Raw genomic sequence first — 57,671 nt, 5'->3', positions numbered from 1 at the left:
ATACATCGGTCACCGGCAGACCCTCGGTCATGCCGTACGGGGTGTGCAGGGAGGCGTTCGGCACCAGGGCGGAGAGCGCCTCCAACAGGGGCACAGGAATCGGCGCGCCAGCGCTCAGAACCGTCTGAACCTTAGCCAACGCCGCACGCTGCTCAGCGTTCAGCTCATCGGCGGTTGCCACCACATTCACCAGGGCGGCGGGGGAAGCAAACACGACCGACGCATCAATAGCCGCCGCAGCCGACGCCAATGCCGAAGCCGTCAGAGTCTTCGGGCGGGTCACATCCATCGTCGGGGTCACGCTGGTAGCACCCAGCGCCGGGCCCAACAGCGCAAACGGCGCGAAGCCAGCCACCAGGCCGCTACCGGGTGCAAAACCGTACGTATTCGCAATGGCGTCGCGCATACCCGCCAGCTGACGCTGCGTGTACACCACACCCTTAGCCGGGCCGGTCGAACCGGAGGTGTACAGCACCGCCGCATCAGCATCCGGCACGGGGGAGGGGAACTCCACCACGGTCGGGGTGGGCACCGGCGCACCCGGAGTACCGTCAGCGGAGGGCGCGGTAAACACCGAACCGGCAACGCCCAACAGCTTCTCCTGCACCGAACCCAGCGGCTCCACAGAAATACGCACACCCGGCCACAGCAGGGTACGGGCGGCACTGAGCGCGGCGGGAATACCCACCAGGAAGCTCGGGTTAGCGCCCTTCAACGCGCGAGTCAGACCCGGAATACCCAGACCGGTATCAGCCACCACAATGACAGCGCCCAGCTTCATGCAGGCGTAAATCAGGGTGGTCAGGCGGGCACCCGGAGGCACCATCAGATTCACGCGATCGCCCGCCTGCACACCCAGGGCGTGCAGGCGGGTTGCGGCGGCGTTGACCTGCTGGTTCAGCTCAGCCCAGGTCAGGGTCACAGAAACGGAGGTGCCGTCGCCCTTGGGGTCCATGTCCACCACGGCGGTGGAGGCGTCATTGGCGCGTTCGGTGAGGGCCGCGAGCATGGGGCGGAACGCCGCGGGAACAGCGCCCTCAGCACCCTCAGCGGCGGTGCCCTCAGCAGTAGCGCCCTCGCCGGTCGTCAGACCGTGGCGGCGTGCGCGAGCGGCACGATGCTCCGCCTCAACGTTGTGCGGGGGCACCAGAGCGCCATCCTCCCTTGTGCCGAAAGTCTGCGCAAGCCACGAAATCATGGGGGAGGCAATATCGTAATCCTCAATGACCAGGTGCGAGGCCTTCTCGTAGCGGTGCACCTTCGCCTGCGGCATGCGCTCCATCAGGTCGAACAGGTAGCGGCGCTGGAACACCGGGTCCTTCGTGCCCCACTGGAAGAACGCGGGCACGTCCAGGTCACGGATCTGCTCGGCAATACGCTGCATCGGCGTATAGGAAGGAATATCGGTGCCGGTCGGAATATCGCCCACAAAATTACGTACACCCTCACGCCACGCTGAATGAGCGTACGGCGCACGGTAGGTGCGGTAAATCGCCTCGTTCAGCGGGCTCGGGTACAGGCGCTTAGGCTGCTTGCCCACCGGCTGCGGCAGGGCACCATCAAGCGCGCCGGCACCGGCAGAACCCGGCGCGGGCAGGCGGCCCTCATTCTGAGCCAAACCCAAGGTCACATCAATAAACGCGGTCGAATCGTGAGTACCCCACTCGTGCACACCCAACGCCAGGCGCAGGGCGGCAGGGATATTCTCAATGCCGTCATGGTAGACCGCGGTGTTCGTCAGCATCACGCCCGAAAGAATCTCACGATGCTCCAGCGCCCAACCAAAGGACACCAGCCCACCCCAGTCATGGGCGAGAGTCACGAGCGGCTTATCGGTCTCATCCAGACCGAGCGCCTTCGTGAAATCACCCAGGTCAGCGATACGGTCGGTCAGGGTGCGGCGCTCACCCTCCAAATCCAGGTGGGTGCGCTCCGAATAACCCATATCAATCTGATCAACCGCAACCACACGCCACGGGGCGCGCTCATTCACGCCCGCATCCAGCACGGTACGCCACAGGTACGACCAGGTCGGGTTACCGTGCACGCACAGGATCGTGCCAATCGGCTCCAAACCCTGCTCGACCAGCACCGGAAGGTTATCCAGGTAGTGCCAGCGGCGCGCGCCAGCCTGCTGCGCCCGCTGCTCAATGGGGGCGGTGGTGGGCACCTCCAGAAGGTGGGAGTAGCGCGGGTTCACGCCCGCCCATTCCTCCGGGTTATACGGGGGCTGAGCCTTAGGGAAGTTCAGATGGCGCATGCTGGGGGAATCCTTCCGGATCGAATCGGTGAATGTCTACCGCACAAAGGTTATAGGTTGCCGGTTAAGGGCTGCTGGCTAACGGGTTACCACTGAATCTCAAGCAGGGCAGTGTTCAGGCCAGAACCCACACCCATGCACAGAATACGGTCGCCCTTCGTGTAGGTCGGCGCGCACTCGGCGAGAGTCATCGGCAGAGCCGCCGCAGCCACATTGCCCCACTTCGGGAAGGTCAAAGGGATGCGCTCACGCTCAATACCGACCGCCTCAATAATGGCGTTCGTGTGGGCGTTAGAAATCTGATGGGTCACGTAGGAGGTCATGTCGTTCCACTCCCAGCCGTCCTGATGCGCCTGCTCCCAGGCCTGCGCCACCAGCTCCAGGCCGTGCTTGAGCAGGCCCTCGGCGTCAGTGTTCATGCCCTGATCCGCCTCGCCACCAATGCACAGGTTACGGTGCTCAGTGCCCGCGCGGGACACCGAACCGACGATGCGGTGACCCTCCGGGTGGCGGTCAGCACGGCCAATCACAGCCGCCGCCGCGCCCGAACCGAGGGTCAGGGTCGCAAACTGAGCCAGCACATCCTCGCGGGTCGAATCGGGGTTGTTCAGGATGCGCACCGCGGTACGGTGCCACGGGGAGGGGTCCTCGCCAGCGACAATCAGAGCGTAGTCGATAGCGCCCGCATCAATCATGGTGGAGGCGACAGTCATCGCGTTCACAAAGCCCAGGCAGGCGTTCGTAATATCGAAGTTCAGGGCGTGACGCGGCAGGTCCAGACGGTCGTGCACACCCACCGAAACGGCGGGCTCAAAGTTATCGCGAGTCACCGAAGCGTTAATCAGCAGGCCAATCTGGGAGCGGTCAATACCCGCCTGCTCGATAGCCTTCTCGGCTGCGGCAACAACGCCGTCCTCGAAGGTCTGGCCCTCAGCCCAACCGCGGCGAGTGCTAATACCGGCAAGACGCTCCAGCAGGCCCTTCGGCATGCGCAGACGCTTGTAGGTTTGGGCCAGCTGCTCATCGAAGTAGTCGCTCGTGACGACCTCCGGAGGCAGCTCATGGGTAATAGACAGCAGAGCTGCGTTAGCGTGGCGAATGTCAGAGTTTGTGCCGACCTTATCGGCGGATGCATTCATCAATGGTGTGGCCCTTGTAAATAGAAGTCAGTGGGATACAAAGACGGCGGGGATGCGCACAGCGGCCCCGCAGAATTCGTGATGCTCATTCCAATCTACCGCACCGACCGGGCGAACCCGTATCCGTAGACCCAATATGAACGCGCCCGTTCACCCCGCGCGTAAGATGATGCAGAATGAGGAACTTTGAACCCCCTTCACCCCGTGCACGTTCACGCCGCCCGCCCGCCGCACCGCGTACACTAGAGGGATGCCGCCACGCACCACAGAACGTGCCCGGCACACACCAGTTCTTCTGCAGAAAGGCCCCTTGTGCACCTGATGTCGCTGACCCTGCGCGGGTTCAAGTCTTTCGCCTCCGCAACCACTTTTGAGTTCACCCCCGGCATTAACGCGGTGGTCGGCCCCAACGGCTCCGGCAAGTCCAACGTGCTGGATGCGCTCGCCTGGGTCATGGGTAAGCAGGGCGCTAAGAGCCTGCGCGGCGGCAGCATGAAGGACGTTATCTTCGCGGGCTCCGGTGAGGCTGGTTCGGGCGACGGCGCCCAGCGTGCACCCCTGGGCCGCGCCAAAGTCACCCTGACTTTCGATAATTCTGATGGCACCCTCAGCATTCCCGCTGATCGGGTGCAGATTTCGCGCACCATGTTCCGCTCCGGCGGCAGCGAGTACGAGATTAACGGCTCCCCGGCGCGCCTTGCCGACATTCAGGACCTGCTCTCGGAGGCGGGTCTGGGTCAGCAGATGCACGTGCTCGTCGGCCAGGGTCAGCTGGATGCGGTCCTGCACGCCACCGCGCAGCAGCGCCGCGACATGATCGAGCAGGCGGCGGGCGTGGTCAAGTACCGCCGCCGCCAGGAGAAGACCAGCCGCAAGCTGGAGTCTGTGGCATCGAACGTTACCCGCCTGAGCGACCTGGTTGCCGAGCTGGATTCGCAGTTGCAGCCGCTGAGCGAGCAGGCAGAATCCGCCGCGACCGCGCGCCAGCTGCAGGCGCGCATCCGCCAGCTGGAGGCGGTGCTTTTGACCCGTCAGCTGGGTATTCTGCAGGCTGAGCAGACGCAGGCTCTCGCCTCCGAGGCGGAAGGTACCCGCCGCGCCGAAGCCCTGAAAGAACAGCTGGAGGCGGCGCGTGCCGCATCCGCGAAGCATCAGCAGGAGCAGAACCGCCTGAACGCCGAGGTCACCGCCTGTCAGAAGGCCGTGTCGACCCTGCGCGAGTCCGCCGCGCGCGTGCGCACCGTGCAGTCCATCGCCGCCGAGCGCGTGCGCACCTACCGCGTGGAACTGACCGAGGCAACCGCCGCCGCCCGCGCCGGATACGAACGCGCCCTGGAACTGCTGGAGGAGCGCCGCGAAGAGGCAGAGCGCGCGGTGGAAAGCTACGCCAGCTTTGAGGAACGCTACGATGCGGCGCTGAAGAACGTTGAGAAGGCAGCGTCCGAGGTGGCGCAGACTGAGCGCGCCTCGGGTGAGGCGGCGCAGTCTCGTGCCCGCGCGCAGGCTCAGCTGGATGCCGCCCGCGCCGCTGTGGTGGAGGCGACCCGCGCCTACGCGGCGGCGGCTGAGCGTGCCGCAACCCTGCGTGAGGCGCTGGGTCAGAGCCTGGGCGAAGCACCCGCCGAACTGGACACTGAATCTGCAGAGGCGGTGTTCGACCCCGAGACCGGCGAGCTCATGGATTCTTCGAGCGAGGGCACGAGCCTGCTGCGCGTGCTGGATGCCGTGCAGATTGACCCCGAGTATGCGCGTGCGGCTTCTGCGGCGCTGACCTCGCTGGCGACCGCGGCGTTGAGCGCGCCGGTTGAGGGCGCCGAGGTGTCGCAGCTGCGCGGTGATAAGGGGGACGAAAGCAACGAATCTGCCGCGACGGAACTTTTAACAGAACTGCCCGAAACCACCCTGCCCGAATCCTGCGCCACCGAGCTGCACGAGCTGGGTATCCGTCCCGCAACCGAGATGATTGAACCGCTCAACGAGGACGCTGCCGCGCTCGCCGGCATCGACGAGCACGCCTTGGCACGCGTCACCGCGGCGCTGGGTGAGCGCCTGGCGGGTGTGCTGTTCGCGCCGGATGCCGCCTCCGCAGAGCAAGCCCTGCACCTGCTCGCAGAGAATACCCTCGCAGGTCAGCGCACTATCTGGCGTATTTTTGACCCCGCAGGCACCGAGCACACCCGCTACAGCCTGCTCTACCCGGCTGAGGGTGCCAGCCCCCTGGAACTTGCCGCTGCATACCGCGCCGCCTCCCAGGTCGTGACCCGCACCCGCGCCGAACTGGATGAAGCCGAACAGACCGTTCAGCAGGCTCAGACCGCGGCAGAATCGGCGGTCGAAGCAGAACGTGAGGCAGCGAAGGCGGCGGGCGTGGCGAGCGCCGAGCATGCCCGCGCCCGTGCCCAGGCGGAGTCCCTGGAAGCCTCCGCACAGAACATTCAGAACGAGCGTGCCCGACTGAACGAGCGCCTCACCGCCGCGGAGGAATCCGTAGCCGAAGCGCGCACCGCCTACGAATCGGCGCGCACCCGCGAGGATTCCTACCTGGCGGGCACGGGGGAGCAGGCTCCCGCAGCAAAGATTGAGCACCGCGCCCAGCGTCTGGGTGAGGTGCTTGCCGAGCAGGTGGGCGAGCGTGAGCAGCAGCTGCACGAGCTGAGCGGCGCCCTGAAGAACGCCCAGGAGGGTCTGACCAGCACGAACGAGGAGGCGCAGGATTTGCAGGCAGCGCACGCGGCGGCGCTGACCCTGCTGGCGCGCACCCAGACGGAGGCGGCACGTGTGCAGGAGCGCGTGCAGGCGCTGGCTGAGCGTGCCCGCCTGATGACCGGTTTGACCCTGGAGCAGCTGGAGGAGGAGTACTCCGAGCAGCTGCCGGTTGATGTGCCCGCTGAGGAGGCTTCCGAAAACGTAGCCTCCGAAAACGCCGCTTCCGAAAATACTGCTACCGAAACGGCATCAGAGACTACCGAAGCTTCCACCGAGAGCGTGCGCGCTCGCCTCAAGGCAACCCGCGCCGAACTGGAGGCGCTGGGCGCCATTAACCCCCTGGCGCTGGAGGAGTACGAGGCGCTGTCCGAACGCCACGCCTACCTGAACCAGCAGATTGAGGATTTGAAGGCGACCCGCCGCGACCTGAACACGGTCATGGACGAGGTCAGCAGCCACATTGCGGAGGTGTTCACCGCCGCGATGGAGGACATTAACACCCACTACCGCCGCATCTTTGAGACCCTGTTCCCGGGAGGCGAGGGCCACCTGGAGCTGGACGATCCGTCCGATCCGCTGAATTCGGGTGTGGAGATTCACGCGCGCCCGGCAGGTAAGAAGGTTAAGCGCCTGTCGTTGCTATCTGGCGGTGAGCGTTCGCTTGCTTCGCTGGCGCTGTTGATTGCGATTTATATGTCTCGCCCGTCGCCGTTCTACGCCCTGGATGAGGTTGAGGCGGCGCTGGATGACCGCAACCTCTCGCGCCTGCTGCAGGTGATTGGTGAGTTGGGGGAGCGTTCGCAGCTGATTGTGGTGACGCATCAGAAGCGCACGATGCAGATTGCGGAGACCCTGTACGGGGTGTCGATGCGCGGTGGTGTGTCGACGGTGCTTTCTCAGCAGATGGAGGAGTTGCGCGAGCTGCTGTAGCCCGCCGCGCTTGCCAGACCCTGCCCGACCCGGCCAGACCCAGCCGAGCGCCCCTGCCTCGCCGCTTCTTCCCAGCGTTTAAACCTTCCCATGCGAGCCGCCCATACCCGCGAGCACACCCACCCTGGCGAACGTCACATGTCCTAGGAATGGTCATGTGCACCCCAGGGTACTGTTCACCGCCTGCACCCGGGTACTATAGGGGGATATGTGCGAACGCCGCCCCGCCCTACCCGCGGTTGCGTGGTGTTTCGCTGTGATCAGGCCTGATGCCCCGCCCTACCCGCGGTGCGCATCCGGCGGCAACCATCCAGGGAAGGAATAGTGATGAGCGAGAACCTGGCAGATGCTTTCCTCAACGGCGAGTCGTTGAAGAATGCCCCCGGCCCCTATTTTGGTGAGTACGGCGGGCGGTGGATGCCCGAGTCGCTGATTGCCGCCATGGATGAGCTGGAGGCAACCTTTAACGAGGCGAAGAACGACCCCGAGTTCATTGCTGAGTTCCAGCGTCTTTCTGCTGAGTATTCGAACCGTCCGTCGCTACTGACTGAGGTTCCGAAGTTCTCTGAGCATGCTGGTGCGCGTGTGTTCCTCAAGCGTGAGGACCTGAACCACACGGGTAGCCACAAGATTAATAACGTGATTGGTCAGGCTCTGCTGGCTAAGCGTATGGGTAAGACCCGTCTGATTGCTGAGACCGGTGCGGGTCAGCACGGTGTTGCGACTGCTACCGCGGCTGCGCTCTTCGGTATGGAGTGCGTGGTCTACATGGGCGAGGAAGACACTGAGCGTCAGTCGCTGAACGTGGCTCGTATGCAGCTGCTGGGTGCGAAGGTGATTGCGGTTCAGAACGGTTCCCGCACCCTCAAGGACGCCATTAATGAGGCGCTGCGCGACTGGGTTTCGAACGTTGAGAACACCCACTACCTGCTGGGTACCGCTGCGGGTGCGCACCCGTTCCCGGCGATGGTGCGTTTCTTCCACGATGCTATCGGTGAGGAGGCGCGCGAGCAGATTCTTGCTGAGACCGGCCGCCTGCCCGATGGCATTGCTGCCTGCGTGGGTGGCGGTTCGAACGCGATTGGTCTGTTCCATGCGTTCTTGGACGATTCGTCGGTTGAGATTTACGGTTTTGAGGCTGGCGGCGACGGCGTGGAGACCGGCCGTCACGCGGCGACCATTACTCTGGGCCGCCCGGGCATGCTGCACGGCGCGATGACCTACCTGATGCAGGATGAGGACGGCCAGACCATTGAGTCCCACTCGATTTCTGCTGGTCTGGATTACCCGGGTGTGGGTCCGGAGCATTCCTACCTGTCAGATATTGGTCGCGTGACCTACGAGCCGGTGACTGACACCGAGGCGATGGACGCTCTGCGTCTGCTCTGCCGCACCGAGGGTATTATTCCGGCGATTGAGTCCTCGCACGCTCTGGCGGGTGCGTTGCGTGTGTGCCAGCGTTGGGCTGCTGAGGATCCGGAGGCGGCACGCGAGAAGACGATGATTGTCTGCCTGTCCGGTCGTGGCGATAAGGACATGGAAACCGCTCTGAAGTGGTTCGGTCTGGGTAAGGCGATTCCGTCCTCGACCCTGATGACCGGTAATAAGGAAGCTGCCGCATCCGCTGTACAGAACGCACAGGCTGAAAGTGAGGCTAAGTAATGAGCTACCAGGACGCTATTTCTCAGGCGGCACCCTTTGAGGTGCTGGACGGTACGTTCCCGACTGCTAACCCCGATTCGCCTCTGGCGGCTCGTCTGGCTGAGTGCGAGAAGCAGGGCCGTGCGGCGCTGATTGGCTACCTGCCGGTGGGCTTCCCGACCCTGGATGAGTCGATTGACGCGGCGATTGCTCTGGGCAATAACGGCGCGGACATTATTGAGCTGGGCGTGCCTTATTCTGATCCGGTCATGGATGGTCCGGTGATTCAGAAGGCGACCGGCGTTGCTTTGGAGAACGGTTTCAAGCTGCCTCAGCTCTTTGAGGCGGTCCGCCGCATTACCGAGGCGACCGACGCGGTGGTTGTCGTGATGACGTACTGGAACCCGGTTCTGGCGTACGGTGTGAAGAATTTTGCGCGTGATTTGGCAGCTGCCGGCGGCGCGGGCATGATTACCCCGGACCTGGTGCCTGATGAGGCGTCGGCGTGGTTTGAGGCTTCTGACGAGTACGGTCTGGATCGTATTTTCTTGGCTGCTCTGTCTTCTTCACCGGAGCGTCTGGCGACTATTGCGAAGGCGTCGAGCGGCTTCGTGTACGCCGTGTCGGTGATGGGCGTGACCGGTGCCCGCACCTCCGTGTCGGAGGCGGCGCGCACCCTGGTTGCGGACATTAAGGCTGCCGGTGCGCCTCGTGCGTGTGTGGGTCTGGGCGTTTCGACTCGTGCCCACGTTGAGGAGATCGGCGAGTATGCGGATGGCGTGATTGTCGGTACCGCGCTGGTGAAGGCTTTGGCTTCTGGCGGTGTTGAGGCGGTGGCTAAGCTGACCCGTGAGCTGGCGGGGCGTGAAGGCTAATGTCTGATGTGCTGTCGCTGGCGAGCGCGCCGGTAGCTAACGTGCTGGCTTCGATTCCCTCTCCGAGCGTTTCGTACCTGCAGCTGGGCCCGTTCCGTGTGCATTTCTATGCCCTGTGTATTCTTGCGGGTATGGCGGTGTGCTTGTGGCTGGGTTCTCGCCGTTGGAAGGCGGCGGGTGGTACCCCTGAGCGCGTTTTTGACGTGGCGATGTGGGCTATTCCGGCGGGTATTATTGGTGCCCGCGCCTACCATGTGCTGATTACTGACCCGGGTAGCTATTTCGGTCCGAATGTTGCTGATCCGTGGGCTTTCCTGAAGATTTGGGAGGGCGGCATCGGCATTATGGGTGCCGTGTCGGTTGGTGCGTTGGGCGCCTGGTATGGTTGCCGCCGCTATGGCATGAATTTCCCTGCTTTTGCGGATGCGGTAGCGCCGGGTATTCTGCTGGCTCAGGCGTTTGGCCGCTGGGGTAACTGGTTCAACCAGGAGCTGTTCGGCAAGCCGACGACTCTGCCGTGGGGCTTGGAGATTAGCGCGTCGAGCGGTAATTTCCCGACCCAGTATCCGGCGGGTACGCTGTTCCATCCGACGTTCCTGTACGAGTCGCTGTGGAACCTGCTGGGTGTGGCGTTGCTGCTGTGGCTGGGCCGTAAGGGCGTGCTGAAGCTGGGTCAGACCCTGTGGCTGTACGTGTTCTACTACGGTGTGGGTCGCCTCTTCATTGAGATGTTCTTGCGTATTGATACCTCGGAGATGCTCTGGGGCGTTCGTATTCACGTGTGGACTGCTCTGCTGCTGGTTCTGCTGGGTGCTGCTGGTTTTGTGGTGGCTGGTCGTCGTGCTGCGGCGAAGGCTGCTGCGGGTATTGAGCCGGCTCCGGCGGAGTTCGCTCCGAAGCCTGCCGCAGATGAGTCTGTAGAGGGCGCTGAGGAGAAGGCATCCGAGAAGGCATCCGAGAAGGCATCTGAGAAGGCAGAGCCCGCCGAGGATTCTGACTCTTCTGAGTCTTCGACGAAGGGCTCCTAGCTGACAAAGGGCTCCTAGCTTTCATCTTCTAGCTCCATCTAAATTTCATAGAAAAACCGCCGGATGGGGGAGCGCCCCTGTCCGGCGGTTTTTTGTGCCCGCTATTTGTGCTTGCTGTCTGTTTCTTGCTGGTGGATGTTCTCATGGTGGCATGTGCCGGGACCCTGCGTGGATTTGGGCTGTTGAGAAGGCATAATAGAGGTATTGCGTGTGGCGGGCACCCACGTAAGGAGTATGAGGCTCCGTGTAAGGAGTATGAGGCTCTTCGAACGCCCGTCGCGTCTGCGTTTAGAAACACCCACTCAACGTACAGGATTTTTATCGTGAGCTCTTCTGCCGGCGATTCTTCGCGCCCCATTTCTCCTTCTTCTCGTCCGGGTCTGACCCGTCGTCGTCTGGTGGCTGGTGCGGCGTGGGCTGCCCCGGTTGTTGTGGCGTCATCGGTGATTCCGGCGTATGCGGCGTCTGATGAGGAAGGCGAGTGCACCGGACCTTACGAGGATTCGACGATGATCACTGCCGGTGACGGCGTGAAGAAGGTAGCCGTGCTGACGGTTCCTGCGGGCGCTAAGCGTATGCGTTTTACCGCTGTGGGCGGTGCCGGTGGCACGAACTACACTGTGGCTGATGCCGGTTCCGGTGCCATGGTGGAGGGTTCTATGGCTGTGCGCGGCGGCCAGACTATTACTCTGACGGCCGGTTCGGGCGGTATTGGTAATGGTGAGCTGAAGCCCGCTGAGGGCGGCGACGGCTACGGTGTGGGTGGCTCCTCGAAGGCTTCTTCGCCGGTTCCCGCAAACGTTGTTTCTGCGATTAATGATTTGACCCGCATTTCTGGCGGTGTGACCGGTCGCGGCGGCATGAGCGCTGTGCTGTATTCGGCGTCCGGCGGTGGTTCCTCCGCTATTGAGGTGGATGGCGTGCCGATGATTGTTGCCGGTGGTGGCGGCGGTGCCGGTGTGCTGGCGTCGTATGCGACGGTTCTGCCGAACCCCGCGAATGCGGGTGCTGTGCGCCCGACCGCGCACTATTCGCTTGATAGCTCCGGTGGCGAGCACCAGTTCAGCACCGGCGGTGGCGCTGGTTCGGGTGACGGCGACGGTTCGCCCGGTTTTGTTGGTTTCACCTCGTACGAGGCGCAGTCTAATCCGATTCTGACGGTGAACCCGGGTTCGGGTGCCGCCGGTGGTGTGGGCGGTGCTGGCGGTGAGAAGCTGAACCCGCCGACTGTTGATGGTTCGGTGATTGGTTTTTCGAGCACCTCCACCCAGAAGCTGGTGAGCACTGCGACTGCCGGTGCGGCGGGTGCGAGCGGTTTCCGCGCGAAGGGCGCCGATGGTGTGGCGAGCTATTCGTACCAGTGGGATCAGACTCCGGAGGGTACCGATAACCGCCCGTCGAACGCTGGCGAGCTGTTTAACGGCTACCAGTCTGTGGTTTCTGGAGGCGGTGGCGCCGGTTATGGCGGCGGCGGTTCCGGCGCTGCGTTGAGTGTTTCGGCTCGTGTGGTGTCGCAGAAGTGGAATAACGATTCGGCTCGTGCCCGCTATGCGGTGGGTTCGGTGCAGCTGGCTGGCGGTGGCGCTGGCGGCGGTACGTTCATGGATTCTACGGTGCGCATCATGGATCTGGGGTGGGCGTTGAACGCTCCGAATGGTCCGGGTGAGCGCGGCGCTGGCTATATTGAGGTTGCTTTCTGCTTCTAGGCAGCTAAGTCTCATCGGTTAAGAGTTCCTATGTGCCTGTAGGAATCGTATAGGTGTAGATTGAACCCTTTCTTTAGGGTGGTATGCGCCTCAAACTTAATATTTAAATTTTTTCTGAGTGCCTCCCAAACCGCTTATTTGGGAGGCATTCTCATCTTCTGTGTTGTTTCGTCATAGCGTCATATCAACCTTTGGCGGTTTAGCGCATTGGTCGGAATAGACCTTATCGAAAGATCATCCTTGCTCGTGAGAATGCCTCTATCTAACCCCTCTGTCATATTCGGGGAAGGTCCTTTAGATTGGGGGCTCCTCATTTTACGGTGGAAATGTAAAGAATACGCGCGCTCACCCCGCTAGGTTGCACAGCGCAGATTACAGATTGCGGTTTGAGCGCGACCACCGATGACTAAGGAGTTTAGATCATGTGCAAGGAAACCATGAAGGCTGTTGTTGTCCCTGAGAAGGTTGACGGTTCGGTTGTTGTCCGTGAGGTTCCCGTTCCGGCTGTCGGTCACGGCCAGGCGCTCGTGAAGATTGAGTACTCGGGCGTGTGCCACACTGACCTGCACGTGGCTTCCGGTGACTTCGGTGAGGTTCCGGGTCGTATTCTGGGCCACGAAGGCATTGGTCGTGTCGTCAAGGTCGGTGAGGGTGTTGAGTCCCTGAAGGAAGGCGATCGCGTGTCGGTGGCTTGGTTCTTCGAGGGCTGCGGCCACTGTGAGTACTGCACCTCGGGCCGTGAGACCCTGTGCCGTTCGGTGAAGAATGCAGGCTACTCGGTCGATGGCGGCATGAGTGAGTACACTCTGGTGACCGCTGATTACGCTGTGAAGGTTCCCGAGGGTCTTGACCCGGCGCAGGCTAGCTCCATTACCTGCGCTGGTGTGACCACCTACAAGGCAATCAAGGAGTCGCTGGTTCGCCCGGGTCAGTGGCTGGTTGCTTACGGCGCTGGCGGTTTGGGCAACCTGGCTGTTCAGTACGCTAAGAAGGTTTTCGGTGCCAAGGTTATCGCTGTTGATATCAACGACGACAAGCTGGCTCTGGCTCGTAAGATCGGTGCTGACCACGTCATCAACGGCCGTGAGGTTGAGGACGTTCCGGCTCGTATTCGCGAGCTGACCGGCGGTGGCGCTCACGCTGCTGTGGTGACCGCTGTGTCGAAGGTTGCGTTCAACCAGGCTATCGAGTCGGTTCGTGCGGGCGGTTCCGTGGTGGCTGTTGGTCTGCCCTCGGAGATGATGGAGCTGTCCATTGTGAAGATCGTTCTGGACGGCATCCGCGTGGTGGGTTCCCTGGTGGGTACCCGTCAGGATCTGGCGGAGGCGTTCCAGTTCGGTGCTGACGGCATCGTGGTTCCGGTGGTTCAGCTGCGTGAGGTTGACGAGGCACCGGCTGTCTTCGAGGAAATGGCGGCGGGTAAGATTACCGGCCGTATGGTTCTGGACTTCGCCAGCCTCTAAGCTAGCGGATGGTTCGAAGCGCCCGGTAGGGCTTCAAGGTCTCACTCGACTGGGGTCTTGCCGGTAGTTTTGATGGTTATAGCGCCTAGGGCGCATCCCGTGTGGCGGGGGAGTAGGGGTACTCTTTCTGCTGTGCATACGACGCGGGGTGCGTCCTAGTGTTTTTAATGCGGCTTTTTAGGGCGGGGTGGGCTGCAGGGTTTTTGAGAGCCGTTATCGTATGGAGCCGAAAATTTCTGTGAGTACTAGGCACCTAAACGTAATATACGCGGGAATTTATTTTTGAAAATATCGGGGGATTATCTCAAAATTCTCACTAAATTAGTTCAATAGAGCATCTTTTTTGACATCTATAGGCCTCAAAATGCATACTTGTATTGTAAACATTCAACCACTGGTTGAGGCGTAATATTTGCCGAAGAGATAGGTTTCGAACGCCCCTGCACATACCCTTGAAGTAACGGGATATGACGTCTGAAGGTTTCGGCCCTCCTAGATACCGATTCCTTCTCCCGGAACGCCATACCCGGGTGAATTTCAGCATCTTCGTACCGTGCCGTTATTCACCATTGAGTCCTTAATTCCGGCCAGGCGCCCCTTTAGACACCTTCGGATTGAGGTCTCACCAACGATTAGTGTGGGCCCCACGGACATAGTCAATGGGGACTATGTCCGCCACACTAATCCGAAATTCTTGGACGATTCCGCAATAACGCTTCGCGGCGGCTCGCACCGCCTCGACATAAATTTACCTGCCGGCACGGGTAACATAGCCGGGTTCTCTACTCACTCGGTAACCCACCCGCTGCAGAACGCATCTTGATTTTTGTGTTGTTCAGAAGATGCGCCCTGTAGCAAAAGAACGAGGGGCACCGTTGCCAGGTGCCCCTCGTTTTTATATGCGCGTTGCAGTGTTTATCAGCTACCGCGCCGTTGAGTAAATGCCACGCTCTTAGTAGATTCCACGCTGCGCGGTCCAGCGGATCGTGCCGCGCTCAAAGTCCATGTAGTACACGCCGTTCACGTAGGATTCGTCACCGCGTGCCGCACCGTAGCGGGCGCTATTCTTCTCCCAATGCTTGAAAATCGCGCCGTTACCGTTGGTTTCGTACGCACCGTACGCATCCGACCAGAGCAGTACCTTACCCGAGGCGAACTGAATCTGAGCGCCCGTGGAGGTGGCGGTTTCGTCGGTCACCGGTGCACCCCAGGTGCCGCGGTGCTGCAGGAATCGGTGGTAGAACGCGCCGCCGGTGTGCAGGCGGTGGGTGCCGGTCTGCGTGGACCACACGTAGGTGGTGCTGCCGGTGAATTCCTGCTTGATGAGGCCGTTGCCCAGGTTCTGCTCATCGGTGGTGGGCGCGCCCTTCATGCCAGCTGCACGCCAGGTCGCGTAGATGGAGCCACGCTCATTGATGATGTGGGTGCCGGTAGCGGCAGACCAGTAGGCGCCCTCACCGTTGGCGAAGGAGACTGCGATGGTGTCGGAGCGGGTTTCCTCGTCGGTGGTCAAGCCGCGGAATCGTGCCACGTCCGAGCGGAACTTATGATCCAGGCCGCCGTTGGTGACCAGCCAGTGCGAGCCGTGGGAGTTCGTCCAGTAGATGGTCTTGCCGTTGGTGAACTTCTGCGCATACACGCCGTGACCCAGAGAGTACTCGGTGCCAATCGGGTTGCCGTAGAAGGAACGATTCTTATTCCAGAAGTTACCGATGCCGGTGCGAATATCAATGGAACCGGTCGCGGTGGTCACCACGTTAGAATCCTGAGCGGTGCGATCTTCTGCCGCACGGTCTTCCACAGCGCGGTCCTGGCCGTTCGACCAGTTGCGGTGCACAGCCTTCGGGTTCTTCGCCAGAACCTTCAGATCGTTCACGGTGCCGGGGAAGAAGTTCGAGTCACCCACGAACGGGCCCGAATCGGTGAACTGCCAAATGTCGTAGCCGCTCCAACCCGCCGGAATTGCGCCGACCACGGTGGAGTAGCTCGCCAGGTGCAGCGGCAGGGTGCCGAACTGCTGCGAACCCACGCACTGCGACCACCAGGAGGTTGCGGTGTACACCATCGGGGCGCGACCGGTCAGCGAACGGTAGGTGTCCACGAAGTCGCGGGTCCAAGCGGTCAGCTGCGCCGGGGTCATGTTGTAGCAGGTGTTGCCGTAGGCGGGGTAGGGGTTGAACTCGATGTCCAGCAGGCCGGGCAGGGTCTTGCCGTCGGCAGTCCACGCGCCACCATTCTGCACGAAGTAGCGTGCCTGATCGGCACCCGAGGAGGTGCGGGGGTTTGCGAAGTGGTAGGCGCCGCGCACCATGCCGACCTGCGCCGAGCCGTTGTACTGCTGACCGAAGTAGGGGTTGGTGTAGTAGGTGCCCTCGGTTGCCTTCACGTAGGCGAAGCGGGAACCTGCGGCGTAGGCGCTCGCCCAGTCCACGTTCTGCTGGTGCGAGGAGACGTCCATACCGAGGGTGCCGCCGGAGGGGGTCCATGCGGAGCGGCCCTGTGCCAGCGCTTGACCGGGTGCCAGTGCCTGACCGGCTGCCGGAGCTCGACCAGCTCCCAGACCCTGCGCGGAGCTCTGGGTCGCGGAAATACCGCTCAGGGTCGCGGTGGAAGCGGGGGAGGTGGCGCCGGTTCGCGCGTTGGCGGTGCCCAGGCGTTCGCGCTCGCCCGCACCCATGGCGGGGTTGGAGCGTTCGACCAGGGATGCATCCGGGGCGGGGACGTAGGTGAGCTCCTCGTAGGATGCGCCGAGGTTGACCTCTGCGGTTGCGCTCGCACTGGGGGCGGCGAAGGCTGCGGGAACGGAGGTGAGGGATGCGGCGACCAGGGTGACTGCGGACGCCATGATGGAGCGGGCTGCCGCGGAGCGTGCGGCAGTCTGGAGTTTCTTCATAGATTTTGCCTGTGTTTGAGAGGTGGATGTGTCGATGTGGCCCTGTGTGGGGGCTTCTGACACGAGTGAATATGTGGGGTAGTTGAAGTGATGTGTGTGTCGGTTGCCGGGTATGTCATGCGGCTGACACAGCTAACAGCGTACGGTACCTGCACCGATGTGCGCAATGATTTGGGGTGTCATTCTGGCGGCATATCTTTCGCAGAGTGCACAGTAACCTGGAATCTTTGGGGTGTCTGTTTTACTTTGTGGCTTGTCGGTGCATTTATTGGCTCAAGTTTTTGGGACAAAATTTTAGGCACGCGACACGCCGAGGCGTTGCGAATTTCACTCTGTGGACCGCTGTATTGGGGTGTTGCTGCGTCGGTTCGTTGTCCAGGGTAGGCTGCAGCATCTAGAGCTACGTTGCCGGGATGCAGTCGGGTGCTGATGCGCCGGGCGGTGCCTCTTGCGACTTTTGAGTCGGCTTTTGGGCATAAGGAAAGGGGTGGGCCGCACACACAAAGACCCACCCCTCATGTTCCGGGTACTGTATTTGGCGCGGCCTCGCACCGGCACCCGGAGTTTCATGGTCGATGCAGGAGAGATGAAGAGTCATCGACCACGTATATGGTGCCTGTTGGCACGTTTTTCTCGGCTCTTCCCGCCCGCTCTTTCAGGTTCTGGTGTCCGGCTGAAAGAGACGGGTGGGAAGAGGCGAAAGCTTGTGTTTCCCGAAAGGCTTAGAGGAACTTTGCGATGTCCTCAATCAGCGGCTTGAGGGTCTCGCGATCGATGTACTCAGCCTTGCCAGTCTTGTAGCATTCGAGCATCTGCTGAATGCCCTCGTTCGGGTGCGGGTTCGCCATGAGCCATGCGCGCACCGGGCCCTTCAGGGCGGTCTTGTGAGCCAGCGAAATCTTGTCGAAGTCGATGCCGCCACGCAGGTGGTAGACGGGGCGACCTTCGGTCAGTTCGGGGGTGTAGCTCTTGGCGACGGCCTTGTCCAGCAGCTTCTTGGAGTATTCACCGGTGAAGGAGACGGTGAAGAATGCGGTGCGGTTCTTCTTGGGTGCAATAATCGGCAGAATCTTCTTGCGAAGTGCCGGTGCGCCGTTGAGGAATCCACCGTAGTCGCTGCCGGCAATGACGAAAGCGTCGAATGCCTCTGCCTGCTCGGGGGTGACCTTGGAGGCGGGGACAGTCTCAACTTCGGGAGCCTGCGGGAGTGCACGCAAATCTTCTGCCAGCCAGGTGGCGTACTGTTCGGTGTAGCCGTAGGTGGAGCCGAAGATAATCAGCACGCGAGTAGTCATCTGTGAACCTTCCAGATATATTTCGCATTTCAAATACTAATTATGGGTTCCAATATAGGCTAGGCGCGCGAAAATGTGAAATCGCCTAGCTCTTGGATGCCCTATCTATCTTCTCATAGCCCACTCTGAGTGTCTCTATGTTTTTGAAATACAATCGAAGGTTCTCGAGTGTGACTAAATATTGCGCAGTAGGGGCTAAGTATGGGTAAAAAGTACCCTAATCTACTTTCCGGGCGAGTTGGAGGTGGTGGGGGTAAAAATTGGATTCTTGGGATGCGATTGATGGGGAGAAGTTGTACTCAAAATGCGACCTGAAACACTATTCTTCTGACTGAAAGGGGCGGGAGAAGCATACCCAAATGACACTAAAACCCCTATAATTAGATAAGAAACCCACGCATCCGGCACGTGGCTACATGTTGGAGCACGTGGGAATAATTGGGAATTTGACGTCAGTCTTCCCCGGAAAATCAGCGTGAACCCACAGTGGTCACACAAAACAACACACAAAGGTTAGGTACATGAGGCGCGCAAAAATCGTTGCAACCATCGGTCCGGCAATCGAGTCCCCCGAGAAGATCTCCGAGGCAATCAAGGCTGGCCTGAACGTCGCCCGTCTGAACATGAGCCACGGTGACCACGCCGAGCACCAGGCACGCTACGACACCATCCGTGAACAGTCTGCAAAGCTCGGTAAGGACGTTGCAATCCTCGCCGACCTGCAGGGCCCCAAGATTCGCCTCGAGCGTTTCGCAAACGGCAAGGAATACCTTGAGCCCGGCGCAGACTTCACCATCACCTCCGAAGACGTTGAAGGTACCGCAGAAATCTGTGGCACCACCTACAAGGGCCTGCCCGGCGACGTAAAGCTCGGCGACAAGCTCCTGCTCGACGATGGCAAGATCCGCCTCGAGGCTATCGAGGTGACCCCCACCCGCGTGCGCACCCGCGTCATCGTGGGTGGCCCCATCTCCAACAACAAGGGCATCAACCTGCCCGGCGCTGCAGTCTCCCTGCCCGCACTGACCGAGAAGGACGCAAACGACCTGCGCTTCGCACTGAAGATGGGTGCAGACATCATTGCACTCTCCTTCGTCCGTACCGGTGCAGACGTTGAGCCCGTCCACAAGATCATGGACGAAGAGGGTATCCGCGTACCCGTCATCGCCAAGATTGAGAAGCCCCAGGCAGTTGAGAACCTGCAAGACATCATCGACAAGTTCGACGGCATCATGGTCGCTCGTGGTGACCTCGGTGTTGAGCTGCCCTTCTCCGAGGTTCCCCTCGTTCAGAAGAAGGCAATCGACATGGCACGCCGTTGGGCAAAGCCCGTCATCGTGGCAACCCAGGTGCTCGAGTCTATGACTGACAACCCCGTCCCCACCCGTGCAGAGGTTTCTGACTGCGCTAACGCAATCCTCGACGGTGCAGACGCTGTGATGCTCTCCGGTGAGACCTCGGTCGGTAAGTACCCGATCCTGACCCTGCAGGCTATGGCTGCAATCGTTCAGGATACCGAAAAGGGTGGCCTGTACCGCGTGCCCGAGCTGGACCGCAAGCCCCGCACCCGCGGTGGCGCAATCACCCGCGCAGCAGTGAACATCGCTGACCAGCTGGACGCAAAGCTCATCGTAACCTTCACCCAGTCCGGTGACTCCGCACGTCGTCTGGCACGTCTGCGTCCCGAGACCCCGATTGTCGCGTTCACCACCAGCTCGAAGGTTCGCTCCTTCCTGTCCATGTTGTGGGGCGTTGAGGCTGAGCAGGTTGAGATGATCACCGATCAGGAAGGTCTGTTCCACTTCGTGGACGAGTACCTGCTGAAGAACGGTCTGGCAGAAGCTGGCGACCTGGTCGTCGTTGCTGCCGGTGCTCCCGCAGGCCGCGCAGGTACCACCAACATGGTTCAGGTACACCGCGTCTACGGTGCTGAGGGCGAGCGCGAGGCTCTGCGTCCTTACGAGGAGAACGAGGTCAAGCGCTAAGCCGCTCACCAATCTTTTTCGATGCGTAGCTGAGGGTAATCCTCAGTCTGTACGCTCGGTATATAGAACCGCCGCCCGGTCGTGAATTCACGGCCGGGCGGCGGTTTCTTGTGCCTTTATTGTTGCCGCATCCGATGTGCGGGTGGGGTACAGGAGCGGATACAGAAAAGCGGCGGGAAAGCTTCAAACTTTCCCGCCGCTTTTGCGTTGGTGCCCGAGGTGGGACTCGAACCCACACTCCGAAGAACCTGATTTTGAGTCAGGCGCGTCTGCCAATTCCGCCACTCGGGCGTATCACGCATTCGTGCGTAACACCTTTAGAATTCTAACCCAGGCTGTCTAGAAAATCTAATCTATCTGACGTGTTGAGCAGGCTGAGGCGGGGCGCGGAACATCTACTGAGGGTTTCTGTCGCGCCTCTATGAGGGGGTAAGTCTGGTACCTGCCACACATTTGCTGAGGGGTGCGGGAGGGGACGTTGAGTGTAAATCCTGAGCTCAGGGTGAACCGGCGCCACTTATCCACAGGTGGAGGCGGGGGAGAAAGCGCGCATCCTGTATCCTTAAAGACTGACTAACCATCCCCGTTCGCCTTCGCGGCTGGGGGCCACCTCAACGTTAAGAAAGTGATCACGGCTCGTGTTCAATTCTCTCTCCGACCGCTTGACGGCAACTTTTAAGAACCTGCGCGGCAAGGGCCGCCTCTCCGAGGCAGACATTGATGCAACCGTCCGCGAAATCCGCCGCGCCCTGCTCGACGCTGACGTCGCCGTCCCCGTGGTCCGCGAATTTACCGCCCACGTGAAGGAACGCGCTCTCGGTGCGGAGGTTTCCGAGGCGCTGAACCCCTCCCAGCAGATCGTGAAGATCGTGAACGAGGAGCTGGTGAGCATCCTCGGCGGTTCGACCCGCCGCATCAACATGGCGAAGAGCGGCCCGACCATCATTATGCTGGCGGGTCTGCAGGGTGCCGGTAAGACCACCCTGGCGGGCAAGCTGGCTCACTGGCTGAAGGGCCAGGGTCACACCCCGATGCTGATTGCATCCGACCTGCAGCGCCCCAATGCGGTGACCCAGCTGAAGGTTGTTGGTGAGCGTGCGGGCGTGCCCGTGTACGCGCCGCACCCCGGTGTGACCAGCGAGTTTGACGTACCCACCGGCGATCCCGTGCAGGTGGCGCGTGACGGTGTGGCTGAGGCTCGCGCTAAGCTGCACGACGTGGTGATTGTCGATACCGCGGGTCGTCTGGGTGTTGATGCTGAGCTCATGCAGCAGGCACGTAATATTCGTGACGCTATTGAGCCGCACGAAGTTCTGTTCGTTATCGATGCGATGATCGGTCAGGACGCCGTGAACACCGCTAACGCCTTCAACGAGGGCGTGGACTTCACCGGTGTGGTCCTGTCTAAGCTTGATGGTGACGCCCGCGGTGGTGCGGCGCTGTCGGTGGCTTCGGTGACCGGCAAGCCGATTATGTTCGCGTCCACCGGTGAGAACGTCACTGACTTTGAGCAGTTCCACCCGGACCGTATGGCAAGCCGCATCCTGGATATGGGTGACATCCTGACTCTGATTGAGCAGGCTGAAGCTCAGTGGGATAAGGCTGAAGCCGACCGCATGGCGAAGAAGTTCATCGATCAGGAAGACTTCACTTTTGAGGACTTCCTGGCTCAGATGCAGCAGATTCGTAAGCTTGGTTCCATGAAGAAGCTGCTCATGATGATGCCCGGTGCGGCTCAGATGCGTCAGCAGCTTGAGGCTTTTGACGAGCGCGAGATTGACCGCGTGGAGGCGATTGTTCGCTCCATGACCCCGCATGAGCGTGTGGCTCCGCGCATCATTAATGGTTCTCGCCGTGCCCGTATCGCTAAGGGTGCGGGTGTGACCGTGTCTGAGGTGAACCAGCTGATGGAGCGTTTCGCTCAGGCTCAGAAGATGATGAAGAAGCTCGCTTCGGGCAAGATGCCCGGCATGCCCGGTGGTATGCAGATGCCCGGTATGGCGGCTGCGGCGGGTGGCGCTCGTAAGAACGCGAAGAACAACAACAAGAAGAAGAAGGCTCGCTCCGGCAACCCGCAGAAGCGTGCGGCGCAGGAGGCGGCAGCAGCTAAGGCGCAGCAGGCTCGCGCCGGTGCTGCATTCGGTCAGCAGGCTCAGAACCAGGAGATGGATCTGTCCAGCATGAACCTGCCGAAGGGCTTTGAGAAGTTCCTGCAGTAAGAGCAAATATGAGCCCCGGTAAGGGGTGGTACGGGTGCGCACGTGGTGACGGGGCGCACCCGTACCGGTATGGTGCCCGGTTTGGGTGCATGAATGGGTGTGAAGGGAAGGTATCAATGGCTCAGAATGAGCAGAATTGGGATCGAGAGAACGCGGATGATCAGCTGAATGAGCAGGTCACGCCGTGGTCTCAACGCGCCTTCGCTGATGATGCTGTAGAGGACCCTGCCGGCGCATCTGCCGCTGAGTTTGTAGAGGAGCCTGCATGCGAGTTCTCGGAAGACCTCGTGGGCGATTTCGACGATGATTCGAGCATCCTTCCCGGGTACACTCCCGTCTGGGCGCGTATTGCCCTCGAGTACGGTGAGCACTCCGCCGAACTGGCTGGCGACCTCGTCTACTCGAGCGAGAGCGACGACCCCGCAGTCGACGACGTTGCCGCAACCATTCTGAACCTGATTCGTGAAGCCCGCAGCATGCACGATGAGGTGAAGGCGGAAGATCCCGATAAGCAGCGCGCCTGGAACGACCGCACGAAGGTTGACCGCCTCGCCGCCGCCCTGGAGAGCGAAGAGTGGACCGTCGATAAGCTCACCGACATGTGGGACGGTGCCCCCGCGCCCGCCGGTAGCGGTGAGTCGGATAGCCCCGAGTACCTGCGCGCCCAGGATGAGGAGCGCACCGCCGAGAAGCAGCGCAATGAGCGCATCGAGCAGACCATGGAGCTGGAGGAGACGATTCAGCGCCGCCGCATCATGGCTCGTTCCACCACCGATGAGGAGCTGATTGCCGCCCTCATTGAGGCGACTGCCGCCTCCCCGGAGCTGATTGCTTACGAGATGGGTGAGCATCAGGTGCAGCTCTACGTGCTGTGCGCCGTGGATGATGAGGGCTACATGAACGTGCTGGAGGTCGCTGACGGCCACCTGCACGTGGGTACTCCCGTTGAGGATTATGTGGCGCAGCTGGTGGATCAGCTGCCGGTTACTGGTGCCGCCCTTGAGGGTGAGGCGACCGTGTGGGAGGAGCTGCCCGGTGGGCAGGGTGAGCTGGAGTTCCTGGTGGACGGTGACGCCGCCATGCTCGTTGACCTGCCCATTGACATGATTACCGGGCTTCTTTTGGCGTACCTTCCTGCCGGTACTCGGCAGGTTGTTGCCGCGCCGGCGGGGGAGTGGACCCTCATTTCTGCCGACCCGGTGGATCTGATGGCGCTGCTGGGCCTGCTGAACTGCAACGCCCTGATTGCTGAGGGCAACGCGAACCAGCAGCACCTGGTGGTCTATGAGGAGCCCGACCGCGACCCCTACTCGGATGAGGAGTGGTACCTGGAGGCGTTCGGTGAACCCTACGAGAATATCGTGGAGGAGTTCACCTGGCAGCGTGTGCCTAAGCGCCTGAACCGTGCCCTCAGCCGTGAGGAAGTCGCACGTTTTGGCGGCGTGTTGGAGGATCTGCTCTCAGAGCTTCCCGGTAGCGCCCCGGAGCTGGCGGGTTCGAAGATTTTCGGTTCCGATGAGGATGAAATCGAGCAGGGCATCGCTAATGTCATGGCGATGTTTGGTGTGGAGGCTGACTCCATTGCCGGTCGCCGTCTGAACGCGTACCTGCGCGATACGAGCAATACCCTGGCGTTGGAGTCGGTGCTGCAGCTACTGGATGTTCCTACGGAGCTGGCGCTGGTTCCGACCACCGGTTTTGATGTGGCGTCGATTAGCACGGCGCGCATCTTCGGCAACGAGGATGAGGGCTTCGCGCAGCCTGCGGCTGAGCCTGCTGATGAGGCGCAGACTTCTGAAGCACTGGACGTTACCTTCCCGCTGGATGACTCCGCTGCCGAGGCTACTTTCTCCGAGAGCACCCCCGTAGAGGACGATTCCTTCGAAGATGACGAGGAGATTGAGCCCTACCCGGGTAACTTCCCCTCGCCCATGGAGCGTAGCTACCGACTGGTTGCGACCGGCCGCCGCGTGACCCTCTCCGAGTGGATGGACGCTCTCAACAACGCGCACATCCCCTACGAGTACACGCACATGGGTTCGCCGGAGGACTCTGCGCCGGATTCCTTCGTGGAGACCGAAGAGGGCTACCTGTCTCTTGACAGCGCCCTGCACGAGGCTGACTCTTCGCCTACCGAGGAGCAGGCATCGCACGAGGCAAAGGTAAGCCAGCAGGCTCCCGAGCCTTCTGTCGCGCTCGCACCTCAGAACGAAGCCGCCCCGAGCGTTGAGACCGTGCTCGATGCTTCCTCAAGCTCTGCAGATCAGAGTCCTGCACCCCAGGCTCCCGCACCGCAGACCACCTCCGCTCAGAGTCCCGCGCCTCGTTCGCGCCGCAAGCGCCTGACCCCGGAGCAGATTCGTGCGAAGACCCGCCGCGTGGGTCTTGTCCTGGGCGCGGATGTGACGGCTCAGAGCGCTATTGCCCTGACCTTGGCGAATGTGGCGCGCCGCCGCCGCGCGCAGGGTAAGGCGAGCCGTAAGTTCTCGGTGGCTGCCGCGCTCTTTGCGCTGAACGCTACGGTCGAGTCGGCTCTGATTCCGACGGTTCTGCGTTCTTTCGAGCAGACCCAGTTGAAGAAGCATGCCCGCCCGGTTGCGGATGCTGAGCTGGTGCATCCGGGGGATACCACCGGTGAGCAGCCCTCGACCAAGCGCACTCTCATTGATGACCTACGTGAGGGCAACTACCGCACGGTGGAGGATGCCGCCCCGTCCATGGAGCAGGCACCCTCTGGACTGCGTGAGCGTGCCCTGGGTATAGTGCGTAGCATCAGGCAGCGCGCTGCGAAGAAAACCGACCGCTAAAGGAAAGAAGCCATGAAGGATTCCTATCTGAGCGATGAAGAGCTGAAGGCTTTTATCGCCACCCTGCCTACGCGCCGTTTGGCGGCGGGCGCGCTGATTCGTAATGAGCGCGGCGAGATGCTGCTGGTGAAGCCGAACTATAAGGACGGCTGGATTCTTCCCGGCGGCACCGTGGAGGCTGGCGAGGCGCCCAAGCCCGGTTGTGAGCGTGAGATTGTGGAGGAGTTGGGCCTGGATGTGAAGCTGGGTCGTGTGTTGCTGATTTTCCACGGCTTGTCGCTGGGTGTGTGGGGCGATTCGACCTACTACATGTATGACGGCGGCGTGATTGCAGCGGATACGAAGATTACCCTGCAGGATGCTGAGCTGGTGACCTATGAGTGGGTTGCTCCGGAGAACCTGGAGGGCTACGTGCGCCCGTCGATGGTGGAGCGTCTGCGTGAGTGCTACCGCGCCCTGGAGACGGGGGAGACTCTGGAGATGAGCAACCTCGACTAGTAGCGGCTACACTGCGGTTGCGCAGGGGGCTACCGGGCACAGAACGCTGTTTAAAAGTGATGTTCGGTGCCTGCGGCAATTATTTTTCCGTGTCGCTAGCTTAAAATCTTGGGCTCTGATACCCTAGCTGAGTACCCGGCGACGCGCGACCCCTCTCTTCGCGCGCCGTTGTGTCCATAGAGGCGCCGTGAATGGCCCGCCCCACGGGTGCTGAACCGTGTGCCTCGCACCAAATTATGAAACAGGAGTAACCACTAAAGTGGCTGTTAAGATTCGTCTCAAGCGTATGGGTAAGATCCGCGATCCTCGTTACCGCGTCGTGATCGCTGATTCGCGCGTCAAGCGCGACGGTAAGACCATCGAAGAGATCGGTATTTACCACCCGACCGAGCACCCCTCGCGTATCGAGATCAACTCTGAGCGTGCTCAGTACTGGCTCTCCGTCGGCGCACAGCCGACCGAGCAGGTTCTGGCTCTGCTGAAGCTCTCGGGCGACTGGGCTGCATTCAAGGGCGAGAAGGCAGAGTCCAAGGTTCTGCCCGTCGAGGCTAAGGCTGAGTTCGTTGTTCCCGAAAAGGGTTCCGTGATCCTGCCCGAGGCTATCACCCCCAAGGCTGAGAAGGCTGAAGAGGCTGCTGAGGAAGCAGCACCCGAGGCTGAGGCTGAGGAAGCAGCTGAGTAATTATGTTGGCTGACGCACTCGAACACCTGGTTCGAGGGATTGTCGATCGTCCGGAGGACGTGAAGGTGCGCCTGCGCACTCAGCGTCACCGTGAAACCCTTGAGGTTCGCGTGCATCCGGATGACCTGGGCCGAGTTATCGGCAGGTCTGGTCGTACCGCCAAGAGCATCCGTCTGGTGATGGACGCTATTTCTGATGGCGAGCCGATGCGTATCGACATTATCGACACCGACAAAAAGCGACGCTAGCTCGTAAACGCTTGAAGCCCCCGTTTCCGGTTTTCCGGAGGCGGGGGCTTTCGCGTACCCGGAACTAGTTTGCGAGCGCTCGCCCCGGTCACCGCGGAGGAGAGGTTGCGAGACGGCAGAATGCGCCCGTCCTAAGTGCCCGGTAGAATAGTGGGAGCCGTGCACGTGCACGGCGTAGGTTTTTAGCTTGTATCCAGCGGAGGAAAATTATGCAGGTTGTGGTGGCTCGTATCGGTAAGCCTCACGGTATTCGTGGTGAGGTGACGGTTCAGCTCTTTACTGATGCCCCGCAGGAGCGTTTTGCCCGCGGTGAGGTGCTCGGTATCGAGAATTTCAAGCCCGGCTCTGCTGCCGCTTCTGTGGCGCCTACCGGTGAGCTGACGGTTGCCGGTGCCCGCTGGAACAAGAAGATTCTGGTGGTCCGTTTTGATGAGGTGACTACCCGCAACCAGGCTGAGGAGCTGCGCGGCAGCCGCCTGGTTTACGAGGTTCCCGAGGATGAGGGCGATGAAGAGGGCTTCTACGAGCAGGAGCTGGTGAACCTGCCCGTGTACCTGCTGGCGGATGTGCCCGAGGGTGAGAGCCCCGTGGATAACCCGGCTGTGGGCAAGCCGCTGGGCAAGGTGACCGGTCTGCAGACCATGCCGGTTCAGGATTTGCTGCTGATTAAGCTGGCTCGTTCGCCGCGTCTTGCCTCCGGTGCGGGTGAAGAGATCATGATTCCTTTTGTTGAGGAGATCGTGCCCGAGGTGGTTCCCTCGACCGAGGATGAGCCCGGCTTTGTGCTGCTGACCCCTCCGGCGGGTTTGATTGACCTGGTCGAGGACGCTGAGCAGGATTCTGCGCAGGCGACCGAGCAGGCGGGGGAGTAGTCCGTGCGCTACGATGTGGTCACGATTTTCCCCGAGTACCTGGAGCCGCTGAAGCTGTCCCTGCTGGGTAAGGCACGCGAGAAGGGTCTGGTGGATCTGCACCTGCACGATTTGCGTGAGTACACCTTTGACCGTCACCGCACGGTGGATGACACCCCGTACGGCGGTGGCGCGGGCATGGTGATGAAGGCGGAGCCGTGGGGTTTGGCGCTGGATGAGGTGCTTGCCGCCTCCCCGCTAAACGCCGCTACCGAAGATGCGTCTGAGGGTGCCGAGTCTGAGGGCACTGGGCCCGCCGAACCCGCCGCTGATACCCGCCCGCTGCTGATTGTCCCGTCCCCGGCGGGTGCCGTTTTCGATCAGGCGATGGCGTATGAGCTGGCGGAGGAGAAGCATATTGTCTTCGCTCCGGCGCGCTACGAGGGCATTGATGAGCGTGTGTTGGACTGGGCGCAGGAGAGCTTCCGCGTGATGCCCGTGTCCCTGGGCGATTACGTGCTCTACGGCGGTGAGGTTGCGGTCATGGCGATGATTGAGGCTATCACCCGCCTGATTCCGGGCGCGATGGGTAACCCCGCCTCCCTGGAGGAGGAGTCGCATACGGGCGGTCTGCTGGAGTATCCGGTGTACACGAAGCCCGCGGTGTGGCGTGAGCGTGAGGTGCCGGAGGTGCTGCTGTCGGGTAATCACGGTGCGATTGCGCGTTGGCGTCGTGACCGTCAGATTGAGCGCACCCTGGAGCGCCGCCCGGACCTGTTGGAGGCGTACCCGGTGGAGCAGTGGGATAAGAAGGATCGCCGCTTCTTGGCTGAGCGCGGGGTGCATTTTGCGAACCCGGCGAAGGCGGCTCAGAAGAAGGCGAAGAAGGGCCCCGCACCACAGGCTGATAGTGCGGCTCAGGCGGCACAGCCTGATACTGCACAGTCTAATACCGTGCAGCCTAATACTGTGCAGATCCAGCCGGAATCCTAAGCTTCGAACGGGTGCCTGTGGGTGCCTCGTGATTCTCTGAATGGGGGTTAGCGTCATATAACTGTTAGTTGGCGCTAACCCCTATTTTTTGTGCCCGTGAACCGTTATTCTGAGGTTAACCTCGCTAAGAACATAGCTCATCTATAGCTGATGCGAGGTTGTAGCACGCTTTCATCGTTGAAAGCACGTACTCAACAGAAGGAGGACACATGTCCGTTGTTAAGGTTCACCGTCTTGCTGTCGTTGGCGACAATCGTGCTGAGCTGGAGAAGCGCTTTGCCGCTGCCCGCCACATCGCTGACTCTTTCCCCGGCTTTGAGGGTTTTGAGCTGTGGCGCCCCCTGGATGAGGGTGGCGACTATTTTGTGGTGACCCGCTGGGTTGATGAGGCAAGCCATGATGCGTACGCGGCGGCTCGTCGTGAGCGTGACCCGAATACCGTTGTTTCTCACGCTGATGGCACCATGAGCTTCGAGAAGGTGGAGTTCGGCGAGTAACCTGTCACTCTGGGGAATTAATAGGTAAAACCCATCGGTAATCGCTCTGAGTAGGGGTTTATCTCATTTTTATCTCAAATAGTGAGGGGCCGCACTAACTTTTCTGTATATTGCTTTAAGTGGGTATTAGCCCATGTGGAGGTGATATAAGGAGGGTTTAGCGCGGCCCCTCCTTGATTTTTCGGGGCTTAAAATCCGCAGGTATTTCGCTGTGATTGGATATGTGGGTTCGGCGCTATAAAACACCTGAAATACGCTCAATAGGAACCGGTGGAATACATCAACCCGAAAGTGACACCGTGATGCAAAAAGGCTATTATTATTCCCGAGAGCACACATTCGTCCGTGCCGGTAGTTCGGGCGAAGACAGCGATCCCCTCTCAGCTACATCGCATGACGTAGCTGAGTCACTCAAGGGAAATATTCAGTGCACCCATGTGAGCGCCTCCTCTGCATAGGAAGGTCTGGCAAGGGCGCCGACTCAACTATCACGTATTCACACAAGTGGTGCATGGTACGGAACCCCGCAATATATGGGATGGAGCTTGGTGGTTCGAGCGTTCATCGTGGTTGATGACCCTCCCAATCGCGGATAGGAATGTGCTTTGCAAAGCGGGTGAGCAAGCCGGTGGTCCGGACCGGTGCTCGCCCGCTCCGCTGTTTAAAAGATTCCTTCAGGCCCTAATGCTTTTCGGGCACTGGGCGCTCGCGGAACTCGATGGGTCGCTTCGCCTTGGGTAGCGAGTACATGACGCGCAGGTACGCATCCTCCACCAGCTCCTCCAGAACCCGCTCGGTTATGCCTTCGCCGGCGCCTACGGAAATCCAGTGTCGCTTATTCATGTGCCATGCCGGAATGATACTCGGGTAGATGCGCCGCAGCACCTCGGATTCTTCCGGGTCGGTTTTGAGGTTCACGATGGGGTGGCCGATGCCCTCCGTGTACATGGCGAAGATTTTGCCGCCCACCCGGTACACCGTGTGTTCGGGGCCGAACGGCTGATCACGCGTCGCCAGCGGCATGGCGAGCGCGAGGCGGTGCAGGGTCTGCTCCAGGTTCTCGGGTCGCAGAACTTTGGGGGAGGGGTTTGTGCTCATAGCTTCGAGTCTAGTGCCCCGCACGGTACCCCGCCTAGCACGCAACCTAAAACTCTCGTACTGCCCGGCAAATCCACGCTAAAATAGGTAACTATGGCTGAATTTATTTATCAGATGATCAAGGCCCGCAAGACTGTGGGCGACAAGGTCATCCTTAACGACGTGACGATGTCGTTCTTCCCCGGCGCCAAGATCGGTATGGTTGGTCCGAACGGCGCGGGTAAGTCGACCATCCTGAAGATCATGGCTGGCCTCGACCAGCCCTCCAACGGTGAGGCGCGCCTGACCGCAGGCTACAGTGTGGGCATCCTCATGCAGGAGCCGCCGCTGAATGAAGAGAAGACCGTTCTGGGCAACGTTGAAGAAGGCGTGGGCGAAATCAAGTCCAAGCTGGACCGCTTCAACGAAATCTCCGCCCTCATGGCTGAGCCCGACGCTGACTTCGACGCCCTCATGGAAGAAATGGGTCAGCTGCAGGAAGCTATCGACGCCGCTAACGCATGGGACCTCGACTCCCAGCTGGAGCAGGCGATGGAGGCGCTACGCTGCCCGCCCGCTGACATGCCCGTCACCCACCTCTCCGGTGGTGAGCGCCGCCGCGTGGCACTGTGCAAGCTGCTGCTGCAGAAGCCCGACCTGCTGCTGCTCGACGAGCCCACCAACCACCTGGACGCAGAGTCCGTGCTCTGGCTGGAGCAGCACCTGCAGTCCTACGAGGGTGCCGTCATCGCGATTACCCACGACCGTTACTTCCTCGACCACGTGGCAGAATGGATCGCCGAGGTTGACCGCGGTAACCTGTACCCCTACGAGGGTAACTACTCCACCTACCTGGAGAAGAAGCGCGCCCGCCTCGAAGTTCAGGGCAAGAAGGACGCTAAGCTCGCTAAGCGCCTGAGCGAGGAACTGGACTGGGTCCGCTCCAACGCTAAGGGCCGCCAGGCTAAGTCGAAGGCTCGTCTGGCACGCTACGAGGAGATGGCTGCGGAGGCTGAGAAGACCCGCAAGCTTGACTTCGAAGAGATTCAGATTCCTCCGGGACCCCGCCTGGGTAACGTCGTTATTGAGGCTGAGAACCTGCAGAAGGGCTTCGACGGCCGTTCCCTGATTAACGGTCTGTCCTTCTCCCTGCCCCGTAACGGCATTGTGGGTGTGATTGGTCCGAACGGTGTGGGTAAGTCCACCCTGTTCAAGACCATCGTTGGCCTGGAGCCCCTCGACGGCGGCGAGCTGAAGGTCGGCGAGACCGTGAAGATCTCGTACGTTGACCAGAACCGCGCGAACATCGACCCGGAGAAGAGCCTCTGGGAGGTCGTCTCTGACGGTCTGGACTACATCCAGGTCGGCAACGTTGAAATGCCTTCGCGTGCGTACGTTTCCGCGTTCGGCTTCAAGGGCCCGGACCAGCAGAAGAAGGCGGGTGTGCTCTCCGGTGGTGAGCGCAACCGCCTGAACCTGGCGCTGACCCTCAAGCAGGGTGGTAACCTGCTGCTGCTCGATGAGCCCACTAACGACCTGGACGTTGAGACCCTCGCATCCCTGGAAAATGCGCTGCTGGAATTCCCCGGCTGCGCCGTGGTCGTCTCTCACGACCGTTGGTTCCTGGACCGCGTGGCAACCCATATCCTGGCGTGGGAGGGCACCGACGAGAACCCGGATCAGTGGTACTGGTTCGAGGGTAACTTCGAGTCCTACGAGAAGAACAAGATTGAGCGCCTCGGCCCCGAGGCCGCCAAGCCGCACCGCGTGGTGCACCGCAAGCTGACCCGATAGGGTTTAGTTCGGTAGCGAGCCCCGCCTCCTGCGCTGTTGAAGCGTGGGGAGGCGGGGCTTTGCTGTGCCCGCTAGATGCCATATGCGCTGGATGCCGTACGCGCTGTGTGTACTGGATGCTGCGCGCGTTGGCTGCTGTATGTGCTGGCGAGGGGAGGGTCGCGTGTTCGCCGGTAGAAATAGTTCGCTCAGTGGCGACCGATATATCGTGGCGGACTTCATATTTACGGTTTATAATGGGTATGTGCGTAAGTACAACTGACACATGTGATTACGAAGAGAAGAGCATTATGCTTTCAAAATATAACTGGATGTCCTTGGTTACCGGTCTGTTGCTGATTGCAGCGGCAATCTACATGTTCGCCAATCCCGCTATTCCGCTGGTAGTTCTGGGTTATGTGTTCTCCATTTCGGTGTGGCTTGGTGGCGTGTTTGAACTGGTACGTTACTTCGGCACGCCAAAGCAGGCACGTACCGGCTGGGACCTGGTTGACGGCATCTTGACCGTGGTGGCTGGCCTGATTCTGCTGACTGCCTCGGTGGGTGCACAGGCAACCTTCATCCCGACCATTGTGGGTACGTGGATGATTATGTGGGCGCTGATTCGTCTGATGACTGCCCAGGGCATGAAATACCTGAGCTACGCCGCCGGACGCCACCTGCAGCTCTCTGCTATTGGTACCCTTATTCTGGGCTTGCTCGTGGTGCTGTTCCCGATAATCTACGGCGTGGCGGCAGTATGGATGGCAGCACTGGGTCTTCTGGTGACCGGTCTGGTATTCGTGGGTGACTTCTTTGTTTCCCGCCGCACCAAGAGCACCGTGCACATTTCCCCGGACGGTGTGATTGACGGCGAAGCTAAATAAGAGCTTCCAAACGGCTTCTAGACCGTACACTAGAACATAAGAAAGACCGTGTGAGACAACCACCTCACACGGTCTTTCTGTATGCTCTGCCAGGTTCGCCTGACGCCTTCCGGTAGTCCTAGCGGTGCTCTGCTTTATCGATATTCCGGCAGGCGGAACATCATTTCCTGCGCCACGGTCGCCACCAGCTCACCGGAACGATTGAAAATCGAACCCTGCGCGAGCATCCTGCCGCCCTGCGCGCTCGGGGAATCCAGCACGTACAGCAGCCACTCGTCGGCGCGCGCCGGGCGGTGGAACCACATCGCGTGATCCAGCGAGGCGCTCTTGAGGCCCGGTTCCAGCCAGAACTTGCCGTGACGACGCAGAGCAGGCTCCAGCGGCAGGTAATCCGAAGCGTAGGCGATAGCGGCGCGGTGCTCCGCCTCCGACGCCTCAGAACCATCAGCATGCACCAGGCGGTCAAAGGTCTTGAACCACACGCAGGCACGCGGCTGTGTCGAGGAGGCATCCGGCTGAGTGTACAGGGGCGCATCCACGTGGCGCATATCAATCGGACGTTCCCACGCTACCGCCTGTGCAATGGGGTGGGGGAGCTGGCCCAGATAATCGCTGACCTTCGGAAGGGACTCGGGGTCCGGAACCTCCGGCATGGTGACCGCGGTGTGCTCCGGGCCGCGGCTATCCGCCTGGAAAGACATAATTGCAGAGAACATGGGCGCCTCATCCTGGAACACCTGCACGCGGCGGGTCGAGAAGGAACGGCTATCGTTCAGGCGCTGAGTGGCGAAGAACAGTTCACGCTCAATATCGCCGGGACGCAGAAAATAGGCGTGAATCGAGTGGATGTCCTTGCCCTCCACCGTGCGGTCGGCGGCAATAATCGACTGGGCAAGAACCTGACCACCGAAAGTACGCGGCTGCTCGCGGGTGAGCGTCACGCCGGTAGACACTTCATCACTACCGAAGGAAGCGGGCGCCGCCTCCACGGGGGAGAGGTCCAGCATCCGCATGAGGTTTTGGGTCACAGTGGGCTTGGTCATGGTTTTATTCTCGCACGTTTTCAATGAACCGGTTTCTGGCGTAGAGTGGGAGAGCATACTCTGAGACAACCACGACAGGTTGATTCGGAACATTGACTAGGAACAACGGCCCGGATTATCGATCTGGATGAACAATCCGGAACGTTCCCCTAACACACCATCGCACGATATCACCCACCAACTTGCCACCGAGCAGGCTACCGCCGAAAAGGAGCAGAAATGACTACGCCGTCTGACACCACCCCTGACACCGCACAGGACAACGCTCCCGACCAGAACAGCGCACCGAACGCGGCTGCATCTATTGAGCTCAAGTACAACCCCCACGAAGGTGTGGAGGAGCCCTACCTGATTCTGCCCGGCGGCGCCCAGGGTGCCGCAGTGGTCAAGGACCTTGCCACCTACATTTCTCGCGCCCTGGCGGTGAACCCGGACGCCGCCATCCGCCTGACAGCACGCGGCCGCGTGGTGGCGGTATTCGCCTGCTCCCTGGAGCCGGAGGACGCCTCCTCAGACACCCCGGTCATCATGGGTCTGCGCGCCCTGCACCTGTTGGCTGACTCCACCCTGGACATGACCGTACAGGCGCAGGCGCTGCTGGACCGCCTGGCGCGTCTGCAGAAGCAGGCAGAAGAACAGGTCAACGAAGAGAACCCGCAGCTGGTGCTGTTCATGCCGCCGGTGACCGTCAACGCCAGCTGGGCTGGCAAGTCAGCCCCGCTCAGCGGCTGGTACGAGGTTGGTACCGTCCCGGTTGAAGAGTTCCACCGCGCCACCGCAGAAGGCCTGGAGGCGGTAGAACGCGCCCTGCCCGAGAACCCCGGCGCTGCTGTGCTTTCTACGGTGCGCTCGCGTATTTGGTCCTCCGATATGGTGCTGGAGTACCTACCTGAGTTCGATACCGTGCTTGTGCCGACCGGCGCGGCATTCGCCCTGCGCGTGTTTGGTTTCATCCCGGAAGGCTTCACGGGCGATCTGCCGCTGTTCGCTGCGCATGTTGGTTCGGAGGAGTGGCTGCGCATTGTGGCGCCCGCCGGTATGGTGCTGGTGCGCCGCGGTTCCGGTTCGCTACTCTAACCCCCCCTCTCTAGGCTTTGCTAGATCTTTCTCAGCTGGCGGTACGGGTTCTGACCTGCGCCGCCAGCTATTTTTGCGTCTCATGACATCATCGGGGGATTTGTAATAATGACTTTCGATAAGGCATTACTTTACGAAAATAGGGTATTCTAGAAAAACTACGCCCTTTCACCGGGGCGTCTTTGACACACCGATTACCAGCCACACCGCACGGGAACTCTTCCGCCGCGCCCTCACCAGGCGCATTCTTCCCGTACGGATCGAAAGTGAGACCTATATGGATCTGATTGCAGTCGACATTGACGGTACCCTTGCCAGCAACCGAGATCAGATGGATAAGTACCTGACCGGTTTCTTCGCAAGCAACCGCCGATTCTTCAAGGCCATCCGCAACGCCACGGTCAATATTGAAGTTGCCGACCGTGTTCGCGAAATCGCGGCAGAAACCGGCGCAGAGGTCGTAGTAATTACCGGCCGAGACGGCACCTACATGAAGGAACTGAACCAGTTCATCGCCCGCGCAGGTCTGGAACCCAAGCACGTGTTCGCTAAGCCCGGCAACGACGGCTCCAACAGCCCCGCATGGAAGGACTCCGTCATTGAGTCCCTGATTGCTGACGGCAACCGCATTATCCACGCTTTTGAAGACACCGACCACGAGGTGTACCTGCGCCGCGGCATTCCCGTCACCTGGGTCGCCCCGATTCGCGACTACATTGGCGAATGGCACTACGAGTCGATCGACATTGACCCGGTCGCCTGGGCTGCCGAGCAGCGTGAGAAGGAAGCCGCTCGTGAGCGTCAGAAGCGTCGCCTTGCGGAGGGCGTGCTCGCACACCAGAAGGCCGAGGCGAAGGAACGCCAGGCAAACGTCGCGGCATAAAACCCGCACACTAACTTGAGAGCTGCGGTGGGTAACCCACTCAAACGAATGAGGCGCCGGAAGGATTCAATCCTCCCGGCGCCTCATTCTAATGCTATATGCGTTGATCGAAGCTGATGTACTCGGCTGATTACACAGTTAGTTTACGCGGTGCCGAGCAGTTCACGCAGACGAGTCGCAAAGGGGCCCGCCAGCTTATGGTGCGCCTTCTCCTTCAGATGCACGCCATCAGCCATGTCACCCTCAGCCAGGTAGAGGCTCTGCCAGCCCGAGGTGTCCATGAACAGCACGCCGGTCTCGCGGGCACCCTGCCTTGCCACCTCGTTTGCCACGTGACGCTTATGCGCCACCTGCTTATCCGGTGCAGACGCCTCATCCATAGACACCACACCACCGAACACAATCTTCGACGACGGGTACATACGTCGCAGCTGCTCAATGACCTGAGTCTGGTGAGCGTTCACGTGCTCGCGAGCCTTCGTCTCATCCTCGTGAATGTAAATGTCATTGCCGGAGGCATCCAGGTAAATCACGCCGGGGTTACCGCTCGGCAGAGCCCAACGGCCACCCATCACACCCTGATAGTAGGAAGGGCACACACCCTCGCGGGCGGTCACAAAACCGATGCCGCCGCAACGGAACAGGTACGGGACGAAACCTGCCTGCTTCAGACCCAAACCAACCCAGGAGGTTGCGGTCACCTGCGAGTCACCAATCACTAGGGCGTCCTTAGGGCCAAGAACATTGGTGTTACGCGGCAGACCGTTCGCCTTATCCCAGTAGAGTTCAGCCTTCTCAAACTTGGTGTACAGAACGCCGTTCTTGGATTGCCAGCTCACCGGCAGACCCTCCCAACCGGCAAAGTCGCTGTACCCGCGCTGCTTCCACCAGTGCTCGTAGACACCAGATTCCACCGCGACCGGACCGTACTTGGGGGTGTACATGACCACGCCACCCTTGAACTGCTGAACCAGCATGTCGGCGGCATCAGCGGAGGTGGAGAACGGCGCCTGAATCTCACCGGTTGCCTGTGCGCCCTCCTTGCCGAAGGCGTTCTGCGCGGTGCGTTCCATCTTCTGAGCCGGGGTGGTCGGTTCCGGAGTCGGCTCGGGGGAGGGGGACTCGCTGGGGCTTTCCTGGGCCGACTGGGTAGGCTCGGCGCCCGTAGCAGCGGTAGCGGCGGTGCTACCGGGTGCGGTGAAGCCTCCTGCGGAGTACATGCCAAAGGAACCGGCGGCAACCACAGCAAGGATTGTGCCGGTCAGAGAAACTTTCGCGATAGGAGACTTGATAGAAGGCATGCACAACAGTATACGATAGGCGCAACCCCAAGTAGAGAGCTTTTGAGGGATATTCAAATGAAAATAACAAAAAATATGCACCGCAGTGACAAGAATTAGACTCGGTGCGCAAACCGGTGTGCAACTTGGGGCACAACTCAAAATAGAACCGGCATAAACCCCCATATAGAAACGTCCCCTCCCACCCCGAATCGGGGTAGAAGGGGACGAATAAAAACCTATGAGCAAAAACCCATGAGAGCAGGTGGCGAACCCGCCTCAGCTCACAAGCATTGTTAAATGTCAGCCGCCTGAACCTTCAGCGCACGAGCCACGCCGTCGCGTGCCTCCGCAATCTGACGGTACAGAGCCGCAGCATCCTCAGGCAGAGATGCCAGGTACGCCTCGGTACGCTCCAGCAGCTCAGCGGTCGGCTCGCTCGGGTACATGCCACCAATAATCTGCATGGAAATCTCGTGCGAACGCGAACGCCAAATACCCTCAATCTGCTCGAAGTACGGCTCATCGTACTGGGCAATCAGCTCGGGCTTGCCGGACTTGAAACCGGAAATAGCGTAACGCTGAATCATGTTCGACAGCTCGCCGGTCACCATGATCTTGTTCCAGTACTCAGCCTTAGCCTCCGCGGTCGGAATCGACGCGTATGCCTGAGCGGCGTACTGCTGACCGTTTGCGGTGTTGTCGTTCTCCAGCTCCGCAGCAATCTGCTCGGCGGAGAAACGGCCACCGGTAGCCAGGCGGCACACCAGGTTCCAACGCAGGTCAGCGTCAATGTCCAGTCCCTCAAGGGTCAGCTCACCCTCGAAGAGGCGCTGCACGTTGTCGTACTGCTCCTCGGTGCGGGTCTGGTTGATGAACGCCTGCAGCAGCTGCAGCTGAGCATCCGAGTCGGGCTCTGCAACGCATGCCAGCTCCCACAGACGGTCAGCGGCACGGTGGCGGGTCTCCTCGCGAGCTTCAGGAGCTACGAAGGAGTGCAGAGTAGCGGACAGGTTGTTGATCTGGGTGCGCAGAGCGGTGGAGTTGGTCTCCTTACCGATGTTGTTCAGCACCAGGTCAACGTACTTACGTGCCGGCATCTGAGCGTCACGCACGGTATCCCAGAGCGAACCCCAGACCACGCCGCGAGCCACGGACGAATCAATGTCGCCCAGGTGCTTGATAGCGGTCTCGATGGAACGCTCGTCCAGGCGAATCTTGGCGTACGCCAGGTCCTCATCGTTCAGCAGCAGCAGGTCGGGACGCTTCTTGCCGAGAGCCTCCTCAACCACGGTCAGCTCGCCGTCAATGTCCAGCTCGATGCGGTCGGTGCGGGTCAGCTTGCCGTCCACCAGGTTGTAGAAACCAATTACGGCACGGTGCGGGCGCAGGGTCTCGAAGCCCTCAGCGTAGGACTGGCGGATACCCAGGTTCGAAATGTTGCCCGTCTCATCATTCTCAACCTCAACGGCGAGAGTATTCACGCCAGCGGTCTCAAGCCACTTAGCGCTCCACGCACGCACGTCACGGCCGGAGGTGCGCTCCAGCTCAACCAGCAGGTCGTCCAGAACGGTGTTGCCCCAGCTGTGCTTATCGAAGTACACCTTCAGAGCAGCCATGAAGTTCTCCTGGCCAACCCACGCCACCATCTGACGCAGCACCGAAGCGCCCTTCGCATAGGTGATGCCGTCGAAGTTCACCTGAACGTCGGCAAGGTCACGGATCTCAGCCACAATCGGGTGAGTCGAAGACAGCTGATCCTGACGGTACGCCCAGGTCTTCTCCGATGCGGCGAAGGTAGCCCACGCCTCCTTCGCGTAGCGGGTGTTCTCCGCAGCAGCCAGGGTCGACATGAACTCAGCGAAGGACTCGTTCAGCCACAGGTCGTTCCACCACTTCATGGTGACCAGGTCACCGAACCACATGTGAGCCAGCTCGTGCAGAACGGTGATAGCGCGGCGCTCACGCAGAGCCTCCGCAACCTTGGAACGGAAGACGTAGGTCTCCAGGTAGGTCACGCAGCCAGCGTTCTCCATCGCACCGGCGTTGAACTCGGGCACGAACAGCTGATCGTACTTCTCGAACGGGTACGGGGTCTTGAACTGCTCCTCGTAGAACTCGAAGCCCTGACGGGTCAGCTCAAACATGTCCTCAGCATCAACGAACGGCATGAGGGACTTACGGGCGTACACGCCCAGCGGAATCACGCGACCCTCAGAGTTGGTCAGCTCGCTGGTCACCTTCTCGTAGGGGCCAGCCACAATCGCGGTAATGTACGAAGACATGCGCGGGGTCGGCTTGAAGAACCAAGTCTTCGCACGGCCGCAACCGCACTCCTTCTCCTCAACCTTCACCTCGGGCTGGTTAGACACAACCACCCAGTGCGAGGGAACGCGCACAATAAACTCGAATTCAGCCTTCAGGTCGGGCTGCTCAAAGACGGGGAACACGCGGCGGGAGTCCGGCACCTCAAACTGGGAGTACAGGTACACTTCGCCGTCGGCGGGGTCCACGAAACGGTGCAGACCCTCACCGGTGTTGGTGTAGAACATCTCTGCGTCAATGACCAGGGTGTTCTCAGTAGCAAGGTTCGGCAGCTGGATGCGCTCGCCGTCCGCCAGGTCGGTGCTCAGCTCTTCGCCGTTGAGGTTAATGGACTTGACCGAGGAAGTGATGGCGTCAATGAAGGTGGAGGCACCTTCCTGAGCGTCGAAGCGGATTTCAACCTTCGAGGAGAAGACGTCTTTGTCCTTCGGCAGGTCGAGTTCAATACGGTACGAGTGCACGCGCTTAATAATGGATGCGCGTTCGGTTGCCTCATTGCGGGTTAGGTTCAGGCCGGGCATACAGCTCCCTCTCCTTAGATGTGAATAGCGTGCCGTGTTGACACGCCCTGTCATGGTGCGCTGGTTCCCGAGGTGCGCGGCTCCTGCGACGCTGCATACGTAGCGCTGGAGGCGTTCAAGCTTGGGCGCGGCGAATCGGGACACCAAAAAGTGCCATACCCCACAGTCTACCGTATAGGTGGGGGTTTAGAAGGTTCCGCATTACCCGAACCCGCGCGAATTCGATACAGTTAAGACAGAAAAAACCCAAACGGGGAAGCGTATCCCACCTGATGGATGCGCGGCGCACTCTAGCAACGGCGCTCAGAACTGAGACCCGGCGCCTCCCACGAACGCACAAACGCACGTCACACCAAATCACCAGGAGAGTACCATGCGCGTACACATCGCAACCGACCACGCTGGCCTCGAACTGAGCCACTACCTGATCGAGTCCCTCACCGCTGCGGGCTACGAAATGATTGACCACGGCCCCGCCGACTACGACCCGCTGGACGACTACCCTTCGTTCTGCATTAACGCAGCCCTTGGCGTGAAGCGTGACCGCGAGGCTGGTCTGGACTCCCTGGGTATTGTGCTGGGCGGTAGCGGCAACGGCGAGCAGATGGCTGCGAACAAGGTTGATGGTATCCGTGCGGCTCTGGCATGGAACCACGACACCGCGGCACTGGCTCGTGAGCACAACAACGCACAGGTTGTAGCTGTGGGCGGCCGCCAGCACAGCAAGGAAGAAGCACTGGAAATCATCAAGGTCTTCCTGGCTACCCCCTGGACCAACGAGGAGCGTCACGCACGCCGTATCGGTCAGCTGGCTGAGTACGAGCAGACCGGCGACATTGCCGGCAAGCAGATTGACGCTGCCTAAGCTCTAAAAATATGAGGCGCATAGTGCAGGCTATGCGCCTCAGTCGTCTCTGCACCCCATATAATCCACGCTATTTCTAGCCGACAAGTTTTCGAGGAGAACCCGTGCCCGAAGGCCACTCCATCCACCGTATCGCCCGCCAAATCAGCGACGTCTTCACCGGCGAGCGCGTGCAGGTTTCCTCCCCGCAGGGCCGCTACACTGAGGGTGCCGCCCTGCTGGACGGTCACACCATCACCGGGGCATACGCGCACGGTAAGCACCTGTTCGTGACCTTCGAAAACGACCTGACCCTGAACGTGCACCTGGGTATTTACGGTAACTGGAGCTTCGGCGGGGACGAGACGTTCACGGGTGCTTCGAGCATTGGCGCGCCCCGCAAGATTGGTGAGAAGGAATATGCGGCGGGGGAGGAGCAGCCCTACGCCGGTCCTCCCGAACCGAAGAGTACGGTGCGTTGCCGTATTGTTTCGGAGCACGGCTGGGCGGATCTGGTGGGCCCGACTATCTGCCGCACCCTCACCCCGGAGGAGGTGCGCACCGTCCGCTCCAAGCTCGGCCCCGACCCGCTCAACCCGGACGCCGACCCCGAACAGTTCTACCGCGCGGCACGCAAGAGCTCCCGCCCGATTGGTGTGATTTTGATGGACCAGGCGGCAATCTCCGGCGTGGGCAATATCTTCCGCGCCGAGTCGCTGTACCGCCAGGAAATTGATCCGCTACGCCCCGGCAAGAGCCTCAGTGACGAGGAACTGGAGCGACTCTGGGAAGACAATAAGCACCTGCTGGTCATCGGCGTGCGCGTGGGGCGCATCATCACCACCGAACCCGAAGACCGCCCCGGCATACCCGAAACCGAAGCGTGGCCCGACCACGCCAACTACGTGTACATGCACCACGGCGAGCCCTGCCGCCGCTGCGGAACCACCATCCGCATGGAAGAAATTGCCGGCCGTAAACTCTACTGGTGCCCCGGCTGCCAGGTCTGAAAACAGGTCTAAAAACTACTCAAATATTTGACAGCCCAGATGGAACCTCGCTACTATAGTCAAGTTCCATTCCGGGGATGTAGCTTAATGGTAAAGCCTCAGTCTTCCAAACTGATTACGCGGGTTCGATTCCCGTCATCCCCTCGAGATTTAGGGTCTCGACGCTTTCGCGTCGAGGCCCTTTCTTTTTCCCTCGAGGGGATGACGGGAATCCCTTCCGCATGCGGATTTGTTTCCTCGCGCGCTCGGAATCCGCATGCTCCAGCTCGTCATCCCCTCCACCTCGCATCCACACAAAACACCCTACAAAACCAAGGGAGATAGGGGAGTACGCGCTCAGTGGAAATAAACCGCGCACGAGCCGCTGTGTTGGGCATTTAGCGGGAAAACAGGTAAACTAGGGCACTGACTGTGTTAAACACGCAAGTGCGCAACACGGTCGGTTTCACGGGGCGTGGCGTAGCTTGGCTAACGCGCCTGCTTTGGGAGCAGGAGATCGCAGGTTCGAATCCTGTCGCCCCGACGTGAAACGGTTGCCGCGACGCTACAGGGTCGTGGCGCTCTTTCCACTAAGCAACCGCGGCACACACGATTCGTGCCGCACCGAAACTATATGAGGAGATCACGGACGTGAAGACCGCCGTCGAGAAGCTCAACCCGACCCTCGCAAAGATTGAGGTCGAGGTTCCCTTCGCAGAATTCAAGCCCTACCTGGACCGCACCTACAAGAACCTCTCGGGTCAGATCAGCGTTCCCGGCTTCCGCAAGGGTAAGCTGCCCAAGCAGCTCATCGAGCAGCGTGCGGGCTTCGACTACATCGTCGAGGCATCCCTGAACGACGCTCTGAACGACTACTACGCACAGGCACTGGGCGAGAACGAACTCTCCCCCCTGGCACAGCCCGAGCTGGACGTTCAGTCCCAGCCCTCCACTGAGAACCGTGAGGCAGACCTCAAGCTGACCATCACCGTCACCGTCCGCCCCGAAATCGAGCTGCCCAACTACGAGGGCCTCGAGGTTGAGGTTGACGAGGTAGAGGTCACCGCTGAGGACGAGGTTCAGGCACTGGACGCTCTGCGTGAGCGCTTCGGCACCCTGAAGACCGTTGAGCGCCCCGCAGCTGACAAGGACTTCGTGACCATCGACATCGCCGCAGAAATCGACGGCGAGCAGGTAGACGCAGCAAACGACCTGTCCTACCAGATTGGTTCCGGCACCATGCTCGACGGCATCGACGAGGCTCTGACCGGCCTGTCCGCTGGCGAGGACGCAACCTTCGAGACCAAGCTCTCCGGCGGCGAGCACGCAGGCGAGCAGGCTGTCATCAAGGTCAAGCTCTCCGCAGTCAAGGAGCGCGAGCTGCCCGCAGCTGACGACGAGTTCGCACAGCTGGCTTCCGAGTTCGACACCATCGAAGAACTGAAGGAAGACATCAAGAAGCAGGTTGCAGAGGCTAAGGTTGCCGAGCAGGGCACCCAGGCACGCGACAAGGTCCTCGCAAAGCTCGTTGAGCTCGTTGAGATCCCCGTCCCCGAGAAGGTTATCGAGGACCAGCTCGAGCAGCACTTCAACAACCCCAACGCTGAAGCAGGCCACGACACCGAGGAGCACCGCGCCGAGGTTCGCGAGAACACCGAGACCGCATTCAAGAACGAGATGGTTCTCGACGCTGTTGCGGACAAGGAAGAAGTGACCGTTGACCAGGCTGAGATGATCAACTACATCATCACCATGAGCTCCCAGTACGGCATGGACCCCAACCAGTTCGCACAGATGCTGGACGGCTCCGGCCAGGCAGGCGCACTGGTCGGCGAGGTTCGCCGCTCCAAGGCTCTGGCAGCAGTGCTGAAGACCGCAGTGGTCAAGGACACCAAGGGCAACGTTGTTGACCTGTCCAAGTACCTGGGCGAGGGCGAAGAGGCAGCTGCCTAAATCCCGCCACGGTCTGCAAAAAGCCACCCCGCTAGAGGGCGTGCGCTGATTGCTTGAAACGTGTAGCCTCAGCGGGCATCCACCGAATTACCGGTTGGGTGCCCGCTGAGGCTCTTTTTCACCCCAAGTTACTTCGCCCGCAATTCCTCCCCGCAACACCCCGAATGCGCATGCAGGCTCGTCAGTACCGCATATGCTGGGCGCTGTGCTTCACGCTGTGCTTCACCCCCTGGCGAACGAACAACCCGAAGGGAAGCGGGGGAGAGCAACTATCGGTAAGGTAGTAGCAACGAAACTTTTCGCGTGCGCTCCGGCGCGTAAATCGCGCAAAGATGCAGCGAAGACCCATTAGAGAAGAAGAGGAAGAATGTCCAGCTACATGCCTCTGCCCATCGGCGCCTCCCAGGCAGCCGGCGTGGCGCCCGCGCCGTCTATGGCAACCCCCATCGTTGGTGCCCAGGAAGATTACGTCTACAACAGCCTCCTGAAGGAGCGCATTATCTGGCTCGGCTCCGAGGTGCGCGACTCCAACGCCAACCTCATCTGCTCCCAGATGCTGTTGCTCTCGGCTGAAGACCCCGAGGCAGACATCTACCTGTACATCAACTCTCCCGGCGGCTCCGTCACCGCCGGCATGGCTATCTACGACACCATGCAGCTCATCCCGAACGACGTGGTGACCGTGGTGACCGGTATGGCAGCATCCATGGGTCAGTTCCTGCTCACCGCAGGCACCATCGGCAAGCGCTACGCAACCCCGAACGCCCGCATCCTCATGCACCAGCCCCTCGGTGGTATTGGCGGTACCGCATCTGATATCCGCACCCAGGCTGAGCTGATTCTGGACATGAAGAAGCGCCTGGCAGAGATTACCGCTGAGCGCACCGGCAAGAGCCTGGAAACCATCCTGAAGGATAACGACCGCGACAACTGGTTCAACGCGGAAGAGGGCCTGGAGTACGGCTTCTTCGACCACATTGCGACCACCGCCGGTAAGCTGCCCGAATCGAAGAACGCATAAGGGAGATGCACATGAACTACCTGCCGAACGATATCACCACCTCGGCGCCGGCTATGCCGAGCAACCGCTACGTGCTCCCCAGCTTCGAGGAGCGCACCCCCTACGGTTACAAGCGTCAGGACCCGTACGCAAAGCTGTTCGAGGACCGCATCATCTTCCTGGGCACCCAGGTGGACGACGCATCCGCTGACGACATCATGGCTCAGCTGCTGGTGCTGGAGGCACAGGACCCCGAGCGTGACATCACCCTGTACATCAACTCGCCCGGCGGCTCCTTCACCGCAATGACCGCTATCTACGACACCATGCAGTTCATCCGCCCCGAGATCCAGACCGTGTGCCTGGGCCAGGCGGCATCCGCTGCAGCGGTTCTGCTGGCTGCCGGTACCCCCGGCAAGCGTCTGGCACTGCCGAACGCTCGCGTGCTGATTCACCAGCCCGCGCTGAGCGGCCAGCAGGGCGGTCAGGCATCTGACATCGAGATTCACGCGAACGAGGTTATGCGTATGCGTGAGTGGACTGCACAGACCCTGGCACTGCACTCGGGCAAGACCTACGAGGAAGTTGACCGTTCCATTGAGCGCGACAACATTCTGACTGCGGCTGCTGCCCTGGAGTACGGCCTGGTCGATAAGGTGCTGGAGTCTCGTAAGCTGCGTAAGCCTGCGACCAACACCGCTATTTCCCACACCTAAACTTTAGTTTTGAGGAATATTCCCGAGCGTTTTTCGGGGGAGGGGCGGCATCGCTCCGTGTGCGAGCCTTCGGGCTGGTGCGCGGTGCGGTGCCGCCCTTTTTGCACCCGCCGGGTGGGGGCGGCGAACCAAGCTGATATGTGGCGTTGACCTGCTCTTTCTTGCCGGGCTTTAGCGTCACATACCTATCGTCATATGCCGGAGTATCAGCCTCGCCGCCGTCATAAAAGACGCGCTTTGTCATATGCCCGGTAAGTCCGTTCATTTGCGGTGCGTAATTCTGAGTTCCGGGGTGAACTCCGGTAGCCTTAGAGAAGGAGAAAATTCGAGTATTTCATACCGGTTTCTCACTCAAACTAAGGCGCCCACCACCCACCGGTGCCCCTCCTAAGAAATCACCGCAGACATCAGGTCACTGACCCTTCTGCACCGATTTCACCACGCCGATCGAAAGGGAATCTTCGTGGCCACAGACATCATTGTGCCTCCCGAACAGCCCAACGCCAGCATGCGATGCTCCTTCTGCAAGAAGACTCGCGCGCAGGTTTTCAAGATTGTGCTCGGCCCGAATGTTTCCATCTGCGACGAATGCGTGGAGCTGTGCGAGGAGATCCTCGCTGAAGAGCGTCTGAAGGTGAAATCCTCCGCGGCGGCGCCTGCATCTCAGCTGGCTACTCCGCGCGAAATTTACAGCTACCTCAACGACTACATCATCGGTCAGGACGCGGCGAAGCGGACCCTGGCGGTGGCGGTGTACAACCACTACAAGCGCATCCACGATATTGATAACCCGGTGCTGACCTCCCGCATTCTTTCGGCGACCGCGGGGGAGCAGGTGGAGCTGGGCAAGTCGAATATTCTGATGCTCGGACCGACCGGCTGCGGTAAAACCTACCTGGCGGCAACCCTGGCGAAGAAGCTGGATGTGCCCTTCGCCCTGGTCGACGCAACCACCCTCACCGAGGCGGGCTACGTGGGTGATGACGTGGAGAACATTCTGCTGCGCCTCATCAACGCCGCTGACGGTGATATTGCTAAGGCTCAGCGCGGCATCATCTACATTGACGAGATCGACAAGATTGCCCGCAAGGGCGGCGAGAACCTCTCCATCACCCGTGACGTGTCCGGTGAGGGCGTGCAGCAGGCGCTGCTGAAGATTATTGAGGGCACCGTGGCGACCGTACCGCCGGAGGGCGGACGCAAGCACCCGGCACACGCGAATATTGAGATTGATACCTCGAACATTCTCTTCATCGTGGCTGGCGCCTTCGACAATATTGACGACCGCATCGCAGCCCGAGTGGGTGCCGGCGGCATCGGTTTCGGCGCTGAACTGGGCGGTTCCGTGAAGAACCCACTGGACCAGATCATGCCCGAGGACCTGGCGCACTACGGCATTATCCCCGAGCTGATTGGCCGCCTGCCGGTCATCTCGACTCTGAGTGAGCTCAACGAAGAAGAGCTGGCTCGCGTGCTGACGGAACCGAAGAACGCGCTGCTCAAGCAGTACCGTCACCTCTTCGCCCTGGACGGCGTGGACCTGGTCCTCGACGACGCTGCGGTCGCGGCTATTGCCCGCCTCGCCGCCGAACGCGGCACCGGTGCCCGCGGCCTGCGCGCCATGATGGAGCAGATTCTGCAGCCGATTATGTTCGACATCCCGGACCGCACCGATGTGGTGTCCATCGTCATCGGTGAGGACACCGTGCTCAACGGCACGGAACCCCGCTACGTGCTGCAGGCGCCCGACCCCGAAACCGAGACCACCCGCACCGTAAAGGGGGAGGCGAAGGCCGCCTCCCTGAAGGAAGCGGACCGTCAGGCGGCATAACCGAATACTTCCAGCCGACAGGCTAGGGAATAAAGAAGCCGTCGCCCCTGTTATACGGGGTGACGGCTCACTAGCAGGTACTGCTCTCGCTGGCATGTCCTGAAGAACGTGTGCTGAAGAGCGTGTACCGAAGAATAAGCGCCGGCTCATAGAAGCGGCTGGCGCAACCGTATGAGAGAGGAACACTCATGGCTGAGAACGCACCCGCACAGGTTGATTTCTGGTTCGACCCGATTTGCCCCTGGTGCTGGATTACCTCCCGCTGGATTGGTGAGGTGCAGAAGGTCCGCAACATTGAGGTGACCTGGCGCCCCTTCTCCCTGTCCATGCACAACCAGGGCCGCGACCTGCCCGCCGACTACCAGGCAGCGATGAACAAGTCCTGGGCGCCGGCCCGCCTCATTACCGCTGTGCGCGAGCTGCACGGTAACGAGGTCATCAAGCCCCTCTACGACGCTCTGGGCGAGCAGATTCACCACAACAAGAACAAGGCTGATTCCTACCGCGACGCAATCGTCAAGGCGCTGGAGGAGGTTAACCTGCCCGCAGAGCTGGTGGATGTCGCCTTCACCGACCAGTACGATGAGCAGATGCGCGCCTCCCTGGATCTGGCACTGGAGACCGTGGGCGGCACCGATGTGGGTGTTCCGCTGATTTCCATTAACGGCACCGCTTTCTTCGGCCCGGTCATCTCCCCGAGCCCCGCCGGTGAAGAGGCTGGTAAGCTCTTTGACGGCGCCCTGGCGCTGGCTTCCTACCCCGGCTTCTTTGAGCTCAAGCGCCCCCGCACCGTGGGCCCGATTTTCCACGGCGAGGACGGCGAAGCCTAAACACAGCGGGAACTGAGGCTCGAAACGCCGGGGACTGAAGCCCCAAGACTCGAAAACCCCGAGCTCGGCAGAGCCCCTCGGCGATAGAGCCTCAACAGAGCATAAAAGTACCGCCCGGTCACACTGACCGGGCGGTAATTTCTGTCTAACGGTGCCGAATTGCCGGATGCGGGTCAGACTTGGCGGCTTCGGTTTTCAGAAACCGTCTTTCGTGCTTTCTGCGCCTTGCGCTGAGCCCTGCGCTCCAGAACCTTCGGGTGCGTCGCGCGCTGCACAATCTTCGTGTCGCGCATGTGGAAGGTGCGGGTCGCGGTGTACTGGACCGCCTCGTCCGAGGTGAACGCCAACATTGCGAACACCGCAACGCCCAGCTGGAAGAAAATCGTGGACAGCGGCAGGGAGTGGTGTCCCCACAGCACGCCGCCGGTAATCGCCATGAAGTTTAGCGCCGTCAGTAGCAGGGCCAGACGGCGAGCCTTGGAGGAGCCGCGCAGCGTGCTCCACAGCAGGAAGAGGTGGGCCGCAGAATAGACGGCTACGAAGCCCACCAACACCGCGCTGGTGATGGTCAGCAGCACGTCGCTATCCACCTGATCGAATAGGCTCAGCAAATCAAGATCGTCGCCGGATCCTTCCTCCAGCAGCTTGGCTCGCAGAGCCGGGCGGCTGAGCGCCAGAATGACGCTGTTGACAATATCGGCGAGGGTCACGGCGATGAGCATACCCGAACCAACCAGCAGACTCAGCGGCATGCGGTACGCCAGGTCGTGCGCGCTGGAGAGGTGAATTTCTTCCTGCTCCTGCGGCTCCAGACCCTCATTGTTCAGCACGATGACCGGGAGCGCGCCGTCCGTGCGGATCGCGTCACCGCCGCCGTTACGGGCGTGGTAGCCGGAGGAAAAATCGTGCAGAATCTCAACGTGAGTTTCCGGGTGGGCGTACTGAATGGACTCCACAATGTAGTCGCGTTCAAAGTCGGTTTCAGCATCGATGCGGTGCGTGACCTGCAGGGTGAAGAAGCTGAAACCCACACCGGAGTCGTAGGTGCCCGCCGCTAACCAATCCACCTGGTGACCACCAGGCAGAAGCCAGCCGTTCGGGGTTTTCCAGAAGCGCACGTGGTGGCGTTTCTCGGGGTTGCCGTCCACTTCCTTCTGGTAGGCGAAAGCCTGCGTCTTACCAAAAATTTTTAGCGGGGAGACCGGCGCCTCCGCGTAGGAACGGCGGGTGATGGTGGAGATAATAATCTTCCACGAGGAGACGAGGGTGACGTCGTCAGCACGGGTCCAGCCTGCATCCTGCATGACCTGGTGAATCTGCTCCTCGGTACCAATCAGGCCGATATTGACCGGGTCGCCGAGCAGGCCGTCCGGGGTGCGGGTGCGCCCAATGAAGTAATCGGGCACGTAGATGCGGGTCATGATGGCGTGAAAACGCGGTAGCGTCAGGTACGCGGTGACCGCCCAGAAGATAAAGGCGATGGGCACGCCCCAAAAAGAGTGGCCGACCGTATTCGCCAGAATCATGAAGGTCAGCACGAGGGCGGCGACGCCGGCGAAGATAAAGAAGAGAGTGTCCCAGAAATCAACCCAGAAGCTACGCGGCACGAGGTCTTGCGCCGCACCGCGCGTGTCAATATCGCCACGGTAAACCGGTGGCGAGGTGACTGGGGGAGCAACATCGCTACGTATAGGCCGCAGGACGCGTTTTTGGTGGGACATTCCCGCCCTTTCTGCAACATAGTTAGGGTCTTTGAATATCCATAACTATAGCAAGGGGCAGGTTATGTGAAGTACGCATTCCGGGCAGGGCTTAATCGCTTGGCTCGATAGCCCCGCCGCAGAAAAACGCGGTACAACGCGGAGTGCTGGCGTTGCCGCGCGAAAGAAATAAAGGGTGACCCTACTCGGGGAGGGGCTTAGCCTCCACCGCGGCGCGGGCGGCGGCAATAGTGCTTTCGTGGTGCAGCATGTCGCGGCTTTCACGCATGAGGCGCACCCACTTGCGGGTCAGTTCCTCAAGTTGCTGAGCGGTCAACGAACCGGAGGCGATGCTCGCCTCATCGGTGGCGGCGCTGGTGGAAATATGCTGAAGCCAGAGTTCATACACTTCGTTGGTGTAGCTGGCACGCAGCGCCTGGGCATGTTCACGTGCCTGGCTGATGTACTCGTTCAGGCTCGTGTGATAGTGCTGAAGCTGATCGGGGGAAATGTTGGCTTGTGCTCCTGGCGGCGTGCTCGGGGTTGAGCTCTGCCTCGCCTGAGGCTCTTGCGGTAATCCGGAAGATGAAGAGTGTGAATTCATAGTAATTATGGGTGCGCCTACTTTGGCGCGGGTCAGAGTCAGGACGCATCGCTGCGCCTGACGGGTGGTTTACTGTCGTGCGGTTGGTCGGGGTATGTCGTTACTCGTACCGGTGATTTGTCCGTTGCTGAAGTTGAATAGAGGGTTGTTCCTGATGGTAAAACCCTCGCATCAACAATCATACATAAAGTGACAGTCAATCTCATAAGGTTGATTATGCTCTTTGCACATTGATGAACAGAAAAAGGGATTGAAAATCCCACATAATCCCTACAGAACAGCAGACTAAAACCCACATTATTGGGGGAGGAGGTTGTGAAGGTGCTAGGGATGGGTACGGGCACCCGCGGGTACCGAATGTGTAAAGCCTCTAGTCAGAGTCGTAAAAGCGCCATACAAAGCACCGCCCGCAGTCGAGCATCACGCTCTCCGGGTACCTTGCCTGCAGAAACCAACGAACCGCAGACACAGAAAACGGGGCGGTACCGTCAATCGGTACCGCCCCGTCCTCAACACCAACTCGGTGTTATGTCACTAAGCAATGAACGTTAGATTCGATTACTCAGCTGCTTCTTCCACAACGAGCACAACGTCGCGAACCTCCAGCTCGCCCTCAGCTGCCACCAGGGACAGCTCACGAGCGTTACCTGCAGCCTTTAGGTCAGCCATGCCAGCGGCAATGCGATCCAGCTGAGCCTGGGGAGCCGCAATAGTTGCGGACTCAACCTCGGTGCGCTGCTTAACCTTCGCGTCGCTCTTAGCCTTACGCAGGCCGCCCAGAGCCTCAGCAACATCCGGCAGGATCTGCTTCAGCGACTCAATCTGAGCCGGGTCAGCGTCCGCCAGGACCCACTGAGCAGAAATGCCAGCAGTCGGGTTCTGTGCAGAGTACTCAGCCAGCAGGGTGCCTTCCAGAATGGGCAGTGCCTGCGGCCACTCGGCGCGGTGTACGCTACCTGCACGCCACCAGGACCAAATCTCTTCGGTCACGAACGGCAGGAAGGGTGCGAACAGGCGCAGCAGAGCATCCAGGGTGGTTGCCAGTGCGGCCAGGACAGAAGCCTGCTCCTGCTCGCCGCGAGCACCGTACGCACGGTCCTTAATCAGCTCAACGAAGTCGTCGGTGAAGGACCAGAAGAAGCTCTCGCAAATCTGCAGGGCACGAGCGTACTCGTACTTCTCGAACGCTGCGGTTGCTTCCTCAATCAGGTACGCCAGGCGAGCCAGCAGGGAACGGTCCAGAGCGTTAATCAGCACGCGGCCCTGAGCCTGAGAAGTGATGACGGACTTCTCGGTAGCGCCCAGGTTCAGCACGAACTTGGATGCGTTCAGCAGCTTGATGGCAAGGCGGCGGCCAATCTTCATCTGGCCTTCGTCGTAGGCGGTGTCAGCACCCAGGCGAGCGGAAGCAGCCCAGTAGCGCACAGCGTCCGAACCGTACTTCTCCAGAACCTCGTTCGGGACCACAACATTGCCCTTGGACTTGGACATCTTCTTGCGGTCCGGGTCGAGAATCCAGCCGGAGAGCGCGGTGTTGTACCACGGCACGGAGGAAGCCAGGGTCTCCGCACGAACAGCGGTGGAGAACAGCCAGGTACGGATAATGTCGTGACCCTGCGGGCGCAGATCCATGGGGAAGGTCTTTGCGTGCAGGTCCGGGTCCACGCCCCAGCCGGTCGCAATCTGCGGGGTCAGGGAGGAGGTAGCCCAGGTGTCCAGAACGTCCGGGTCGGCAATGAAGCCGCCCGCTACGCCGCGCTGATCCTCGGTGTAACCGGGAGCAGCCTGAGAGGCGGGGTCAACCGGCAGCATGTCCTCAGAAGGCAGAATCGGGTTCTCGTAGTCCGGCTCGCCCTCAGCGTCCAACGGGTACCAGACGGGGAAGGGAACGCCGAAGAAACGCTGGCGAGAAATCAGCCAGTCGCCGTTCAGACCCTCAACCCAGTTCTCGTAGCGGCTACGCATGAAGGAGGGGTACCAGTTCATCTCACGGCCACGCTCGATGAGCTTCTCGCGGCGCGCAGCGTCACGGCCACCGTTGCGGATGTACCACTGGCGGGAAGCAACGATTTCGAGGGGCTTGTCGCCCTTCTCGTAGAACTTCACGGGGTGGGTAATCGGCTTGGGGTCGCCGTCCATTTCGCCAGCCTCAACCAGCATTTCCACGACGGTCTTCTGTGCGGTGAAGACGGTGGCGCCAGCCATGCGCTCGTAGCGCTCGCGACCCTCAGCGGAGGTGATCCATTCGGGGGTTTCGCGGGAGAATCGGCCGTCGCGACCGATGAGGGCGCGGGTGTCCAGCTGCAGTTCACGCCACCAGGTGACGTCGGTGGTGTCACCGAAGGTACAGATCATGGCGATACCGGCACCCTTGTCGGGCTGTGCCAGCGGGTGCGCCTTAATCTCGACCTCAACGCCGAACAGCGGGGAGGTGACGGTGGTGCCGAACAGCGGCTTGTAACGCTCGTCGTCCGGGTGCGCCACGAGAGCCACACAGGAGGGCAGCAGCTCGGGGCGGGTGGTCTCAATCCAGACCTTCTCGCCGTTGGGGCGGTGGAAGCTGATGCGGTGGTACGCGCCGGGGCGTTCCTTGTCTTCCAGCTCTGCCTGTGCCACTGCGGTACGGAAGGTGACGTCCCACATGGTCGGTGCTTCTGCCATGTAGGCGTTGCCTGCTTCCAGGTCCTTCAGGAAGGCGAGCTGGGAGACCTTGCGGGAGTGCGCGTCGATGGTGCGGTAGGTGCGCGACCAGTCAACGGACAGACCCAGGGTGGTGAAGAGGTTTTCGAAGACCTTCTCGTCTTCAACCGCGAGCTCTTCACAGAGTTCAATGAAGTTGTTGCGGGAGATACGCGGCCACTTTGCCTGGCTGCGGTCGGGCTTGGGGGTGCCGTCTGCCTTCCAGGTGATCAGGTCACGGAAGGAATCGTTGTCTGCCACGGAGGGATCGCAGAGAACGCCGTAGTAGTTCTGAACGCGGCGTTCGGTGGGCAGGCCGTTGTCATCCCAGCCGAGGGGGTAGAACACGTTCTTGCCGGTCATGCGCTGGTAGCGTGCAATGACGTCGGTCTGGGTGTAGGAGAACATGTGACCCACGTGCAGGGAGCCGGATGCGGTCGGCGGCGGGGTGTCAATGGAGTAGACCTGTTCGCGAGTGGTGTTCTCGTCGAATGCGTAGGTCTTCTCGTCGGCCCAGCGCTGCGAGAGCTTCTCTTCGAGGCCTTCGAGGGCGGGGCGGTCGGGAACGTTAATCTGTACGGGCGAGTCTGAGCCCAAAATGTTTTCAGCCATAACGGCTATTTTCTCATATTCACGGCATTCTCTCAGCTCCAGGGGAATTCTGCGCTGTGCTTGCCTGTTCGTACTGCTTGATTGCGGCTTCTAGACGTGCCAGGAGGGGCTTGTATTGGCGCACAAATTGTGCCCTGCGTACTGCGGCGCGTACCCCTCTGGAGGCGGTGATTTCCTGCCAGCTGGCGGGGTCGAGGTAGCTCTGCCCGAGCAGCAGATGCACCTCAGAACTATAGGGGGTTCCGGTGGCGGCACGGATAGTGCGCGCCCGCTGCTGGAGTGCTTGGCGCTGCTCTTTAAGAGAGGTGATGCGCTGGTGCGGTATTGCTGTCATGTGGAGGTTCCCAATATGAGGAGTAATCGGCGATTCAGTGACAAACTCGGTGGAAACGGTAATGGGGGAGAGACCCCCTAATATTGCTGCCCCTGATTACCTGCAGTGTATGCGCGAAAATCTGCAGTATCAATGCCCACGAATCCTTCTCAGCAGAGCGGGCGCGGCGTAGACTGAAGATACACGACCTTTGAGGAGTTGCCAATGAGTTCTCTGAGTATTTTTGGTTTGGGCACGTCTGAAACCGTTCTGCTGATACTGCACCTGGTGCTGGTTGCGTTGTGCGTCTGGCATTTGACGGTGCGTAGCGGTTACGGTGAGGCGCGTATGCGTTTCGTACTGCCTCTGATTGCGTTCATGCCCGGTGCCGCGATTCTTTATCTGATGTCGGCGCGTGAAGGCACGGTCCCTCCGGACACCATCAAGACCGGTAGTAGCTCGCCCGTGTATTTTGAGCACCGCCTCGGGTTCCGTGACGGCGGCAGGAGTCGTTGGGGTTTGCCTCGTCGCCGCAAGTAGTAGGTGTGACAGCGTCTGTACCGTTCGTCCTGAATGGTGGCATTGTCGGCATCTATCTCGCTATCGAAAATTTCAAAATACATGCCCGCGGGTCTGCTCGAACAGAGCACCCGCGGGCATCACTCTACTAGGATTAAAGTATGACTGAGAACACCCACATTCCTGCATCTCCTTTCCTGCCCCATACCGGCGACGGCAAAGTTGCCGTGGTGACCGGCGCCTCCAGCGGTATTGGCCGAGCCACCGTGCAGCAGCTAGTAGCAAGCGGCTGGACCGTCTATGCTCTGGCTCGTCGCACCGACCGCCTCTACACTCTCTACGCGGAAACCGGCGCTCACCCGGTGACCTGCGACGTGACCGACGAGCATTCCGTCCGCTTTGTTGCCGAGCAGATCCTGGAGGAGCAAGGCACCATTGACGCCCTGGTCAATATTGCCGGTGGTGCTATTGGCGTGGATAAGGTTGCCGACGGCAAGCCTACCGATTATTTGAAGATGTACCAGATGAATGTTCTCGGTATTCTGCACATGGTGCGTGCCTTCGCGGAGGCGTTGCGCCTGAACGGTCACGGCACGATCCTGAACCTGACCTCCACTGCAGCCGAGCACGGTTACGAGGGCGGTGCCGGATACAATGCGGCGAAGTTCGGCGCTCGCGGCCTGACGGAGGCGCTCCGCCTGGAAGAAGCGGAATATAACGTTCGCGTGATTGAGATTTGCCCGGGCATGGTGCACACCGAGGAGTTCTCCCTAAATCGTCTGGGTTCCAAGGAAGCCGCCGAGCGCGTCTATGCGGGTGTTGAGAAGCCGCTGACCGCCGAGGATGTGGCGCAGACCGTGACCTTTGCGCTGAACGTTCCGCACCACGTGAACCTTGACCGCATTACGATTCGCCCGGTGGCGCAGCCCAGCCAGTTCAAGGTGATTCGCAAGGAGAGCTAAGCTTTGTGCTCTTGCGTCCGCTGATGCGGGGTTTTGTGTTTGCCTCGCCTGCATTCCTGATTCTTGGGATGCGGGCGAGGCTTTTTTTGTTGGTGCGCCCGGTAGGTCTGTGGCTTGTGTGGAGCTTTGGTCCGGGTGCCATGCGGGGTGGGAATAGGTGGGGGAGAGGTATCAAGGAGTACTTGATGGAACTATAAAGTGGTACGTGAGACTTTAAGGTTTACTATGGTGAAATAGTTGGGGTGAAATTATCCATGGAAAGTATCATATTTTCTTCAAATGCAATCAAAATGTAGGGTTGCCGGCGTTCATATGTCAGTACATGACCACAAAACACCATAATTGGTCTGTATTAACTCTCAACTTTAGGGGTGGTTTTATAACGATTTCATTACAGTTACTTAAAGCGGGCATTAAGAAGGCAGAAGACTCAGAGTTGGGTGTTAGCCTTTTAGCAGTCACACCCATGTGTGAATCTGCGCGCCCCTCAAAGACGGAGGCACACCGCGTAGGTTCACCACCGATAATTCAGAGATCGAGGAAAAATGTCGAAGACTACCCGTCGCGTTTACAAGATCGCAGCAGCGGCAGCCTTTACTGCTGGTTCCGTGGCAGCAATCCCGGCAACTTTCGCGGCAGAAGCACCCGCTGATCAGCAGCAGCAGGTTGTCGACCAGAAGGCAACTGCTCAGACTTCTTCCCTGCCCGGCGGCAACGCAACCGAGACCCCCAAGGCTGAAGCTCCTAAGACTGAAGCACCTAAGGCTGAGGCAACCGAGGCTCCCAAGGCAGAGACTCCTAAGACTGAGGCTACCGAGGCTCCCAAGGCAGAGACTCCTAAGGCAGAGACTCCCAAGGCTGAAGCAACCGAGGCTCCTAAGGCTGAAGCTCCTAAGGCTGAAGCTCCTAAGGCTGAGGCAACCGAAGCACCTAAGGCTGAGACTCCTAAGGCTGAGACTCCTAAGGCTGAAACCCCCAAGGCTGAGACTCCTAAGGCTGAGACCCCTGCTCCCGCAACCCCCGAGCCCACCACTCCCTCCACCCCGGCTCCCGAGGCGAAGCAGGCTAACCCCTTCGTCTCCATCGAGAACGCACGCTTCTCCGGTGATGCGCAGTTTAACACCGTGAGCGTTGTTGGTACCGGCTTCTACGGCGAGAAGGTCGGCCCCGGCGTTCAGGTCAGCATCTACGCGCTGGATGAGAACCAGCAGATTACCGGTGACGCCATCACCACCGTGTCCGTGTCTGCGGACCAGATTCAGGATGGCTCCTTCAAGACTTCCTTCACTGTCGAGGCAAGCAAGCTGCCCGCCGGCGCTTCCTACGCTCTGGTTGCTGTGAGCAACCCTCAGGCTGCTCAGGCTGACCAGAAGCTCGTGGCTCTCTCCTCCTTCAAGGTCACCGAGTCCACCTCTCCCGAGGCACCCAAGAACAAAGAGACCCCCGCTCCCGTGACCCCGGCACCGGAGACCCCCAAGGCTGACGAGACTCCCGCTCCCGTGACCCCGGCACCGGAGACCCCGAAGGCTGACGAGACCCCGGCACCCGAGGCTCCCAAGACTGAAGCACCCAAGGAAGAAACTCCTGCTCCGGAAGCACCTAAGACTGAGACCCCCAAGGCTGACGAGACCCCCGCTCCGGAGGCTCCCGCAGCACCCGAGAACGCAACCCTCACCACCGAGGACGCTTCCCTGAACCCGAACGATCAGTACAACGTCCTGACCTTCAACGGCTCCGGCTTCACCCACGAGTCCGTCGCTAACGGTGTGCAGATCGCTATCTTCCGCCTGGATGCAAACGGCAACATCACCGGCGACGCTCTGGCAACCCACGACGTACCCGCTTCTGAAATCGTGAACGGCACCTTCCGCGTCAAGGTCAGCGTTCTTGCTGAACTGCTGCAGCCCGGTTACGCCTACGCAATGGTGGCAACCAGCGACCCCAACGGCCCGGTACACCAGGTTGCAGTCACCACCGCCACCGTGAGCGATGCGAACAACCCCGCACCGACCCTGCCGGCAGCTACCGAGGACGAGAGCACCACCGTTCGCGATAACGGCGACGGCACCACCAGCGTCTTCACCGCTGAAATGCGCGAAGACGGTTCGGTTGTCGTAACCGAGACCCGCATGCCCTCTTCTCAGGCACCCAAGGCTAAGGTTGGTAACGCATCCGCTGCTACCTCCTCTAGCTCCAAGGGCCACACTGTAGGCGTCTCCGGCACCAAGGGCTCGGCTCAGGCTTCCTCCTCCTCGAAGCAGCAGCTGGCACACACCGGTGCTGAGGGTGTTGCAGGTATCGCAGGCGTTGGCGCCGCAGCTCTGATTGCTGGTGCCGCACTGATGCTCCTGCGCCGCCGCAGCCTCTAATAGCTCAGCCTCTATAGGCTAGGCTCTGAATATCTGATACTCGCCGCAAGGTGAGTGATTCAAGTGCCGCCAATACTCTGAAAGGGTATTGGCGGCACTTTTGCATGCCAGCAGTTTTTTGCGTGCCAGCAGTTTTTGTTGAGCTGTTCTTTGGATCTGGGGGGGGGG

Annotated in this window: 41 protein-coding genes and 3 tRNA genes (1 of these 44 only partly in view); 31 read left to right on the top strand and 13 right to left on the bottom strand. The window is 60.4% G+C overall.

Annotated elements, in window-relative coordinates:
- On the bottom strand, nucleotides 1-2,260 hold the 5' portion of the coding sequence (locus HMPREF3055_RS07555) for an alpha/beta fold hydrolase (RefSeq protein WP_070738768.1). It extends 761 nt beyond the left edge of the window; only the first 2,260 of its 3,021 coding nucleotides appear in the window; its start codon is at nucleotides 2,258-2,260; its stop codon lies off the left edge, out of view.
- Nucleotides 2,261-2,346: 86 nt separating this feature from the next.
- Nucleotides 2,347-3,399, bottom strand: coding sequence for a 3-oxoacyl-ACP synthase III (locus HMPREF3055_RS07550; protein WP_049352453.1), 1,053 nt, complete (start codon nucleotides 3,397-3,399; stop codon nucleotides 2,347-2,349).
- A 321-nt stretch (nucleotides 3,400-3,720) separates the two neighbouring features.
- On the opposite strand from HMPREF3055_RS07550, the gene HMPREF3055_RS07545 reads away from it, so the two are divergent.
- The 6 genes from HMPREF3055_RS07545 (at nucleotide 3,721) to adhP (ending at nucleotide 13,748) form a co-directional block, all read left to right on the top strand.
- Complete coding sequence (locus tag HMPREF3055_RS07545) at nucleotides 3,721-7,035, top strand: chromosome segregation SMC family protein (protein ID WP_049342218.1); 3,315 nt, start codon at nucleotides 3,721-3,723, stop codon at nucleotides 7,033-7,035.
- A 327-nt stretch (nucleotides 7,036-7,362) separates the two neighbouring features.
- Nucleotides 7,363-8,697 carry a tryptophan synthase subunit beta gene (trpB, locus tag HMPREF3055_RS07540; RefSeq protein ID WP_070738767.1) on the top strand — a complete coding sequence of 445 codons (1,335 nt, stop codon included), beginning with the start codon at nucleotides 7,363-7,365 and terminating at the stop codon, nucleotides 8,695-8,697.
- Nucleotides 8,697-9,551, top strand: coding sequence for a tryptophan synthase subunit alpha (trpA, locus tag HMPREF3055_RS07535; RefSeq protein WP_070599827.1), 855 nt, complete (start codon nucleotides 8,697-8,699; stop codon nucleotides 9,549-9,551). Before trpB ends, trpA begins: the two co-directional genes overlap by 1 nt.
- A complete protein-coding gene (gene lgt, locus HMPREF3055_RS07530; RefSeq protein WP_070738766.1) occupies nucleotides 9,551-10,579 on the top strand; it encodes a prolipoprotein diacylglyceryl transferase in 1,029 nt (342 codons plus the stop codon). The genes trpA and lgt overlap by 1 nt, the downstream gene beginning before the upstream one ends.
- A 323-nt stretch (nucleotides 10,580-10,902) precedes the next feature.
- Entirely contained in the window at nucleotides 10,903-12,285 is a 1,383-nt protein-coding gene (locus HMPREF3055_RS07525) for a phosphoenolpyruvate synthase (protein WP_070738765.1), read from the top strand.
- A 422-nt stretch (nucleotides 12,286-12,707) separates the two neighbouring features.
- Entirely contained in the window at nucleotides 12,708-13,748 is a 1,041-nt protein-coding gene (adhP, locus tag HMPREF3055_RS07520; RefSeq protein WP_083318023.1) for an alcohol dehydrogenase AdhP, read from the top strand.
- 952 nt (nucleotides 13,749-14,700) lie between these two features.
- Here adhP and HMPREF3055_RS07515 read toward each other — a convergent pair.
- Nucleotides 14,701-16,641 carry a GH25 family lysozyme gene (locus HMPREF3055_RS07515; protein ID WP_070738764.1) on the bottom strand — a complete coding sequence of 647 codons (1,941 nt, stop codon included), beginning with the start codon at nucleotides 16,639-16,641 and terminating at the stop codon, nucleotides 14,701-14,703.
- Between the two features lie 722 nt (nucleotides 16,642-17,363).
- Nucleotides 17,364-17,936 (bottom strand): flavodoxin domain-containing protein, encoded by a 573-nt coding sequence (locus HMPREF3055_RS07510; protein ID WP_049354549.1) that lies wholly within the window; start codon nucleotides 17,934-17,936, stop codon nucleotides 17,364-17,366.
- 521 nt (nucleotides 17,937-18,457) lie between these two features.
- Between HMPREF3055_RS07510 and pyk the strand changes: the two genes are divergently transcribed.
- A complete protein-coding gene (gene pyk / locus HMPREF3055_RS07505) occupies nucleotides 18,458-19,921 on the top strand; it encodes a pyruvate kinase (RefSeq protein WP_070738763.1) in 1,464 nt (487 codons plus the stop codon).
- Nucleotides 19,922-20,129: 208 nt separating this feature from the next.
- Here the strand turns inward: pyk and HMPREF3055_RS07500 are convergent.
- Nucleotides 20,130-20,212 (bottom strand) — tRNA-Leu (locus HMPREF3055_RS07500).
- Between the two features lie 347 nt (nucleotides 20,213-20,559).
- Here HMPREF3055_RS07500 and ffh point away from each other — a divergent pair.
- The 8 genes from ffh (at nucleotide 20,560) to HMPREF3055_RS07460 (ending at nucleotide 28,716) form a co-directional block, all read left to right on the top strand.
- Nucleotides 20,560-22,140 carry a signal recognition particle protein gene (gene ffh / locus HMPREF3055_RS07495; protein ID WP_049342095.1) on the top strand — a complete coding sequence of 527 codons (1,581 nt, stop codon included), beginning with the start codon at nucleotides 20,560-20,562 and terminating at the stop codon, nucleotides 22,138-22,140.
- Between the two features lie 116 nt (nucleotides 22,141-22,256).
- On the top strand, nucleotides 22,257-24,947 hold the full coding sequence (locus tag HMPREF3055_RS07490; protein ID WP_070738762.1) for a hypothetical protein: 2,691 nt from the start codon (nucleotides 22,257-22,259) through the stop codon (nucleotides 24,945-24,947).
- A 12-nt stretch (nucleotides 24,948-24,959) separates the two neighbouring features.
- Nucleotides 24,960-25,445: an NUDIX domain-containing protein gene (locus HMPREF3055_RS07485; RefSeq protein WP_012903358.1), complete on the top strand. Its 486-nt coding sequence runs from the start codon at nucleotides 24,960-24,962 to the stop codon at nucleotides 25,443-25,445.
- Between the two features lie 259 nt (nucleotides 25,446-25,704).
- Nucleotides 25,705-26,127, top strand: a complete 423-nt coding sequence (gene rpsP, locus HMPREF3055_RS07480) for a 30S ribosomal protein S16 (protein WP_005505689.1) — start codon at nucleotides 25,705-25,707, stop codon at nucleotides 26,125-26,127.
- Between the two features lie 2 nt (nucleotides 26,128-26,129).
- Nucleotides 26,130-26,375, top strand: a complete 246-nt coding sequence (locus HMPREF3055_RS07475; RefSeq protein ID WP_005505691.1) for an RNA-binding protein — start codon at nucleotides 26,130-26,132, stop codon at nucleotides 26,373-26,375.
- 209 nt (nucleotides 26,376-26,584) lie between these two features.
- On the top strand, nucleotides 26,585-27,247 hold the full coding sequence (rimM, locus tag HMPREF3055_RS07470; RefSeq protein WP_005505693.1) for a ribosome maturation factor RimM: 663 nt from the start codon (nucleotides 26,585-26,587) through the stop codon (nucleotides 27,245-27,247).
- A 3-nt stretch (nucleotides 27,248-27,250) separates the two neighbouring features.
- Complete coding sequence (gene trmD / locus HMPREF3055_RS07465; protein ID WP_070738761.1) at nucleotides 27,251-28,219, top strand: tRNA (guanosine(37)-N1)-methyltransferase TrmD; 969 nt, start codon at nucleotides 27,251-27,253, stop codon at nucleotides 28,217-28,219.
- A gap of 209 nt (nucleotides 28,220-28,428) precedes the next feature.
- On the top strand, nucleotides 28,429-28,716 hold the full coding sequence (locus HMPREF3055_RS07460) for an antibiotic biosynthesis monooxygenase family protein (protein ID WP_005508125.1): 288 nt from the start codon (nucleotides 28,429-28,431) through the stop codon (nucleotides 28,714-28,716).
- A gap of 681 nt (nucleotides 28,717-29,397) precedes the next feature.
- Here the strand turns inward: HMPREF3055_RS07460 and HMPREF3055_RS07455 are convergent.
- Nucleotides 29,398-29,814 carry an MmcQ/YjbR family DNA-binding protein gene (locus HMPREF3055_RS07455; protein WP_070738759.1) on the bottom strand — a complete coding sequence of 139 codons (417 nt, stop codon included), beginning with the start codon at nucleotides 29,812-29,814 and terminating at the stop codon, nucleotides 29,398-29,400.
- A 93-nt stretch (nucleotides 29,815-29,907) separates the two neighbouring features.
- On the opposite strand from HMPREF3055_RS07455, the gene ettA reads away from it, so the two are divergent.
- Nucleotides 29,908-31,587 carry an energy-dependent translational throttle protein EttA gene (ettA, locus tag HMPREF3055_RS07450; RefSeq protein WP_005505699.1) on the top strand — a complete coding sequence of 560 codons (1,680 nt, stop codon included), beginning with the start codon at nucleotides 29,908-29,910 and terminating at the stop codon, nucleotides 31,585-31,587.
- A 290-nt stretch (nucleotides 31,588-31,877) separates the two neighbouring features.
- On the top strand, nucleotides 31,878-32,453 hold the full coding sequence (locus HMPREF3055_RS07445; RefSeq protein WP_141747357.1) for an HdeD family acid-resistance protein: 576 nt from the start codon (nucleotides 31,878-31,880) through the stop codon (nucleotides 32,451-32,453).
- A gap of 134 nt (nucleotides 32,454-32,587) precedes the next feature.
- On the opposite strand, the gene HMPREF3055_RS07440 is transcribed toward HMPREF3055_RS07445, so the two are convergent.
- On the bottom strand, nucleotides 32,588-33,496 hold the full coding sequence (locus HMPREF3055_RS07440; RefSeq protein ID WP_049342090.1) for an acyl-CoA thioesterase: 909 nt from the start codon (nucleotides 33,494-33,496) through the stop codon (nucleotides 32,588-32,590).
- Nucleotides 33,497-33,715: 219 nt separating this feature from the next.
- On the opposite strand from HMPREF3055_RS07440, the gene HMPREF3055_RS07435 reads away from it, so the two are divergent.
- Entirely contained in the window at nucleotides 33,716-34,573 is an 858-nt protein-coding gene (locus HMPREF3055_RS07435) for a DUF8185 domain-containing protein (protein WP_070738757.1), read from the top strand.
- Nucleotides 34,574-34,850: 277 nt separating this feature from the next.
- Entirely contained in the window at nucleotides 34,851-35,456 is a 606-nt protein-coding gene (locus HMPREF3055_RS07430; protein ID WP_005505706.1) for a phosphatase domain-containing protein, read from the top strand.
- Between the two features lie 143 nt (nucleotides 35,457-35,599).
- Here the strand turns inward: HMPREF3055_RS07430 and HMPREF3055_RS07425 are convergent, their stop codons facing one another.
- Nucleotides 35,600-36,757 (bottom strand): SGNH/GDSL hydrolase family protein, encoded by a 1,158-nt coding sequence (locus tag HMPREF3055_RS07425; RefSeq protein ID WP_246826921.1) that lies wholly within the window; start codon nucleotides 36,755-36,757, stop codon nucleotides 35,600-35,602.
- A gap of 275 nt (nucleotides 36,758-37,032) precedes the next feature.
- The gene (gene pepN / locus HMPREF3055_RS07420; RefSeq protein WP_070738753.1) at nucleotides 37,033-39,582 is read right to left on the bottom strand and encodes an aminopeptidase N; all 2,550 of its coding nucleotides are present in this window, start codon (nucleotides 39,580-39,582) and stop codon (nucleotides 37,033-37,035) included.
- Nucleotides 39,583-39,955: 373 nt separating this feature from the next.
- Here pepN and HMPREF3055_RS07415 point away from each other — a divergent pair, with 373 nt between their 5' ends.
- The 9 genes from HMPREF3055_RS07415 to HMPREF3055_RS07375 all read left to right on the top strand — a co-directional run bounded on the left by HMPREF3055_RS07415 (nucleotide 39,956) and on the right by HMPREF3055_RS07375 (nucleotide 47,745).
- Entirely contained in the window at nucleotides 39,956-40,447 is a 492-nt protein-coding gene (locus HMPREF3055_RS07415; RefSeq protein ID WP_005505713.1) for a ribose-5-phosphate isomerase, read from the top strand.
- Nucleotides 40,448-40,551: 104 nt separating this feature from the next.
- Nucleotides 40,552-41,436 carry an Fpg/Nei family DNA glycosylase gene (locus HMPREF3055_RS07410; RefSeq protein ID WP_049358470.1) on the top strand — a complete coding sequence of 295 codons (885 nt, stop codon included), beginning with the start codon at nucleotides 40,552-40,554 and terminating at the stop codon, nucleotides 41,434-41,436.
- Nucleotides 41,437-41,509: 73 nt separating this feature from the next.
- Nucleotides 41,510-41,580, top strand: a tRNA-Gly gene (locus tag HMPREF3055_RS07405).
- 304 nt (nucleotides 41,581-41,884) lie between these two features.
- Nucleotides 41,885-41,959: transfer RNA gene (locus HMPREF3055_RS07400), tRNA-Pro, on the top strand.
- 107 nt (nucleotides 41,960-42,066) lie between these two features.
- Nucleotides 42,067-43,368, top strand: coding sequence for a trigger factor (tig, locus tag HMPREF3055_RS07395; RefSeq protein WP_049345618.1), 1,302 nt, complete (start codon nucleotides 42,067-42,069; stop codon nucleotides 43,366-43,368).
- A 367-nt stretch (nucleotides 43,369-43,735) separates the two neighbouring features.
- Nucleotides 43,736-44,389, top strand: a complete 654-nt coding sequence (locus tag HMPREF3055_RS07390) for an ATP-dependent Clp protease proteolytic subunit (RefSeq protein WP_005505718.1) — start codon at nucleotides 43,736-43,738, stop codon at nucleotides 44,387-44,389.
- Between the two features lie 5 nt (nucleotides 44,390-44,394).
- A complete protein-coding gene (locus HMPREF3055_RS07385) occupies nucleotides 44,395-45,084 on the top strand; it encodes an ATP-dependent Clp protease proteolytic subunit (protein WP_012903382.1) in 690 nt (229 codons plus the stop codon).
- Between the two features lie 508 nt (nucleotides 45,085-45,592).
- Nucleotides 45,593-46,915 carry an ATP-dependent Clp protease ATP-binding subunit ClpX gene (gene clpX, locus HMPREF3055_RS07380; RefSeq protein ID WP_210399389.1) on the top strand — a complete coding sequence of 441 codons (1,323 nt, stop codon included), beginning with the start codon at nucleotides 45,593-45,595 and terminating at the stop codon, nucleotides 46,913-46,915.
- Nucleotides 46,916-47,103: 188 nt separating this feature from the next.
- Nucleotides 47,104-47,745, top strand: a complete 642-nt coding sequence (locus HMPREF3055_RS07375; protein WP_070738749.1) for a DsbA family oxidoreductase — start codon at nucleotides 47,104-47,106, stop codon at nucleotides 47,743-47,745.
- 173 nt (nucleotides 47,746-47,918) lie between these two features.
- On the opposite strand, the gene HMPREF3055_RS07370 is transcribed toward HMPREF3055_RS07375, so the two are convergent.
- From HMPREF3055_RS07370 to HMPREF3055_RS07355, 4 genes are all read right to left on the bottom strand, one after another.
- Nucleotides 47,919-49,466 (bottom strand): LssY C-terminal domain-containing protein, encoded by a 1,548-nt coding sequence (locus HMPREF3055_RS07370; RefSeq protein WP_049352416.1) that lies wholly within the window; start codon nucleotides 49,464-49,466, stop codon nucleotides 47,919-47,921.
- Nucleotides 49,467-49,647: 181 nt separating this feature from the next.
- Complete coding sequence (locus HMPREF3055_RS09345; RefSeq protein ID WP_049342080.1) at nucleotides 49,648-49,854, bottom strand: hypothetical protein; 207 nt, start codon at nucleotides 49,852-49,854, stop codon at nucleotides 49,648-49,650.
- A gap of 753 nt (nucleotides 49,855-50,607) precedes the next feature.
- Nucleotides 50,608-53,340: a valine--tRNA ligase gene (gene valS, locus HMPREF3055_RS07360; protein ID WP_070738748.1), complete on the bottom strand. Its 2,733-nt coding sequence runs from the start codon at nucleotides 53,338-53,340 to the stop codon at nucleotides 50,608-50,610.
- 19 nt (nucleotides 53,341-53,359) lie between these two features.
- On the bottom strand, nucleotides 53,360-53,674 hold the full coding sequence (locus tag HMPREF3055_RS07355; protein ID WP_070690642.1) for a hypothetical protein: 315 nt from the start codon (nucleotides 53,672-53,674) through the stop codon (nucleotides 53,360-53,362).
- A gap of 204 nt (nucleotides 53,675-53,878) precedes the next feature.
- On the opposite strand from HMPREF3055_RS07355, the gene HMPREF3055_RS07350 reads away from it, so the two are divergent.
- The 3 genes from HMPREF3055_RS07350 to HMPREF3055_RS07335 all read left to right on the top strand — a co-directional run bounded on the left by HMPREF3055_RS07350 (nucleotide 53,879) and on the right by HMPREF3055_RS07335 (nucleotide 57,503).
- Nucleotides 53,879-54,193, top strand: a complete 315-nt coding sequence (locus HMPREF3055_RS07350; RefSeq protein ID WP_044150362.1) for a hypothetical protein — start codon at nucleotides 53,879-53,881, stop codon at nucleotides 54,191-54,193.
- A gap of 140 nt (nucleotides 54,194-54,333) precedes the next feature.
- Nucleotides 54,334-55,134 (top strand): SDR family oxidoreductase, encoded by an 801-nt coding sequence (locus HMPREF3055_RS07345; protein WP_049363086.1) that lies wholly within the window; start codon nucleotides 54,334-54,336, stop codon nucleotides 55,132-55,134.
- A 545-nt stretch (nucleotides 55,135-55,679) separates the two neighbouring features.
- Nucleotides 55,680-57,503, top strand: coding sequence for an LPXTG cell wall anchor domain-containing protein (locus tag HMPREF3055_RS07335; protein WP_070690646.1), 1,824 nt, complete (start codon nucleotides 55,680-55,682; stop codon nucleotides 57,501-57,503).
- Nucleotides 57,504-57,671: the final 168 nt, after the last annotated feature.

The organism is Rothia sp. HMSC061C12, from assembly GCF_001815755.1.
In the GTDB taxonomy this organism is placed as follows: Bacteria; Actinomycetota; Actinomycetes; order Actinomycetales; family Micrococcaceae; genus Rothia; species Rothia mucilaginosa.
The sequence above is the reverse complement of the archived record's forward strand: the minus strand, read 5'-3'. Positions and strand labels throughout refer to the sequence as shown.

Excerpts from the sequence above, each read along its gene's own strand:
- ettA (WP_005505699.1), top strand. The coding sequence starts at position 29,908 with ATGGCTGAATTTATTTATCAGATGATCAAGGCCCGCAAGACTGTGGGC.
- HMPREF3055_RS07335 (WP_070690646.1), top strand. The coding sequence starts at position 55,680 with ATGTCGAAGACTACCCGTCGCGTTTACAAGATCGCAGCAGCGGCAGCC.
- HMPREF3055_RS07515 (WP_070738764.1), bottom strand. The coding sequence starts at position 16,641 with ATGAAGAAACTCCAGACTGCCGCACGCTCCGCGGCAGCCCGCTCCATC.
- HMPREF3055_RS07455 (WP_070738759.1), bottom strand. The coding sequence starts at position 29,814 with ATGAGCACAAACCCCTCCCCCAAAGTTCTGCGACCCGAGAACCTGGAG.
- clpX (WP_210399389.1), top strand. The coding sequence starts at position 45,593 with ATGCGATGCTCCTTCTGCAAGAAGACTCGCGCGCAGGTTTTCAAGATT.
- HMPREF3055_RS07435 (WP_070738757.1), top strand. The coding sequence starts at position 33,716 with ATGACTACGCCGTCTGACACCACCCCTGACACCGCACAGGACAACGCT.
- HMPREF3055_RS07490 (WP_070738762.1), top strand. The coding sequence starts at position 22,257 with ATGGCTCAGAATGAGCAGAATTGGGATCGAGAGAACGCGGATGATCAG.
- HMPREF3055_RS07460 (WP_005508125.1), top strand. The coding sequence starts at position 28,429 with ATGTCCGTTGTTAAGGTTCACCGTCTTGCTGTCGTTGGCGACAATCGT.
- trpB (WP_070738767.1), top strand. The coding sequence starts at position 7,363 with ATGAGCGAGAACCTGGCAGATGCTTTCCTCAACGGCGAGTCGTTGAAG.
- HMPREF3055_RS07370 (WP_049352416.1), bottom strand. The coding sequence starts at position 49,466 with ATGTCCCACCAAAAACGCGTCCTGCGGCCTATACGTAGCGATGTTGCT.
- rimM (WP_005505693.1), top strand. The coding sequence starts at position 26,585 with ATGCAGGTTGTGGTGGCTCGTATCGGTAAGCCTCACGGTATTCGTGGT.
- HMPREF3055_RS07355 (WP_070690642.1), bottom strand. The coding sequence starts at position 53,674 with ATGACAGCAATACCGCACCAGCGCATCACCTCTCTTAAAGAGCAGCGC.
- HMPREF3055_RS07445 (WP_141747357.1), top strand. The coding sequence starts at position 31,878 with ATGCTTTCAAAATATAACTGGATGTCCTTGGTTACCGGTCTGTTGCTG.
- HMPREF3055_RS07415 (WP_005505713.1), top strand. The coding sequence starts at position 39,956 with ATGCGCGTACACATCGCAACCGACCACGCTGGCCTCGAACTGAGCCAC.
- HMPREF3055_RS07475 (WP_005505691.1), top strand. The coding sequence starts at position 26,130 with ATGTTGGCTGACGCACTCGAACACCTGGTTCGAGGGATTGTCGATCGT.
- trpA (WP_070599827.1), top strand. The coding sequence starts at position 8,697 with ATGAGCTACCAGGACGCTATTTCTCAGGCGGCACCCTTTGAGGTGCTG.
- HMPREF3055_RS07485 (WP_012903358.1), top strand. The coding sequence starts at position 24,960 with ATGAAGGATTCCTATCTGAGCGATGAAGAGCTGAAGGCTTTTATCGCC.
- HMPREF3055_RS07390 (WP_005505718.1), top strand. The coding sequence starts at position 43,736 with ATGTCCAGCTACATGCCTCTGCCCATCGGCGCCTCCCAGGCAGCCGGC.
- HMPREF3055_RS07385 (WP_012903382.1), top strand. The coding sequence starts at position 44,395 with ATGCACATGAACTACCTGCCGAACGATATCACCACCTCGGCGCCGGCT.
- HMPREF3055_RS07375 (WP_070738749.1), top strand. The coding sequence starts at position 47,104 with ATGGCTGAGAACGCACCCGCACAGGTTGATTTCTGGTTCGACCCGATT.
- pyk (WP_070738763.1), top strand. The coding sequence starts at position 18,458 with ATGAGGCGCGCAAAAATCGTTGCAACCATCGGTCCGGCAATCGAGTCC.
- HMPREF3055_RS07425 (WP_246826921.1), bottom strand. The coding sequence starts at position 36,757 with ATGCCTTCTATCAAGTCTCCTATCGCGAAAGTTTCTCTGACCGGCACA.
- HMPREF3055_RS07430 (WP_005505706.1), top strand. The coding sequence starts at position 34,851 with ATGGATCTGATTGCAGTCGACATTGACGGTACCCTTGCCAGCAACCGA.
- HMPREF3055_RS07440 (WP_049342090.1), bottom strand. The coding sequence starts at position 33,496 with ATGACCAAGCCCACTGTGACCCAAAACCTCATGCGGATGCTGGACCTC.
- pepN (WP_070738753.1), bottom strand. The coding sequence starts at position 39,582 with ATGCCCGGCCTGAACCTAACCCGCAATGAGGCAACCGAACGCGCATCC.
- valS (WP_070738748.1), bottom strand. The coding sequence starts at position 53,340 with ATGGCTGAAAACATTTTGGGCTCAGACTCGCCCGTACAGATTAACGTT.
- HMPREF3055_RS07545 (WP_049342218.1), top strand. The coding sequence starts at position 3,721 with ATGTCGCTGACCCTGCGCGGGTTCAAGTCTTTCGCCTCCGCAACCACT.
- HMPREF3055_RS07550 (WP_049352453.1), bottom strand. The coding sequence starts at position 3,399 with ATGAATGCATCCGCCGATAAGGTCGGCACAAACTCTGACATTCGCCAC.
- HMPREF3055_RS07510 (WP_049354549.1), bottom strand. The coding sequence starts at position 17,936 with ATGACTACTCGCGTGCTGATTATCTTCGGCTCCACCTACGGCTACACC.
- HMPREF3055_RS07345 (WP_049363086.1), top strand. The coding sequence starts at position 54,334 with ATGACTGAGAACACCCACATTCCTGCATCTCCTTTCCTGCCCCATACC.
- HMPREF3055_RS07350 (WP_044150362.1), top strand. The coding sequence starts at position 53,879 with ATGAGTTCTCTGAGTATTTTTGGTTTGGGCACGTCTGAAACCGTTCTG.
- adhP (WP_083318023.1), top strand. The coding sequence starts at position 12,708 with ATGTGCAAGGAAACCATGAAGGCTGTTGTTGTCCCTGAGAAGGTTGAC.
- lgt (WP_070738766.1), top strand. The coding sequence starts at position 9,551 with ATGTCTGATGTGCTGTCGCTGGCGAGCGCGCCGGTAGCTAACGTGCTG.